Source organism: Flexivirga aerilata, from assembly GCF_013002715.1.
In the GTDB taxonomy this organism is placed as follows: domain Bacteria; phylum Actinomycetota; class Actinomycetes; order Actinomycetales; family Dermatophilaceae; genus Flexivirga; species Flexivirga aerilata.
On sequence record NZ_JABENB010000001.1, the window covers coordinates 1,077,860 to 1,135,120 of the forward strand.

The following is a 57,261-nucleotide window of genomic DNA, read 5'->3' on the forward strand; positions in this document are numbered from 1 at the left end:
CCCGACCCTGCTGAACCATTGGCTCCAGAGCGCGCAGGGTGCGTAGACGCCCTCGTTGCTCGTCGGCCACCCGGCGGTGTAGAGGCCACCCACCTGGGCGAAGCGCGCATACACGCCGCCCTGCACGAAGTAGCCGTTGGCGCCGTTGCGGGCGTAGACCGCGCCCTGCTTCTGCGACTGGTTGGGGCGCACCATGGTCTGCGCCCACCCGGAGTAGCCGCTGATCGTCGACAGCGCTCCGGTGTCGCTGGTCGGCCAGCCGAATCTTGCCGGATTCCAATAGGTTTGGGTGTTGTGCGTCATCACGTGGGTGCCGTATGCCGTGGTGTCGGCGATCAGCCCACGGTCGAACCGCTCGTAGGTGCCGCTCGCGCCGAAGCCGGACGCGTTGGTGACCTGGCTGGTCGGCCAGCCGAGGCCGAACAGGCCGTTCTGCTGGGCGAACTTGGCGAACGTGCGCCCGGTGACGAAGTAGCCGGGTCCACCGGTCTTGGCGTAGCCGGCGCCGCGCGCGTAGGCGCCCTGGTTGGGGCGCATGAAGTAGGTCGACGTGCCGGCCGAGCCGTTGATCGTGGGCAGGGCGCCGCCGTTGCCGGCGGGCCAGCCGTGCACCTGGACGTTCCAGGTCTGCTCCAGACCGCCGCCGATCGTGAACGTGCCGAGTGGTGAACCGACGACGTACCCGTCGGTGTAGCGCTGATACCAGCCGCTCATGCCCCACGCGGTGGCGTTGACTACCGGGCCGGTCGGCGTGCCGAGCTGGTGCAGCCCGGCGACCGCGCGCGTGGTCTGCGTGACTGCCGGCATACCCGATGCAGGTGCGGCCAGTGCTCCGCCGATCGGCAGCAGGCTGACGACGGCCCCGAGGGCGAGACCTCGTGTCACCGGCCGGCCGCGCTGGTGGCGGATCCGGTCGGTCTGGCCTGCGGTCCGGGTCGGTCCGGACCAACTGTTGTGCAGCTTCGGTGCATTCATCATCCGCGCCCGGCGCTGATTCCCCAATGAGCGCTCGGGCTTCCCCCTTCGCGATCAGCATAGGAAGGGTCGTGCCGATGGGCCAGTGGGAGAGGCGATTTCGCGATGGGGTGGACGCCCCATCAGGGCCCGTTGCGGGCCGTGGGAAGAGCTCGAAGAGCGAGTGACGAGAATCGAACTCGCGTATTCAGCTTGGGAAGCTGATGTTCTACCATTGAACTACACTCGCGTGACTCGGCAGATGCCCTTTTGCATTGGCGCTTTTGCATCGGCGCTTGACTGAGACCTTCCGAGTCGCTCCGGAGTCTAACCCACGGCACGTTCGTCCCCGCGCACCCGGCTCCCGGGTAGCGTGACCCCGTGCTCCTCTCCGACCGCGACATTCGCGCCCAGATCGACGCCGGCCGCGTGCGCCTCGACCCGTATGACGAGACGATGATCCAGCCGTCGAGCATCGACATCAGGCTCGACCGCTACTTCCGGTTGTTCGACAACCACAAGTACCCGTTCATCGACCCGTCCGCCGAGCAGGACGAGCTGACCCGGCTGATCGAGACCGCACCGGAAGAGCCGTTCGTGTTGCACCCCGGGGAGTTCGTGCTGGGGTCGACCTACGAGCAGGTCACGCTGCCGGACGACGTCGCGGCGCGGGTGGAGGGCAAGTCGAGTCTCGGGCGCCTCGGGCTGCTCACGCATGCCACGGCGGGCTTCGTCGACCCGGGCTTCTCCGGTCACGTCACGCTCGAGCTGTCCAACGTGGCGACGCTGCCGATCAAGTTGTGGCCCGGCATGAAGATCGGCCAGCTGTGCTTCTTCCAGCTCAGCAGTCCGGCCGAAAACCCTTACGGCAGTGCAAAATACGGTTCGCACTACCAGGGTCAGCGCGGCCCGACGGCAAGCCGCTCCTACAGCAACTTCCACCGCACGCAGGTCTGATGAGCGACTTCACGACGGGCCCCGGTCACGACGGAGGCCATCCCTTCCTCGTCTCGCCGACCCTGCGCAGCCGCCCGGAAGCGGTCGTGCTGGTGCTGCACGGCGGCGCCGAGCACAGCACGGACCGCACGACCAAGTGGGCGCCGCCGGTGCTGCGGATGCTGCCGTTCGCACGCGATCTGCGCAGGCGCAGCCGGGGGCGGCTTGCGCCATACGTGCTGCGCGACGCGGTGCGCGGCTACAACGACGACAAACGGTCGCCGGTCGTCGACGCCCGATGGGCCCTCGAGCGGATCCGCGAGCTGCACCCCGGCCGCCCGGTCGGTCTGCTCGGTCACTCGATGGGTGGTCGAGTCGCGTTGGAACTGGCCGGAAGTGACGGTGTCGAGGCCGTCGTCGGGCTCGCCCCGTGGGTGCCCGAGCAGTATGACGTGACTCCCTTTCTCGACCTCCACACCCTGCTGCTCCACGGCTCGCACGATCGCGTCACCGACCCGCGGGAGACCAAGAAGCTTGCCGCACGCATCGCCGCCGCGGGAGGGGATGCGCGCTTCGAGTCGCTGCCCGACTGGCACGCGATGCTCCGGCGTTCGCGCAGCTGGCACCGGCTGTCCTCGCAGTTCCTCGAGAAGGCCCTGCTGCCCGCCCGCGGCATCGGCGATTCGTGATCGATCTGTGATCAAAGGCATAACAGGGCGTTTTCGTCTGCACGGTGTCCGTCCCCTGCGTTAGGTTGGTTCGCCATGATCCGCTTTGAGCAGGTCGTCAAGAAGTTCCCCGACGGCACGACGGCGGTCGACCATCTCTCCCTGGAGGCGCCGACCGGCAAGATCACCGTGCTCGTCGGTCCTTCCGGCTGCGGCAAGACGACGTCGCTGCGCATGATCAACCGGATGATCGACCCGACCGAGGGTCGCATCCTCATCGACGACCAGAACGTCATGGACGTCGACGCACCGAAGCTGCGCCGCGGCATCGGCTACGTGATCCAGCACGCCGGGCTCTTCCCGCACCGCACGGTCGCCGAGAACGTCGCGACCGTGCCGCTGCTGCTCGGCACACCCAAGGCCGAGGCGAAGAAGCGCGCCCACGAAGTCCTCGAACTCGTCGGGCTGCCAGGAGATTTCGCCAACCGCTACCCGGCTCAGCTGTCCGGCGGGCAGCAGCAGCGCGTCGGTGTGGCGCGCGCCCTGGCCGCAGACCCGCCGGTGATGCTGATGGACGAGCCGTTCAGTGCGGTCGACCCCGTGGTGCGCGACCAGCTGCAGGATGAGTTCCTCCGGCTGCAGGGCGAGCTCGGCAAGACCATCGTCTTCGTCACCCACGACATCGACGAGGCGATCAAGCTCGGCGACCAGGTCGCGGTCATGCGGGTGGGCGGCAAGCTCGCGCAACTGGCCGAGCCGGCATACCTGCTGGCGCACCCGATCGACGACTTCGTCTCCGACTTCATCGGCCGCGACCGCGGTTATCGAGCGTTGAGCTTCACCGACGCGCCGCGACTGCCGCTCGCTCCCGAGCCGACCGTCGAGATCGGTGCGAGCGTCGATGAGGCACGCGCGGCCACCGGCGACGACTGGCTGCTCGTCGTCGAGGACGGCCGCCCGCAGGGCTGGGTCGAGCCGTCGCGGATCACCGCCCCGATCGAGCAGGCCATGCTGCACCGCGGTGGCACGGTCGCCGCCGCCGACGGCCCGTTGCGCGCCGCGCTCGACGCGGCGCTGTCCTCCCCGAGCCGGCGCGGCGTGATCGTCGACGGCGACGGCAAGCTGCTCGGCACCGTCCGCGCGCACCAGGTGCTCTCGGCGATCGAGCAGGCCGATCGGCCGGAGGTGCACGAGGAGGACATTGCGCCGACCGAGCCGGTCAGCGGGACCACGCCGTGAAGACCCTCGATCTGAGCTACGTGTCGGACAACTGGTCCGACATCATGCAACGCGCCTGGCAGCACGCCGTGCTGGCCGGGTTGCCACTGCTGCTCGGGCTGGCGATCGCGCTGCCGCTCGGGTGGTGGGCGCGGCGGTCGGCCCGTCTGCGCCCGATCCTGATCGGTGGTGCGGGACTGCTCTACACGATCCCGTCGCTCGCGCTCTTCATCGTGATGCCGGTCATCCTCGGCACCAAGATCCTGAGCCCCTGGAACGTCATCGTCGCGATGACGCTCTACACGCTGGCGCTGCTGGTGCGCACCGTCGTCGACGGGCTGAGCGCAGTGCCGAACGACGTCGAACAGGCAGCAACCGCAATGGGATACACGCCCGTGAGGCGCTTCTTCGGGGTTGACCTCCCCCTCGCGGTTCCGGTCATCGCCGGTGGCCTGCGGGTGGCGGCGGTCAGCAACGTGTCGATCGTCAGCGTCGCGTCGCTGCTCGGGGTGAGCCAGCTCGGTTACTACATCACCAACGGCTACCAGCGGTCCTACTCGATCGAGGTCTGGGTCGGCATCGTCGGCTGCCTGGTGCTGGCCCTGCTCTTCGACCTGGTGATCCAGCTGGTCTCCCGCGCGCTCACCCCCTGGCTGCGAGTGAGGGGCGCGTCATGATCCTGACCGACACGTGGCACTGGCTGGTCAACGGCGCCAACTGGAGCGGCACCGACGGCATCCTGCACCGGCTCGAGCAGCACGTCATCTACACCCTGATCACGCTGGTGATCGCCTGCCTGATCGCGCTGCCGCTCGGCTTCTGGATCGCGCACACCGGCCGCGGCCGCTTCCTGGTCAGCCTCGCCAACGCGGCGCGCGCGGTGCCCAGCCTCGGACTGCTCTGCATCCTCGGCATCTGGGCCTCCAGCCACATCAGCGGCGACCTGGCGCTGACCGGGCCGAGCATCGCCGTGCTGGTCGTGCTCGCCCTGCCGCCGCTGCTCGCCGGCGCCTATGCCGGCATCACCGAGGTCGACCCCGCAGCGCGCGACGCCGCCAAGGGCATGGGTATGACGGGCACCCAGGTCTTCACCAAGGTCGAGCTGCCCAACTCGCTGCCCCTCGTCTTCTCCGGACTGCGCAGCGCGAGCCTGCAGGTCATCGCCACCGCGACGATCGCGGCGTTCCTCGGCATCGGCGGGCTCGGCCGCTTCCTGCTCGACGGCCAGGCGAGCGGCGAATACCAGGTCATGATCGGCGGGTCGGTGCTCGTCGCGGCGCTCGCGCTGCTGGTCGACCTGCTCTTCGCTGTGGCGCAGCGGCGCCTTGTCTCGCCGGGCCTGACCGGCCGCCGCGTGCACCGTCATACAACGGGAGCGGGGAGTGGAAACCTCGATCCGGCAACGATTCCCGATGACAAAAGGGTCACCGCATGAGACACCTACGTAGGCAGACCGCGGCCCTGGTCGCGACCGCTTTCGCCATACCGACACTCGCGGCGTGCGGACTGTCCGGTGACGCGCTGCAGAGCGGTGGTGGCGGTGGCTCGTGTTCGTCCGCGCAGCCGAAGGCGGGCACGGTCAGCATCGGCTCGGCCAACTTCCCCGAGTCCCAGCTGCTGGCCGACATCTACGCGGCGGCGCTCAAGGGCGCCGGGGTCAAGACCACGACGACCGACCCGATCGGCGCGCGCGAGGCCTACCTCAAGGCGCTCGACGACGGATCCATCCAGCTGGTGCCGGAATACACCGGTTCGCTGCTGACCTACCTCAACCCGAAGGCGACCGAGAAGGCGCCGGACGAGGTGTATGCCGCGCTGATCACGACCATCCCGTGCAGTCAGCTCGCGCTCAATCCGTCGCAGGCGCAGGACAGCAACGCGATGGTGGTGTCCAAGGCGACCGCCGACAAGTGGAACCTCAAGACCGTGAGTGACCTGGCCAAGCACGCCGGTGACGTCACGGTCGCGGCGCCGCCGGAGTTCCGCAGCCGCGACCAGGGGCTGGTGGGGCTGAAGGCGACCTACAACTTCACCCCGAAGAACTTCCTGCCGCTGTCGGCGACGCCGGCCATCGTGTCGGCGTTGAAGAACAACCAGGCGCAGGCCGCCAACATCTTCTCCACCGACCCGTCGATCAAGCAGAACAACTTCGTCATCCTGCGCGACGACAAGCAGCTCTTCGGCTCCGACCAGGTCGTCCCGCTGATCTCGCGATCCTCGGCGACCCCCAAGGTGCAGGTCGCGCTCAACAAGATCTCGGCGAAGCTGACCACCGACAACCTCGGTGAGATGGTCAAGCAGGTCGTCGTCGACAAGAAGGACCCGAAGGCGGTCGCCGACGCGTTCGTGAAGCAGCAGGGTCTCGGCTGAGGTAGCTCCGCCAGTGGCTGCGTTCACGCCGCGGCGCCGCTCGGCTCCGCGGCACCGCTCGGTTGCGTGAGCGAGCCGGAGCACCGCCAGTCTCTCCACCGAGAGGCACACATCCGCACTGAGCGGACTACACATTCGGCGCACATTTGTGGTCCTCTCGGCGCGGTGTTGTGCCTGTCGATCAGGGGGCTCGCTGGTCGGCGCGAGCGTGCAGAAGTCGCGACGGTTGCGGGGTGTGCACGCGGATGGGGCCGGGCGTGCAGAAGTCGCGACGGTTGCGGGGTGTGCACGTGGATCGGGGCGCTGGCGTGCAGAAGTCGCGACGGTAGCGGCTCGCGCACGCACTACTGAATGAGTGAGCGCTCACTCATTTGTGTTACGGTCATCCCGTGGGCAGCCAACGCACGAGCGCCAGGACCGCCAAGCGCGCCGCTCCGATGAAACCGGAGGAGCGGCGTGAAGCGTTGATCGTGGCGACCATCGAGGCGGTCCGTGCGCATCGTCAACGGCCGAGCACCAAGCAGATCGCGCAGGCTGCGGGAGTGGCGGAGGGCACGATCTTCCGGGTGTTCGACAGCAAGGACGAGCTGTTCGACGCGGTGATCGATCGGGTGCTCGACCCGGAGCCGTTCCTGCAGCGGCTGACCGAGATCGACCCGAGTGCCGACTTCGAAACTCGATTGACGGCATACGTCGGCCTGCTGCAACGTCGCTTCCAGGAGATTTTCGAGTTGATGGATGCGCTGGGCCTGGTCGGGCCGCCGGAGCGGCATCGGGACCGGCCGAAGCGTGATCGCGAGATCGCGTCACGCATCCGGGAGGTATTCGTCGACGACGAGCCACTCCTGCGCGTGTCCCTCGATCAACTGCTCCTGCAGGTGCGACTGCTCACCTTCGCCGGAAGCCATCACCACATCTCCGACGAACACATCCTCACCCCCGAGCAGGTCGTCGACACCATCCTGCACGGCGTGCTCAAACGCGGAAACGACTGAAAACACAAGACTTTCAAGGGAAACTCATGCTGTTACAACTCATCAAGACCAGACTCAGGCCGTATGGCGGCCTGCTCGCGGCACTCGCGGTGCTGCAACTGATCAATGTCGGCGCCAACCTCTACCTACCGACGCTCAACGCGGACATCATCGACAAGGGCGTCACCCGCGGCGACACCGGCTACATCTGGCACACCGGCGGCATCATGCTCGCCATCTCTCTGGTGCAGGTCGTCGGCTCGATCGGCGCGGCATACATGGGCGCCCGGATCGCGATGTTCTTCGGGCGCGACACCCGCACGTCGGTGTTCCGTGCGGTCGGCCGGTTCTCCGCGCGCGAGGTCGGCCAGTTCGGTGCACCATCGCTGATCACCCGCAGCACCAACGACGTGCAGCAGGTGCAGTTGCTCGTGCTGATGGGCTGCACCCTGATGATCTCGGCGCCGATCATGATGGTCGGCGGGGTGATCATGGCGCTGCGCCAGGACGCCGGTCTGTCCTGGCTGGTGCTGGTCGCGGTCGTCGTGCTCGCGGTCGCCGTCGGACTCATCGTGCGCAAGATGGTGCCCGGCTTCCGATTGGTGCAGACCCGCATCGACACCGTCAATCGTGTGATGCGAGAGCACCTTTCGGGGGTGCGCGTGATCCGCGCGTTCACCCGCGAACCCTATGAGACCGGGCGGTTCGGCACGGCGACCGACGAACTCACCGACATCTCGGTGCGGGTCGGGAGCCTGATGATGATCATGTTCCCGTTGGTCTTCATGGTCATGAACCTCTCGACGGTCGGCGTCTGGTGGTTCGGCGCGCACCAGGTCGCCGCCGGCGACGTGCAGATCGGGTCGCTGTCGGCATACATGACCTACCTCATCCAGATCCTGATGTCGGTGATGATGGCGACGTTCATGTTCATGATGATCCCGCGGGCGGCGGTTGCCGCCGAACGCATCGGCGAGGTCGTCAACACCGAGCCGTCCGTGCAGGCACCGAGCGAGCCGGTGACGCCCGAAAACGTCCGCGGCGTCGTCGAACTCAAGGGTGCGACGATGCAGTATCCCGGGGCCGACCAGCCTGTGCTGCGCGACATCAACCTGTATGCCGAGCCGGGCCAGACGGTCGCGATCATCGGCTCGACCGGCTCGGGCAAGAGCACCCTGCTCTCGTTGATCGCCCGCCTGTTCGACGCCACGGACGGGCAGGTGCTGGTCGACGGCGTCGACGTGCGGCAACTCGACCCGACCCTGCTCTGGGGGCACATCGGCATCGTGCCGCAGAAGGCCTATCTCTTCTCCGGGACGGTCGCGTCCAATCTGCGCTATGGCAACCCGGACGCGACCGACGACGAGCTCTGGCAGGCGTTGGAGGTCGCGCAGGCGCGCGATTTCGTCGAGCGGCTCGACGGCGGTCTCGACGCACCGATCAACCAGGGCGGCACCAACGTCTCGGGAGGTCAGCGGCAGCGGCTCTGCATCGCACGTGCGCTGGTCGCCGCCCCGCGCATCTACCTCTTCGACGACTCGTTCTCGGCGCTCGACCTGGCAACCGATCAGCGGTTGCGCCGGGCGTTGGCGCCCCGGGTACACGACGCGACCGTTTTCATTGTGGCGCAACGTGTTTCGACCATCCAGGGCGCCGACAAGATCGTCGTGCTGGACGACGGCGACGCGGTAGGGGTCGGCAGGCACGAGGAACTGCTCGCGACGTGCCCGCCATACCGGGAGATCGTCGAGTCGCAACTGGGCGGGAACGAGGAGGTGGCCTGATGAGCGCCGACCGAGCCGAGGACACGAGCGAGGGACGAGCGGGGCCCGCAGGTGAGGGCAGAGGCGCGACAGAGGGCATGAGCGCCGACCGAGCCGAGGACACGAGCGAGGGACGAGCGGGGCCCGCAGGTGAGGGCAGAGGCGCGACAGAGAGCATGAGCGGGACGAGGAATGACAACAAGACCGCCGACCCCGGCCCGGCGGACGCCAAGCCGGTGCGTCGCGGGGGAGGCCCCGCGATGGGCGTCGGCATGGGCGAGAAGTCGAAGGACTTCTGGGGCTCGGCCAAGCGGCTGCTCGGCCGGCTCGCCCCGCACCGTGCGACGTTGATCGTGATCCTGGTGCTGACCGTTGCGTCGGTCGCGCTGAACGTGATCGGTCCGAAGGTGCTCGGGCAGGCTGTCGACAAGATCTACTCGGGCGCGGTGGGGGCGCAACTGCCGGCCGGCCAGACCAAGCAGGCGGTCGTGGACGCGCTGCGCGCCCGCGGCGACGACACGTTCGCCGACATGGTGTCCGGCATGACCGTCACGCCCGGCGTCGGCATCGACTTCGGCGCCGTCGGCCGCATCCTGCTGATCGTGCTGGTGCTCTACCTGTGTGCCGGACTGTTCCAGTTCCTGCAGGCCCGGCTGCTCAACCGGGTGGTGCAGCGCACCATGAACACGCTGCGCAAGGACGTCGAGGACAAGATCAACCGGGTGCCTCTGCGATACCTGGACGGCCAGCCGCGCGGCGAACTCCTCTCGCGGGTGACCAACGACATCGACAACATCGGCCAGTCGATGCAGCAGACGGTGAGCCAGCTGCTGGTCAACGGCCTCACCGTGATCGGCGTCATCGTGATGATGCTGACGATCTCGTGGTGGCTGACGCTGATCGCGATGATCGCCATCCCGATCGTGCTCGTGGTGACCAAGCAGGTGATGGCGCGCTCGCAGAAGCTCTTCATCGCCCAGTGGGGGCATACCGGCCGGCTCAACGGGCAGATCGAGGAGACCTTCACCGGCCACGAGCTGGTCAAGGTCTTCGGCCGGCAGCAGGAGGTCGACGCCCGTTTCGACGAGACCAACGAACAACTCACCAACGTGAGCTGGCGCGCACAGTTCGTGAGTGGGCTGGTGATGCCGATCATGATGTTCGTCGGCAACCTGCAGTACGTCGTGGTCTGTGTGATCGGTGGCCTGCAGGTGGCGAACGGTTCGATGACGCTCGGCAATGTGACTGCGTTCGTGCAGTATTCGCGGCAGTTCACCCAGCCGCTCACCCAGCTGGCGTCGATGGTCAACCTGATGCAGTCGGGCGTCGCGAGCGCCGAGCGGGTCTTCGAGGTGCTCGACGCCCCGGAGCAGGTGCCCGAGCGCGACGAGCCGATGGCTCCCACCAAGGGTGCGGTCGAGTTCGACCGCGTCTCCTTCGGGTATGACGCAGGGCACCCGCTCATCGAGGATCTCTCGCTGCGTGTCGAGCCTGGCCAGACGGTCGCGATCGTCGGCCCGACCGGTGCCGGCAAGACCACCCTGGTCAACCTGATCATGCGGTTCTATGAGCTCGACTCCGGCCGGATCCTGATCGACGGTCGCGACATCACCGACGTCTCCCGTCGCCAACTGCGTTCGCGGATCGGGATGGTGCTGCAGGATGCCTGGCTCTTCCACGGCACGATCCGGGAGAACATCGCCTACGGACGCCTCGACGCGACCGAGGACGAGATCATGGCCGCGGCTCGCGCGACCTTCGTCGACCGGTTCGTGCACTCGCTGCCGGACGGCTATGACACGGTCATCGACGAGGAGGGCTCGGGGGTGTCCGCCGGCGAGCGGCAGCTGATCACGATCGCCCGCGCGTTCCTCGCCGACCCGGCGATGCTGATCCTCGACGAGGCGACGTCGTCGGTCGACACCCGCACCGAGGTGATGCTGCAGGAGGCGATGGCGGCGCTCCGGTCGGATCGCACGAGTTTCGTGATCGCACACCGGCTTTCGACGATCCGTGATGCCGACACCATCCTGGTGATGGAGGACGGCCGCATCGTGGAGCAGGGCAATCACGAGGACCTGCTGCGGGCGCGGGGTGCCTACTACCGGCTCTACATGTCGCAGTTCGAGGGAGCGGTCGCGGGCGAGGACGAGGAGCTCGCGGTCGGGCAGTAGAGCCTCGCTGCGGGACCCTCGCCGCGGGGTGTCCGTCGGCGGGCGAGGCAGCACGCGGACGGTCACTCACGGGTCAGCTCGAAGTCGAACACCTCCTCGTCGCCGTCCAGCCAGCGCGCGTTGCGGCCGTACCACTGCTGCAGCTGCGGGTCGGGGTTGCGCCGGCCGAGTTCGCGCGTCGACCGGGCGTAACGGTTGGCGTCGTGGGCTGCGGAGGCCTCGCGGGTCTCCTGCGCGCCTCGCGGATCGCACTGCACCCGCACGCGATTGAGCACATCGGGCTCGTCCCGGGAGTCCAGCCGCGGAATCGGATCGCGCACATCCTCCAGCGCGAGCAGGTGCACGTCGTCCGGCAGCGCGATGCGGGACACCGGTGCTCCGGCGGTGACGACCTCCTGCACGTCGTAGGTCTGCCGGAACGCCCGGTCGGCGGCCATCCGGGCGGCGATGATGCCGCCCTGGCTGTGGCCGACCAGCATCACCGGCTCGGTGCCGGGAGCGACCCCCGACTCGTCCATCGCCGCCAGTAGGGCGCGCTCGATCGCCGGGTAGAGCCGCGACGGCACCCCGGACTCGCTCTCCAGATTGGCCGCAAGATCTGACGGGCCGCGCGGGGTGCCGAGGGCGAACGTCGCGGTGCCGGGGATCAGCACCACCCACGCACCGCGGCCGTCGACACCGACCGTCCGGCGCACCCGGACGACCGAACGATCCTCGCCCGAGGCGTGTTCGACGCTGCTGGCATCGGCGACCAGGTCCGCGATCGCCCGGGGGTGTCCGGCGGATCGGCGCGTGCCGGTCTGCCGGGTGGCGATCGGGCGGCTCTGCGCGAACAGTCCGCTGCGGCGGGTGACGAAGAGCAGAGCCGCGATCTGCTCCTCGAAGCCGAGCCCGCGGGCGAGACCCGGGACAGTCGCGACGTCGACCAGCCCGTCGGTCATCTCCGGGTCGTCGTAGAGCTCGTGGTTGAACGCGTCGGTGAAGTCGTCGGTCCAGGAGCCCAGGTCGGGGTGTGACACCCCGACCTGCCGTCCGCCGATGGTGATCCCCGACGTGGTCCAGTCCGCTGTCAAACCGGCGATGACGGCCGAGTCGACCGCGGCCGTCGCGATCCGTGGCACGGCCGTCGCCGCATTCAGCGCGGCGAGCGCGCGGCGTTGGGCGGCGTCGGTCAGCTCGTAAGCAGTCGCGCTCCACCGCATCCCGCTCGCAACGAACTCCATCCGCAGCCGCAATGTCCCGAGCGAGGCGGTCAGACCCGCAACCTCCTCGGCGATCGTCGCAGCCGAACCCGGCGACAGGACAGCGCTTTTCGCCGGAAGTGAGGTGCCGACCGACAGCACCGCGCCGCACAGGTCGCCGGCATCGTCCCCAGACCCGTCGAGCCGCGCCGCCGTGCTGCGCAGATCCAGCAGGTCGGCCTCGGTGGATGCCGAGCCCCCGGTCACCCGGCACTGACCGGTGTCAGGCATCCGCGGCACCCATCAGGAGCCGGACGAAGGTGCCGACCCGGGCCTGGACCCGCTCCGGGGTGAGCGCGGCGAAGCCGATGTCGCCCGCATCGTCGGCGTGCAGGCAGCCCCAACCGTGCTCGAGCAACTGCATCGAGGCGCAGGCCCGGCATTCGCCGTCGATGACGAGCGCGATCGCGAGCTGCGCCTGGGCGCCCCACGCGAAATCGGTGATCCACCAGGGCAATCCGCGGATGCCGAGATCAGCACAGGCGACGTCGAGCCGTCGCTGGTCACCCCTGCGCACCAGCTCGGCCAGCGCCAGCAGGTCGCCGGCGCCGAGCTTCTCCTCGGCGACGGGCGGCGACGCGCGGCCGGCCACGGCACCCACCGCCCCCACTAAGCACTGGAGCGCGGGCACGACCCGGGCGAGCTCGCGACTGAGCCGGTCGCCCGGCCCGCGGGTGAGCAGCGGCGTGCGGCCCCGGCGCGGGGTCAGCATGGCGAAGCCGTCGCCAGTGCGCGCGGCCAGTGCGGTCACCGAGCGGGTGGCGGTCTCGGCGTGCAGGACGAGGTGCGGCAGGCGGCGCAGCGCGCCTGCCACTGCGGACGCGTCGGCGTGCTGCAGCGCACTGCTGTGCACCGGCGTGGCTGTCGCGGTCACAGCAGTGACCCCATCGGACTGACCGCCTTCACCACGTCCTTCGCGCCGTCGACGGCAGCGCCGATCGCCCGCTCGTGGTCCTCGACGTGCCGGGCGTGGCTGAGCAGCAACCGGCTCAAGCGGTCGAGATCGTCCGCACGCGCCCGGAAGTCCCGGGCCCGGTCGGCAAGGCGCTCGCGGTAGCGGTCGGCGCCGACGCTGCGCCACTGCACCCCTGCATTCGCTGCGACCGCGGCGGCCGCCGCGCGGGCCCGCACCGCGAGCGCCGCCGCCTGCCGCGCCTGGGCTCTGATCTGCTGCGGATCATCGGACATGGCAACGACGCTAGGCCGGTGCCGGCCCGGGCGTCGGCTCCCGATCGGCAAACTGTGGACAACTGGTGAATTTGTCGGCGGATGTGGATTTCGTTGCGACATACCTGGCCGGTTGTCGGTGCGCGTGCCTAGGCTCGTGGCAAACAGCGATAGCTCGGTCCACCGGCGCTCGTCCCACCGTGTTCCATGGCCCGTTCCATGATTTCGTGGTTCGTATTTCGTGGTTCATGGTTCATGGTTCGTGGTTCATGGGACGCAGCCGCCCGGCCGGCCGAGCAGGAGGTGACCCGCAGCGTGACCACCCAGCTCAGCCCCGCCACCACCGGCCGGTGGACCGACCACTGGACCGCCGACACCTTGGCGAGCCGGTATGACGAGATCCGCGCCCGCACCGAGCAACTCGCGGCGCCGCTCTCCCCGGAGGACCAGACGGTCCAGTCGATGCCCGACGTGTCGCCGACCAAGTGGCACCGCGCGCACGTGACCTGGTTCTTCGAGACCTTCGTGCTGGCCGAGCACGAGCAGCGCTTCGCGCCATACCAGGACAAATACTGGTTCCTGTTCAACAGCTACTACGAGGCCGTCGGCCCGCGTTACGCCCGTGCCGAGCGCGGCCACATCAGCCGGCCGGGCGCTCATGACGTCGGCGACTACCGCGGCAACGTCGATGCCCGCATGCGCGACCTCATCGACACCCTCGACGAGGGTTCGCTCGACAAGCTCGCCGGCACGATCGAGCTCGGATTCCACCACGAGCAGCAGCACCAGGAGTTGCTGCTCATGGACATCAAGCACGTGCTGTCGGTCAACCCCCTCCAGCCGGTGTATGCCGGGAGTCCCGATCCCGCGGGCGCGCCCGACCGGCTGGGCTGGGTCGACGTCGAGGGCGGCCTGGTCGAGATCGGCCACGACGGCGCCGGCTTCTCGTTCGACAACGAACTCCCGCGCCACCGCACGTTTCTCGAGCCCTACCGCCTCGGCGACCGGCTGATCACCAACGGCGAGTGGCTCGACTTCATGGCCGACGGCGGCTACGACCGCGCCGAGCTGTGGCTGTCCGACGGGTGGGGCAGGGTGACCGGCGAGGGCTGGCGGGCGCCGTTCTACTGGCAGCAGGTCGACGGCACCTGGTTCGAGCACACCCTCCACGGCACCTTCCCGGTCGATCCGAGCCTGCCGGTCACCCACGTCAGCCACTACGAGGCCGACGCCTACGCCACCTGGGCAGGCAAGCGGCTGCCGACCGAGGCCGAGTGGGAGCACGCCGCGCAGACCCTGGCCGGCGAGCCGGCCCCCGACGCCAACCTGGCCAATGCCGACACCTTCCACGCCCGCGCGGCAGGGCCGCCCACCGGCGGGCTGCGGCAGCTGTTCGGCGACTGCTGGGAGTGGACGTCGTCGGCATACCTGCCCTATCCGGGTTTCCACCCGGCCGAGGGCGCGATCGGCGAATACAACGGCAAGTTCATGTCCGGCCAGATGGTGCTGCGCGGCGGCTGCGCCCTGACCCCACCCGGTCACACCCGCGCGTCCTACCGCAACTTCTTCCCCGCCGGTGCGCGCTGGCCGATGACCGGCCTGCGCCTCGCCGACGGAGGCGCCAGCGGAGACGTCAACGGAGGCGTCAACGGGGCCATCACGGGAGGCATCGAGCGATGAGCGACGCCCGCGAACCCGTGGTCTCGGTGCTGCTCGACCCCGACTGGGCGGCCGGCAGCCTGGTGGAGGACATCCGGCGCGGCCTCGGCAGCCACCCGCGCACGATCACACCCAAATGGCTCTATGACGACCGCGGCTCCGCCCTCTTCGACGAGATCACCCGGCTGCCCGAGTACTACCCGTTCCGGGCCGAGCACGAGATCCTCACCGCGCACGCCGACGAGATCGTGCAGGCGAGCGGCGCCACCACGCTGATCGAGCTCGGCAGCGGCACCAGCGAGAAGAGCCGGATCCTGCTCGACGCGTTCACCAAGGACGGGCAGCTGAGCCGCTTCTCGCCGGTCGACGTCTCCGAGGCGACCCTGCGGGAGGCCGCCGACACCATCGCCCAGCGCTATCCGGGGCTCGCGGTCGAGGCCGTCGTCGGCGACTTCACCCTGCACCTGGCGCACCTGCCGACCGGCGGCCGCCGCACGGTCGCCTTCCTCGGCGGCACGATCGGCAACCTCTACCGCGAGGAACGCGCCGCCTTCCTCGGCGCGCTCGCCGACGTGCTCGAGCCGGGCGATTCCGTGCTGCTCGGCACCGACCTGGTCAAAAGCGCCGACCGGCTGATCGCGGCCTACCACGACGAGCAGGGGGTGACCGAGGAGTTCGTGCGCAACGTGCTGCGCGTGCTGAGCCGCGAACTCGGCGGCGACCTCGACGTCGGCGCCTTCTCCTACGTGCCGTTCTGGGACCCGCACATGGAGCGGATGGACCTGCGGCTGCGCGCGGAGGAACCGCAGCGGGTGCGGCTGCCCGGCGCCGGCCTCGACTTCGAGCTGGCGAGCGGCGAGGAGCTGCGGGTCGAGATCTCCTCCAAGTTCCGGATCAGCGGCATCGCCGCGGAGCTGGAGGCGGCCGGTCTCACCGTCACCCGGGTCTGGACCGACGAGGCCGGCGACTTCGCGCTCACTCTCGCGACGCGGCCGGGGGAGTAGCCGCCCCCGGGTTAGGGTGCGGCCATGGCAGAGCTGATCGCCGGCCGCTACGAGCTGCACGAGCAGATCGGCACCGGCGGCGTCGGCGCCGTATGGCGTGCCCTCGACCGCAAGCGCGGCGAGTGGGTGGCGGTCAAGGTGCTCACCCAGGCCGAGGCCGGGAGCATGTTGCGGTTCGTGCGCGAACAGTCGCTGCGGGTGCGCCACCCGCACGTCGTGGCCCCGCAGGGCTTCGCCGCCGACGACGACCTGGTGGCGCTCTCGATGGACCTGGTCCGCGGCGGATCGGTCGCCACCCTGCTCGGCGACCACGGCCCGCTCCCCGAGCCCTACGTCGCCGTCCTGCTCGACCAGGTGCTCGACGCGCTCACCGCGATCCACGGAGCCGGCGTCGTGCACCGCGACCTGAAGCCGGCCAACCTGCTGCTCGAGCCGACCGCAGACGGGCGGCCGTTCGTGCGGGTCTGCGACTTCGGCGTCGCCGCGGTCGTCGGTCAGCCCCGCCTGACCGCCCGCGGCACCACGGTCGGCACCGCCGGCTACCTCGCGCCGGAGCAGCTCGCGGGCGCCGACCCCGACCCGCGCAGTGACCTCTATGCCGTCGGCGTCATCGGCCGGCAGCTGCTCACCGGGCAGCCTCCCGCGCAGTCCCTCAGCACAGGGCCGCCCGTCCAGCCGCCCAGCGCGATCCCGGTGGACGGGATCCCGGCGGAGACCGAGGCGCGGCTCACCTCGGTGCTGCGCGCGTTGAGCGCCGAAAACCCGCTGGACCGAGTGCAATCCGCGAGCGAGGCGCGGGCGATGCTCGCGCCGCTCGTGCCTCATGGAGCGCCGTGGGCCGGCGCGGCCGACGCGCCATACGTCTTCGAGCAGGTGGCGGGCGGACCCGCTCCCGAGCCGATGACCGAACGCATCGCCACTCCGGCCACCGGCAGTCAGGTCGCGGTGGCATTGCCGAAACCGAAGCCGAACCCGAAACCGACGCCAAGCCCGCACCCGACGCCGGACCCGCACCCCGCTCTCCCACAAGCCGCACGGCCGGACGACCCGGCGGGCAAGCGGCTGCGCACAGTGATGACCGCGAGCTTCGCGCTCGCGGCCATCCTGCTGGTCGTGCTGCTCGTGCTCCTGATCGGTTAGCGCCGGCGCATCGCGACCGCGGCGACCGTGCCGAGCGCTGCCAGCAGGGCCGCGCCGCCGCCCAGTCCGCCGATCAGCGTCCAGTTGGTCTCACTGGCGCCGGCGGAGACCTCCCGCGGCGCGCCGCCCGCCTCGGTGCCCGCGTCGCCCGAGGTGCCCGCAGTCGCCGAGGCCGACCCAGCAGCCGAGCCCGCACCCGAATCCGAAGGAGTCGCAGTCGATCCCGTGCCTCCCGTGCCTCCCGTCCCTCCCGTGGCGACGTTCGCCACGGTGCCGGTCGGCGTCTTCACCCGCTGACCGGCGGCGAACGCCGGCGCGCCCTCACCGGCCTTGCCCGGCGTCGCGACCTGCAGCGTCATCTTCAGCGGCGACCGCAGCGTGTCGGGCTTCTCCGAGCTCTGCGTGGTGAGCGCGACCGCGACGTAGTAGTCGCCGGGCGCCGATGTCGCCTCGGTCCGGTCGTAGACGGAGCCGCCGTTGGTGTAGCGGATCGGCGTCGTCGCGGACCCGACCATCGCCCCGCTGTCGTCGACCAGCGACGAGTTGCTCAACGTGCCGCTGCCGGTGTCCGGCATGCCCTTCGGCAGGGTGGACTGCACGTAGCCGCCGGCCGGCGACAGGATGGACACCGACAGGTTGCGGTAGCTACCCGCACCGTAGGCCGGGTTCTGCTCGGCCGTCGCCTGCGCCTGCACCTGCTGTCCCCAGGTGGCCGGGACCTTGAAGAACTTCGTCTCGCCCGGCAGCAGGTCGAACGACGAGGTCGAGCCCGCCTGCACCGCCGTCGCGTCCGGCAGACCACTGCCCCCGGCTGCCGGGGTCGGCGTGCCGGCCGCAGGCATCGTCTGCCAGGTCGCATCCTCGGCCTCCCGCGGCAGCACACCCTCGTTGGTTGCTGCCGGCACCTCGACGACGTCGAACTCGACCGGTGTGCCTGCGGCGTCATCGCCCCAATCGGTCTGCGACACGGACAGATTGAGGTCCTGCGATGCGCAGGCCTTGCTGCTCGTGCTGGTGGGCGACGCCGACGACAAGGCGCCGGTGAGCAGGGTGCGGCCGAAGAGGTTGTTGGACGCCGTCGGGGAAGTCGACCCGCAGCTGGTGCCGTCGGGAGTCTTCAATTGCAGTCGCAGCTGGCTGTCCTTGGCCGACGGACGGCTGGTGACCCCGACCAGGAAGGTGCTGCCCGGCATGGTGTGCTTCAGGGCGTAGAACTTGGCGGTCTTGCCGGTGGCCGGGGCCTTGTCGGTCCAGCGGCCGGGGCCGATCACCGGTGCGCCCGAGCTGGTCGGCGTGCCGGTCACGGGTGTGCCCCCGATCGAAAATGGTTGCAGCGCACGGTTTTTCGCGCTCTGCAGTGCCGAGGTCAGCCCGCTGGTGTCTGCTGCGTCGTAGTACTTGCCGTTGGTCGCGGACGAGATGCACTGCAGCTGGCTGCGGGCCTTCTCACTGACCTTGAAGCCGACCACGTCGACCCGCAGGTCGACGCCCTGCCTGGCGAGCTCCTTCGCGGTCACGCACGGGTCGGGTGAGCAGGTTGCCTCGCCGTCGGACACCAGCACGATCGATCGCTGTCCCGTGCTGCCGAGATCCTTGGCCGCCTCCTTCAGCGCGTATGACGTGGGCGTCTGCCCCTTGGGCGAGTAGCGCCCGATCGCCGCGTTGAGCTTGGCCTTGTCGAGCGCACCGACCGGCACGACCTGTTGACTGTCGGAACACGCAGCAGGCGTGTCCCTGCCCGGCGGCTGCGTCGCGCCGTAGACGCGCATGCCGACCTGCGAACCGTCCGGCATGCCGTTCACCATCGTGGTGAGCGCCTGCCGAGCGGCCTGGATCTTGGGTTTGCCGTCGGCCGCCGGATCGGCCATCGAACCGGACGCATCCAGCACGATTTCGAGCTTTCCGGCCGGATCGGCGTGCGCGGCCGGCACGACGACCGCGCCCAGCGTGGCGCTGGCGGACAGGGTTGCGGTGGCTGCCGCCAGGGCGGCGATGCGGGACGTGGACATGATGCGCCTTCCGTTGTTTCCGTTCGTAATGATGCAACTACTGACGGAAACGCCCATCGATGGGTTTCCGATCGTCAACAAAAATTCCTAGGCTGGCCGCCATGGACGACATCGCCGCCGGCCGCGCCGCGCAGACCGAGCTGTATGGCGCGCCCCTCGCACAGGTCATCGAGCAGATCGGCGGCACGCTCGGGCTCACCCAGGGCCGCATCGCGCAGGTGCTCGGACTGTCCGCGCCGATGCTGTCGCACCTGGTGAGCGGTCGCCGGGTCAAGATCGGCAACCCGATGGCGCACGCCCGGCTCACCCGGCTGCGGGCGCTCGCGGGCGACCTCGCCGCCGGGAAACTCACCGGGCAGGAGGCGGCTGCCGTCATACCTGAGATCGAGGCGTCGCAGGACAGTTGGACCACCACCCACACGGTGACGACCGCACTGGCGCCCGATCGCGAGTCGGGCGCGCGGCAGGTGCAGGAGCTCTTCCGTCAGGTCGCCGACGCGGCCGACTGGCTCGCCGTGGCCGACCTCGCCGCACCGGGGCACCCCGAGATCGCCGAGCTGCTGCGCACCTATGGCGCGTCGCGCACCGCCACCGCCGAGGCGCATTGGCAGCGCACGCTGTCCCGCCCCTAGCTACGCAGACGCAGCCGGCTCCGGCGCGTCCTCGCCCGTGCCGTTGCCCTTGCCCCGCTTCACCGCGGCCAGCAGCATGTTCGCCACGTCGACGACCTCGACGTCCTCGCGTGCGTTGCCGTCGGACTGCTCGGCGGTCAGGCCGTCGGTCAGCATCACCCGGCAGAACGGGCAGCCGATCGCGATCCGGTCGGCGCCGGTCGCCACGGCCTCCTTGGTGCGGTTGAGGTTGATGCGCGTGCCGAGCTTCTCCTCCATCCACATGCGCGCGCCACCGGCACCGCAGCAGAAGGAGGTCATGCCCGAGCGCTCCATCTCGCGCAGTTCGACGCCGGGCAGCGAGCCGATCAGCTCGCGCGGCGGCGCGTAGACCCCGTTGTGCCGACCCAGGTAGCAGGGGTCGTGGTAGGTCACGGTCGGGGCGGTCGAGGCGATGTTGGACGTCTCGGCCTCGTCCGGGCGGGCCACCGGCACCAGCTTCTTCTCGCGCACGAGGCGGTTGAGCAGCTGCGTGTGGTGCACCACCTCGTAGTCGCCGCCCAGCTGCGGATACTCGTTCTTCAGCGTGTTGAAGCAGTGTGCGCAGGTGACCACGATCTTGGTGGCGCCGGCCTCCTTGAGCGTCTCGACGTTCTGCGACGCCAGCGCCTGGAAGAGCATCTCGTTGCCCGCACGCCGTGCCGGGTCACCGGTGCAGGCCTCGCCGTCGCCCAGCACGGCGAACGAAACCCCAGCAGTGTCAAGGAGTTCGGCGACCGCGCGGGTCGTCTTCTTGGCGCGGTCCTCGTAGGCGCCGGCGCAGCCGACCCAGAAGAGGTAGTCGACTTCGGACAGCGACTCGACGTCCTGCCCGAAGACCTTCACGTCGAAGGGCAGGCCCTTGGCCCAGTCGAGCCGCGCGCGGGCCGCCATGCCCCACGGGTTCTGCTTGCCCTCGAGGTTCTTGAAGAGGCCGCCGAGCTCGCTCGGGAAGGCCGATTCGATCAGCGTCTGGTAGCGGCGCATGTCGACGATGTGGTCGACGTGCTCGATGTCGACCGGGCACTGCTCGACGCACGCGCCGCAGGTGGTGCACGACCACAGCACGTCCTGGTCGACGATCGCGTCGGCCTCGCCCAGCGGGTTGTATGCCGTGAGCGCCGCCTGCTCGTCATACCCCGTCGCGCCGATCAGCGGGATCTGCGTGATCGGGTTGTCGGCGGTCGCCGGGCCGGTGCCGCCGGCCTTCGCCGCCGCCTCGAGGTAGGGCGCTTTCGCGTGCGCGTGGTCGCGCAGCGTCATCATCAGCAGCTTCGGCGAGAGCGGCTTGTCGGTGTTCCAGGCGGGGCACTGGCTCTGGCAGCGGCCGCACTCGGTGCAGGTGGAGAAGTCGAGCAGGCCCTTCCAGGTGAACTCCTCGACGTTGCCGACCCCGAAGGAGGCGTCCTCGTCGAGCTCCTCGAGCAGCTCCATCGTGACCGGCTTGCCATCGACCTCCATCGGCTGCAGCGCACCGAGCGACGTGCGGCCGTCGGCGTGCCGCTTGAAGAAGATGTTGAAGAAGGCGAGGAAGCGGTGCCAGGCGACGCCCATCGTCACGTTGCGCGAGATGACGATCAGCCAGGTCATCGCGGTGATGATCTTGATCGCCGAGATCACGACGATGAGCGACTTCACGGTGTCGACGTCGAGGGCGTGAAAACCGTTGCCGTACCAGAAGGTCAGCGGGAAGTGCAGGGCGTTCGCGGTGCCCTCGCCCTCGTCCTTGGCGATCGCGTATTCGAGGCCGCGCAACACGAGCACGCAGATGATCTCGATCAGGATGACGATCTCGACGAAGTAGGCCTGCCAGAAGGTCGAGCCGAAGAAGCGCGAGCGGCGCCCGTCGCGGCCGGCCGAGCGGGCCGGGTGGTTCTTGCGGCGGTTCCAGATCAGCCACACGATGCCGATCAGGCCGCCCCAGCCGAGGATCTCGGTGACCCACTCGAAGAGCACGAAGTGGCCGATGATCGGCAGCACGAACGTCGGGTCCCAGATCTGGAAGTAGGACGCGAGCACCGCCAGCGACAGCACGATGAAGGAGATCATCGTGAACCAGTGGGCGACCGCGACGATCGGCAGCCGCGACATCCGGGTGTGCCCGAGGAACTCCCGGATCAGCGTCTTGGTGCGTTCGAGCTTGTGGTCGGAGCGGTTTTCCGGCTGGCCGAGGCGGAAGCCGCCGACGATGCTCAGCACCGCGGGCACCGCGAAGGCGATGCCGGCGGCGGTGATCGCGAGGGTGAGCACCGCGGCGATGATCTGCAGAGCTGACATGAGGGGCAGTCTAACCAGCTGTTACCGGTCAGTAACCTCCGCCGTCGTGGACGCGGCTTGCGCCATACGATAACGGCCTGTTGGAATGGTCATAACGTCTCCACTGCCGCGCTCGGCGGCCCGAGAAAAAAGAAGGTCTCGCTCGTGCCCATCCTCGACGACGTCACCCAGGCGATCGGCAACACCCCGCTGGTCCGCATCAACCGGATCATCGACACTTCGGCCAACGGTGCGACCGTGGCCGCCAAGCTGGAGTTCAACAACCCGGCCGCCTCGGTCAAGGACCGCATCGGTGCCGCGATCATCAAGGCAGCCGAGGATTCGGGGGAGCTGAAGCCGGGCGGCACCATCGTCGAGGCGACCAGCGGCAACACCGGCATCGCGCTCGCGATGGTCGGCGCCGCCAAGGGCTACAACGTCGTGCTGGCCATGCCCGAGACGATGAGCAAGGAGCGCAAGGCCCTCCTCAAGGCGTATGGCGCTGAGCTCATCCTCACCCCGGGCGCCGAGGGCATGAAGGGTGCGGTCGCCAAGGCCGAGGAGATCGCCAAGGAGCGCGGCGGCGTGCTCGCCCGGCAGTTCGCCAACAAGGCCAACCCGCAGATCCACCGCGAGACCACCGCGGAGGAGATCTGGAAGGACACCGACGGCCAGATCGACATCCTCGTCTCCGGCATCGGCACCGGCGGCACCATCACCGGCGTGGGTCAGGTGCTCAAGGACCGCAAGCCGGACGTGCGGATCGTCGCCGTCGAGCCGGCCGAGTCGCCCATCCTCAACGGCGGCGACCCCGGCCCGCACAAGATCCAGGGCCTCGGCGCCAACTTCGTGCCGGAGATCCTCGACCGCGAGGTGTATGACGAGGTCATCGACGTCGACGCGCAGACCGCCGTCGAGTGGGCCCGCAAGGCCGCCACCGACGAGGGCCTGCTGGTCGGCATCTCCTCCGGCGCCGCGCTCGCGGCCGCCGCGCAGGTCGCCGCCCGCCCGGAGTCGGCCGGCAAGACGATCGTCGTGGTCATCCCGAGCTTCGGCGAGCGCTACCTGTCGACCATCCTCTTCGAGGGTCTGCTCGACTGAGACACTGATCGGTATGGCCCGCTCCACGCTGCACGTGACGAGAAGCGTCGTTCCGCTCCTCCTCGTCACTCGTCCCCTGTCGTCGATCCGCCTCCTGCCGGCATGCTGACGACCGGGTCGGGGCGTAAGCCGGTGTCCCAGTCGGTGCGTGACGCCGTCGCGGCGGTCCGGGAGGACCTCGACGCGGCGCTGCTGCGCGACCCGGCGACGACGTCGCGGCTGGAGATGGCGCTCGCCTCACCCGGCCTGCAGGCGCTGTGGGCGCACCGGGTCTCCCACCGCATGTGGCAGCGCGGCGGCCGGTGGCGGCTGCCGGCCCGGCTGGTGTCGCAGGCGGCCCGTGCGGCGACCGGGGTCGAGATCCACCCGGGCGCGACGATCGGTCGCCGGTTCTTCATCGACCACGGGATGGGTGTCGTCATCGGCGAGACGGCCGAGGTCGGCGACGACGTGATGCTCTACCACGGCGTGACACTGGGCGGCCGGTCGCTCGACCGGGTCAAGCGGCACCCGACGGTCGGTGACGGCGTGACGATCGGCGCCGGTGCGCGCGTGCTCGGCCCGGTCTTCATCGGCCCGCACTCCCAGATCGGGGCCAACGCCGTCGTCGTGAAGGACGTCCCGCCGCAGGCGATCGCCACCGGCATACCGGCCAAGGTGCGCTTCCCGCAGTCGCCGTCGGTGCAGCCCGATCTCTATGCCGACCCGGAGTTGTGGATCTGACTCCGGCGCGCGGCGGCTGAGCAAGGGGCTGCACAACGCGATGGGGCGTGGTGACCGACTCGGTCACCACGCCCCATCGCGTTCGTGCGTGAGAGGTCACTCGCCCTTGGCGGCGGCCTTCAGCTTGGAGCCGACGGTCACCTTGGCGGCCTTCGACGCGGGGATCTGGATCTCCTCGCGGGTGCGGGGGTTGCGGCCGGTGCGAGCCGCCCGGTCGACGCGCTCGATGGTGAGCAGGCCCGGCAGCTGGACCTTCTCACCACGGCCGATCGCCTCGAGGATGACGTCGTTGAGGCCGGCGATGACAGCGTTGGCGTCCTTGACGCTCACACCGGTGCGCTGTGCGATCGTGCTCGCGAGGTCAGTGCGGTTCATGAATGGTCCTGTCCTTGTCTCGTGGACCGGCACCCTCCGATGCCGATCCGTCGATCGTGGCAAACCGCCGGGAAACCGACGGCTCCAAACCACCCCCGACCCGGATTTTCCGCGCCGTTGCTGGGGTGTGGCTCGCTCCCACGTTAGACGCCGGAGGGGTCGAGGTCCACGACACCCCGCCCTCGGCGCGTTCAGCGCGTCGGCTTGCCGGCCCTGGCGAGGCTTTCGTCCGCGGCCTCGGCGCTGCTCGCGCCCTGGTCGTATGACGCGCCGTCGGCGAGCGTCCCGGACACGACCGGGCCCGGCTTGTGGCCGACGGCGGCTTGAAACCCAGCAGTGACAGCGCTTTTCGCGGCCTGGCCGGCGCCCTTGATCGCCGCCTGGCCGGCTGCCGCGGCGACCTCGGGACCACGCTGCTTGATCTGCTCGGTGGTCCTGCTGCGCTGATCGACGACCGCAGGGTGGTTCCAGGCGCGCCCGGCGATCTGCCTGATCTGCTCGTATCGCTCGCGGCCGGCGCGCGCTCCGATCACGTATCCGGCGGCGATTCCGACGACGAAGCCCAGCTTGCTCATCGCGGGTCCTTCCTTGTTGTTTCCTTGTTGTTTCTTGTTACCTCGGCGCGTGCTCGCCCGTGCGCGGCAGGTGTTCCAGGCGACCCTACTCGGCGGCCCCGGCGGGTTCGACCGTGCGCCGACGACGCCTGCGTGATCCCGTCGCCGGCCCGACGTACGATGTGCAGGATCTCGTGCGGCCAGGTCGCACGATCAGGAGGGCTCGCATAGTGGCCTAGTGCGGCGGTCTTGAAAACCGCTATGCGTTCACGCGCATCGTGGGTTCGAATCCCACGCCCTCCGCTACCTGAAACGGGCCGGTGCACCGGCCCCCGAGTCAACCCTCAAGCCAGCGCTGTAGGTCGCTGCTCGCCGTCGCTTCTGCCTTATCTCTCAATCAGTTTCGGCCGTCGGCGGCTCCTCGGCAGATCGCCCCCAGTTCGGCCTCGCGATCCGCCAACTCCTTGTCACCTCGCGTTCACACCGAGCGTGCTACGGTCGTGGTTCGAATGCAGTTGCAGTTCCTCGTTGGACTCCGGCGCCCGCACCGACGGGCGCCACAGTTTGTGAGCGGTTGTTCACCCATTGGGGGGATGCCTCAGCTTTCGACGGCCGCGTAAAGTTCGCGACCGGCAGCCATGAAACAAACAGATTGAGAGTTACCCCCAATGGCACAGGGAACCGTCAAGTGGTTCAACGCTGAGAAGGGCTTCGGCTTCATTGCCCAGGACGGCGGCGGCCCCGACGTCTTCGTTCACTTCTCCGCCATCCAGACTCAGGGCTACCGCAGCCTTGAGGAGGCGCAGCGCGTCGAGTTCGAGATCACCCAGGGCGACAAGGGCCCGCAGGCCACCAACGTGGTCCCGGTCTGAACGTCCTAGACATCAGACTTCTCATGGTCGGGTCCTGATCCGACCAGCAGAGCGCCCCGGCACCGTCTCGGTGCCGGGGCGTTTTGTCGTCCGTATGCCGCGGGTCGCCGGAGGCGAGGACCCGTGCGCTCAGCTCGCGGCGAGCTTGGAGAGGAAGTCCTTGGCGACCGGGGCGGCGACGGTGCCGCCGCTCTTGCCGGTCGGCACGTCTTCGACCAGCACGCAGAAGGCGACGTTGCCCTGCCAGCCCGCCAGCCACGCGTGCGCGCCGCTCCTGCCGCCCTCGGAAAACTCCGAGGTGCCGGTCTTGGCGTAGACATCGCCGCCCGGGGTGCTCTTGAGATCGGTCGCCGTGCCGTTGGTGACGGTCAGTCGCATCATCGACCGCAGCCCGCCGATCGCCTTGGCGTCCAACGGTTTCGGGGCTCGGGACCCCTCCTGCGCGGGATCGGTGACCAGCACCGGCGGGATCATCGACCCGCGCGCGACCGAACCGGCCATCACCGCGACCGACAGCGGCGACGCCAGCACCCGACCTTGCCCGAAGACCGAAACCGCTTTGTCGGTAGGGCTGTTCGCCGCCGGGACGCTGCCGGCATACGCGCCGTCGAAGCCGACCTGCTTGCTCCAGTCGACCCCGAGGCCCAGTGCACCGGCCGCCTTCTGCAGGTCGGTGTCGCCGAAACCCTTGGTGGCGTTGACGAATGCCGTGTTGCACGACTTGGCGAAGTCTTCGCTGAATTTCGGTGATCCGGCCGTCTCACCCTCGAAGTTGCCGATCCGATAGCCGTCGACGACGACGTTCTTCGGGCACGGCACGACCGTGTTGGGGTCAAATCCCTTCTCCAGCAACGCATAGGCGCTCGCAATCTTCATCGTCGAGCCCGGCGCGTAGTGCCCACTCATCGCCCTCTCGATCCCGTATGACGGGGAGTTGGCGACCGCGAGCACGTTCCCGCTCTTCACGTCCAACGCCACGATCGCGGCCGGTTTGCCGTTCTGCCCGGCAAGGGCCTTCTCGGCGGCGGTCTGCACGCGCGGGTCGAGGGTGGTGGTGACGTTGCGCCCGCTCTTGGCGGCCGTGCCGTAGAGCACCTGGCTGGTGTCGGAGTGCGGGGTGATGGTGAATCCCGGTGTGGCGCCGAGGGTCTGGTCATACTGCGCCTGCATGCCGGCCAGGCCGACGATCTGACCGGAGCGGTATTGGCCCGGGTTCTTCTTCAGCATGTCGGCGGTCACCGGACCGACCGAGCCGAGCATCGGCTGGCCCCAGGTGCGCGTCGGGGCGAGTGGTTGCTGCCGTTGCCCGACGATCACCCCGTCGAGTCGTTCGACGTCGTTCTGCACCACGACGTAGTCGTCGCGGCGGTAGGTCAGGACCGGGATCGGCGCCTTCGACCCGGACTTCTTGGCGGCCTGCAGCTTGGTCACCAGCCCGGGGACGTTGGTGGTGTTCTGCAGTTGTGCGACCGAGGCGTCGGTTGCCTTCACCGGGTCGATCGAGATGTCGTAGACCGGCTGGTTGGTCATCACCTCGCTGCCGCCGGCGCCGGTGACCGCGCCGCGCGAGCCGGAGGAGGTGTTGACCGCGAACGAGTCGCCCGCCTGCAGCTTCGGGTGCCAGAGGGAGGTGCTGGAGCTGACCTGCACACCCCACACGTCGTTCTGCTTCACCAGCCGCACGGGGTCGTCCCAGGCGAACGTGCGGCCGCCGGCAAGCGACCACTGCACCCGCAGCGTCGCGGTCGCGTTGTCGCCGTCGCGGTTGAACCGGGTGACGTCGACCTTCACCGGCCCGTTGCCGAGCGCGCCGGTCGCGGTGGCGAAGTTGGCGGCCGCGGCCTGCGGGGAGGTGCCGACATACGTCGTTTTGTCGAGGGTGCGCGCCGACCAGTCCTGCGCGAACGCCGTCACGGCCGCGCGGGCCGCGTCGTCGGCCTTGCCGACTTCCTGGCCCTGCTGCCAGAACATGTAGCCGCCGACGCCGGCGGCGACGACCAGGGCGCCTCCGGTGACGCCGAGCACGGTGCGCGAACTCACGGCGTCAGCAGGTGTCTGCGGTGTCGCTGATCGGGTTGGCCGAGGTCGAGCTCGACGAGCCGCTCGAGCTCGGCGCGCTCGAACTGCTGCTCGGCGACGCCGACGGCGACGTGGACTTCTGCGGCGTCGGTGCCTTGGGGTTGTGCGGGGTGTCGATCGCCTTCTGCACGAGCGCGTGGATCCGGTCGAAGTTGGGGTTGGAGTTGCTCACCGGGTCGGAGATGTTGACCGATCGCATGTTGCCGTCCTTCATCCGGTTGGCGAGGGTGGCGAAGGCGGGCAGGTCGTCCTGGTTCATGTCGATGCGGATGTTCTTCTGGGCGACCGACATGATCGAGGTGAACTTCTGGACCATCTCGAACGGGTTGACCTGCGAGATCAGATTGTTGATCATGCAGCGCTGCCGGCGCATGCGCTGGTCGTCGCCGCTCGCCACCCGGCTGCGGGAATACCAGAGCGCCTGGTAGCCGTCGAGCTTCTGGTAGCCGGGCTTGATGGTGCCGGTGATCGATCCGGGGACCACGTTGCCGGCGCTGTCCAGCTTGCCGCCGATCGGGATGCCGTCGAAGCTGGAGTTGGGGTCGGGCTTGACGTTGACGTAGACCCCGCCCATGGCGTCGACGAGTTGCTGGAAGCCCTGCAGGTCGACCGTCGCGGTGTAGTCGATCTTCAGGCCGGTGACCCCGCTGACGGCGTCCCGCGTGGTGACCAGGCCGGGGTCCTCGCTGTCGGGCGGGAAGAGGTTCTTGTTGTCCTCGCCGGCCTGCCAGATGCCTTCCATCAGGCCGCACGCGGCGTCGGTCTGGCCGGGCAGGCAGGTGAAGCCGTTCGGGTACTTGCTGTGCAGCGGGTTGGACGCCGGCAGCGGGGCGTGCCCCATGTTGCGCGGCACGCTCACCAGCACGGTGTCGCCGGTCTTGGTGTCGACGCTCGCGACGATGAGCGAGTCGGGCCGCTGCTTGATGCGGTCGGCGCCGGCGTCGGACCCGAAGAGCAGGATGTTGACGCGGGGGATGTCCTTCCACGGGTTGCTGCCGCCGCCCGGGTTGGCCGCGTCCTTGTTCTTGCTGCCCTGGAAGACCGTGCCGAAGGTGCTCCTGGTGATCCACACGTCGCGGGTGGCGAGCGCGACGGGCGCCGCCACGACCAGGCACATGAGCGCGGCGAAGCCGCCGTGCAGCAACCGGGTCTGGCCCGGCCACCGGTCGCCGACGGTGGTCACCGCGGTGAGCACGATGCCGGTGAGCCACAGCAGTCCGCCGCCGATGCAGATCCCGAGCAGCAGCACCAGGCCCTTGGTGGTGAGCAATTGGGCGCTGCCGTGCACCAGGCCTCCGCTGAACAGGATGATGGCCAGGCTGATCAGCACGATCGCGAGGATCCCGAGGAAGAGCAGGCCGACGTTGCGGCGCCGCGTCCACAGCAGGCCGAGTCCGGGCAGCAGCACCGACAGCGCGGTCAGGCCGATGCCGCGGCGCACCTCGTGGGCCCGGAACTCCCGTGCGGCCTGTCGCGAGCTGGGCGGCTCGGCGGGGTTGTCGTCGTGGCGTTCGTCCCGCCCCGACATGGCGCGACGGCTGGCCACGACCGTCTCGTCCGGATCGATCGCAGGACGGCGTCGAGGTGTCCCCCCGTGCCGTGATGCTGGTGTGTGGGCATCGCCCGTCATACGCCTGCCTTCGCTGTTATCGATCCGTGACAATTATGACCGCCGGTCATTCTCACCCACCCGCCGGATCGTCGCCTGCTGAATCAGAAGACGTCACAGCCGATCGTTCGGTTGCTTCGGCCTGCCCTCGTTTTGGACGGAGCGCCACCCTTGGGTAGCCTTGCCACGCTTCACCATGGTGCCCGCCTGACAAGTGGATACAAAAATCCGCGTGTCTGTGAGCGAGCTGGGTGTGCTGGAGGCGTCGCCTAGTCTGGTCTATGGCGCCCGCCTGCTAAGCGGGTTTGGGGCTTAAAACCCCATCGAGGGTTCAAATCCCTCCGCCTCCGCACAACGCGCACGGCCCTCGACGATTCGTCGGGGGCCGCTTGCGTTATCGGGCGGCGCCCGGCTGCCGGTGCGGCAGCCAGATCGAGAAGACCGTGTCGCCCGGCACCGACTCGACCCGCACCCGGCCGTGGTGGGCGGTGACGACGGCGTGCACGATCGACAGGCCGAGGCCGGTCGAGCCCTCCGACCGGCTGCGGGCGGAGTCGCCGCGGGTGAAGCGCTCGAAGATGCGCGGCACGAGTGCGGCCGGTATGCCGGGGCCGTTGTCACGCACCTGCAGCAGCACGCCGTCACCGTCGGGCCGCAGCGACAGCACCACCCGGGTGCCTTCGGGGGTGTGCCGTCGCGCGTTGGCCAGCAGGTTGATGACGACCTGCCGGATGCGCGAGGCGTCGCCCTCGACCTCGACGGGATCCTCCGGCAGGTCCAGCGACCACAGGTGTCCCGGGCCGGCGGCCTGGGCGTCGCTCACGGTCTCGATCGCGATCAGGGACAGGTCGACCTGGTCGCGGTCGAGCGGCCGCCCGGAGTCGAGCCGGGCGAGCAGCAGCAGGTCCTCCACGAGTGCGGTCATCCGGTCCGACTCGGACTCGATGCGGCCGAGCGCGTGCGTGACGCCGGTCGGCACCGGCTCGGTCTCGCGGCGGGACAACTCCGCATAGCCGCGGATCGACGCGAGCGGCGTGCGCAGTTCGTGGGAGGCGTCCGCGACGAACTGCCGCACCCGTTGCTCGCTCTCGTGCCGTGCGGTCAAGGCGTGGTCGATGTGGTCGAGCATCCCGTTGAACGCCGCGCCGACCTGCCCCACCTCGGTGCCCTCGTCGGTGTCGCGGTCGGCGACCCGCTCGGTCATGACCACGGCCCCCGTCGACAGGGGCAGTCGCGACACCCTCGTCGCGGTCGCCGCGACGCGGCGCAGCGGCTCCAGGTTGCGCCGGATGATGTATGCCGCGGCCAGCCCCACCAGGATCACGCCCGCTCCACTGAGCAGCGCGACCGCGACCGCGGTCTTGGCGACCGTCGTGCGGTTGGGCCCGGTCGGCAGACCGATGATCGTGGTGACCGGTTTGGCGGCCACCCCGTTGTTCGCGGTCGCAACCGCGGCCTCGGATTGGACTGCGATCACTCGGTATTCGCCGAGTGAGCCGCCGAGGTCGATCGACGTCGGGTTGCGTCCGATCCCCGCGGCCTGCAGCAGCGCGACCTGGGTGTCGCTCAGGTGGTCGATGGTGCGGTAGCTGTAGACGGTGTTGTCGGACTCGACGGTGAAGTCGGTGGAGAATCCGGCGGGTTTGACGACCAGCCGGGCGACGGTGCCGGTCGACCGGTCGAGGGTCACCCGGATGGACTGCCCGGCGACCGGCGGCGGCCCGCCGATGGTGAGCCGGCCGCCCGGCCCGTCGAAGACCCGTGCCGACTGGTAGAGCTGGTTGTCCACCTGGCCGCGCAGCGTGCGGTTGAGCTGCCAGACGGTGAGCGCGCCGACCGCGAACGTCACCGCGAGGAATAGCAGGAGCATCCAGGCGACGAGCTTGGTGCGCAGCGTCCACCGCGAAGGATGCAGGGAAGCGCTCATCGAGGGGGCGGACTCGCTCAGCTCGTGGCCGGCTTGAGCACGTAGCCCGCGCCGCGCATGGTGTGGATCATCGGCTCGCGGCCGGCGTCGATCTTCTTGCGCAGGTAGGAGATGTAGAGCTCGACGACGTTGGCCTGGCCGCCGAAGTCGTAGTGCCACACGCGGTCGAGGATCTGTGCCTTGGACAGCACCCGCTTGGGGTTGCGCATCAGGTAGCGCAGAAGCTCGAATTCCGTTGCGGTCAAAGAGATCTCGGTGTCACCACGGAAGACTTCGTGGCTGTCCTCGTCGAGGCGCAGGTCACCGACGGTGAGCACCGACGACGACTCCTCGGTCATCGCTACCGAGCGCCGCAGCAGCGCCCGCACGCGTGCGACGACCTCCTCGAGGGAGAACGGCTTGGTGACGTAGTCGTCGCCGCCGGCGGTGAGGCCGGCGACCCGGTCCTCGACGGCGTCCCGTGCGGTGAGGAAGAGCACCGGCAGCGACGGGTCGTCGTCCCGCAGCCGGCGCAGCACCTCCAGCCCGTCGAAGTCGGGAAGCATCATGTCGAGCACGACGGCGTCCGGCCGGAATTCCTTCGCCGTGCGGACCGCGCCGGAGCCGGTGCCGGCGCTCTTGATCTCCCACCCCTCGTAGCGCAACGCCATCGAGAGGAGTTCGGTCAGGTTGCTCTCGTCGTCGACGACGAGGACGCGGACGGCGCTGCCGTCAGGTCGTTTCAGGCCGGATGCGGTGCTCATGGTGTCTCACTTTCGCGTCCGTCACTGTGCTGCACCGCAGCCGATTCTATGCGCACCCTGTGCGACGGCTGTATGACGGCGACGCGCCCGCCGGTGTCCTACCCGCCACCCAGCTCAGCTGTCACCGGCGCGCACCCGGCCACAGTTTGAACCGGCGGACCGCGCCCTGCTGGTAGTCCACGAAGTACATGCCACCGAACGGCCCGGCGGTGATGCTGCGCATGGTGTGGGCCGGGACCTGCGCGAGGAACCGCGGCGCGCCGCCGGGGGAGCGGGTCCAGACGCAACCGCGGGCGAAGTCACCGAAGAACAGGTCGCCGCGGTATCGGGCGGGCAGCCACCGCGAGTCCGGTGCGTAGGCGACCCCCATCGCCGAGCTGCCCTTGCCGGCCGGGCAGGGCTCGGCGGCGGTGAGCGGCTGCCCGTGCCACCACTGGATGGAGGGCCGCAGCAGCGTGCCGGCCTCGAGGGACAGGCCCGCGCACAACGGGCCGTCCTGGAAGCGCTCGCCGACCTCCCAGCACGGCCAGCCAGAATTGACCGCGGCCGGTCCGGCGAGGGGCTCCGCGACCTCGTAGACCGCTTCGACCTTGCGCTGTCCGATCGCGCTGATCGCGAGGACGCCGGTGCCGGGCTGGAAGGCCATCCGGAACGGGTTGCGGAAGCCGAGCCCGATGATGCGACGGCGGTTGGGGTCGTCCGACGCCTGCCACGGGTTGCCCTGCGCGCCCTCGCCGGTGGCCGGATCGATGCGGATGATCTTGCCGTTCAGCGACGGGTGGACGGTGGGGTCGCGCGCGTCGAGCGGCGCCATCCGGCTGGCGTACTTCGCCGGCACCTGCGCGGCGCAGGCGCGCCGCTGGGCGCTGTCGTCCCAGGTGAGTCCCTCCGGAGTGCCGTCGCCGGCCGACGCGTAGAGCGCGCCGTCGGGCCCGAACAGCAGGTCGCCGATGCCGTGGGTCCGGACCGCCTGGCACCAGCCGGAGTCGACGAGAGTCGTGCGGCCGGAGACGTACTTCACGAAGCGGCCGCCGGCGAAACGGGTGGCGACCGTCAGCCGCACGATCTTCGCGTCGGCGATGCACCGGCCGTCCGGCGGGCACTCCGCGGTGGTCCACCGGCCGCTGCCGTCGAGCCTCCCGTCGAGCCTGGTGTTGGACAGGTAGAACGCGTAGACGTAGGGCCGGAAGGGCCAGCCGGGGTCGAGCGCGACGCTGCTCAGGCCGTCGTCGCCGACGACCAGGGTGTCGGCGGACAGATCCCGCCCGTCCGGGTCGGTCAGCACGGTGCCGCTGCGCGCCCAGGTGCTGCCGAACCAGACGATCCGGCCGCCCTTCTCGGCGACCACCGCGTCGCCGAACGGCCCGAACCGCACCTGCGCGACGCCGTCCTTGTTGCGCGCACCGCGCAGACCGGGCGCCGCCACGCCGCGGCCGTCGACCAGTGGGGTGCGGCTGTCCCAGAGCGTGCTGGTCGACGCCTGCTTCGATACCTGCTTCGGCATCCGCTTGGGCGCCTGGGTGGGCGCGTGGCCGGCGCCGCGCTCGCCCGCCCTGGCCGGGGACGACGCGAGGCCGACGCCGGCGAGAAGGGCGAGGAGCAGCAGCCCGAGGAGGGCGCTGAGTGCGAAACGGTGAGAGCGGACTGCCCGCTGAGCCATCGGTGTCGGTCTTCCCCTGGTCGAGACGTGCTTGACGACTGACAAGCACAACCGGCGACCCTGCCAGACGGATGTCAAGGTGTGCAACTGCCGGACGGCGGCTCCGGATCGGCTGGACCCCGCGGGCGGATCGCGGTCCACCGGCAGGCCGTCTCCCGCCGACCTACGATGGGGCCGCACCGATGCCGTGGAGGGGAGGTCCGATGCCGCAGCCGTATGCCGCCGGTCCCGCCCGGCCCACCCGCCGGGCCGCACTGGTCGCAGGCGGGCTGGCGCTCGCCGGTCTCGGGGCGTGCAGCAGCGATCGGGCCGCGACGCCGCAGCCGGCCGGCTCGGGCGTGGCTGCGCCCACCGGCAGCGCGTCAGGCGGCGTTCCGAGCAGCGTTGCGGGCGACGTGCCGGGTGGTGCGGTCACCGATGTCGTCACCGGGCTGCGTGCGCCGTGGTCGGTCGTCTGGACCGGCGGCGCAGCGCTGCTCGGCCAGCGCGACGATGCACGCATCCTGCAGCTCGCCGACGGGCGCACCCGCGAGGTGCTGACCGTGCCCGGCGTCGCGCACGGCGGCGAGGGCGGGCTGCTCGGCCTGGCCGTTCAGGGCGCCTGGCTGACCGTCTACTACACCGGTGACGACCAGGCCAATCGCGTTGTGCGATATCGCATTTCACGCTCCGGGTCGCAGGTGCGACTGTCCGGCCGGCAGGTGGTGCTCGACGGACTGCCGGCGGCCGGCATACACAACGGCGGACGGATCGCGTTCGGCCCGGACCGGATGCTCTACGTGGCCGTGGGTGACACCAGCGATCAGCAGGCGGCGCAGGACCGGAGTAGCCCGGCCGGGAAGATCCTGCGCATGACGCCGGTCGGCGGCGTGCCGGGCGACAACCCGTTCGCGGGCAGTCGCGTGTGGTCGCTCGGCCACCGCAACGTGCAGGGCATGGCGTGGGCGCCCGACGGCACGATGTTCGCCGCGGAGTTCGGCGCGAACACCTGGGACGAGCTCAACATCATCCGGCGCGGCGCCAACTACGGGTGGCCGGTGCACGAGGGGCGGGCGGGCGACTCGAGGTATGTCGACCCGGTGCAGCAGTGGTCGACCTCGGAGGCGAGCCCGAGCGGCATCGCGATCACCGGCGGCACCATCTATGTGGCGTGCCTCGGCGGCCGCCGGTTGCGAGCGGTCCCGGTGTCGGCCCCCGGCACCGGCCGGGAGTATTTCGTGGGCCGCTACGGCCGGCTGCGCGACGTCGCGATCGCCCCGGACGGGGCGTTGTGGATCCTCACCAACAACACCGACGGCCGGGGCGCGCCCAACCCGGGCGACGACCGGATCCTGCGCGTCGCGCCGTCGGCGCTGCGGTGACGGGCGCCGGCGACTGGCCGGCGTGCTACTTGGTCGCGGTGACCTTCCGCAGGCCCTGGCGCATCTCCGGCGCGCGCAGCCGCGCCGCGTCGCTGTCGCTGTCGCTGTCGAGCTCCTGCGACGCGCGCTCCGCGGCGACCCGCTCGCGGTAGGTCTCGACCTCGCGCCGCTTGGTCTCCTCGTCCCAGCCGAGCACGCCGGCCATGATGTCGGCGGTCTCCTCGGCGGCGTCGACCCCGCGGTGCTTGGTCTCGATCGACATGCGGGTGCGGCGGGCGAGCACGTCGGTGAGGTGCAGCGCACCCTCGTGGGTGACGGCGTACTTCAGCTCGACGCGCAGGTAGTTCTCGGCGGACGTCACCGGCTCGAGCAGCGAGGCGTCGTCGGCCGCGAGAGCCAGCACCTCGTCCAGCTTCGAGCCGTAACGCCCGAGCAGGTGCTCGATGCGCCACTCGGGAAGGCCTGTCTCCGCTGACAATTCGTGCTTCAGGTTGACCATCGCGGCATAGCCGTCCGCGCCGACGAGCGGCACGTGCTCGGTCACCGACTCCTTGATGTCGCCGATGTCCTTGCCAGCGACATCGATCGCGTCCTGCGCCATGACCCGGTAGGTGGTGTACTTCCCGCCCGCGATCGACACCAGGCCCGGCTGTGGCCGCGCCACCGCGTGCTCGCGCGACAACTGGCTGGTGTCCTCGCTCTCACCGGCGAGCAACGGCCGCAGGCCCGCGTAGACACCGAGGATGTCGTCCTTGGTGATCGGGGTCGCCAGCACCGAATTCGCGTGCTCCAGAAGGTATTCGATGTCCTGGGCGGTGGCGGCCGGGTGCGCCAGGTCGTGGGTCCAGTCCGTGTCGGTGGTGCCGATGAGCCACTGCTGGCCCCACGGGATCACGAACAGCACGGACTTCTCGGTGCGCAGGATCAGGCCGACCTCGCCGGCGATGCGGTCGCGCGGCACCAGGATGTGCACGCCCTTGGACGCGCGCACCCGGAAACGGCCTCGGCCACCGCTCATCCGCTGCAGGTCGTCGGTCCACACGCCGGTGGCGTTGACCACGACTTTGGCTCGCACCGTTGCGGTTTCGCCGGTCTCGACGTCACGCACCACAGCGCCGACCACCCGGTCGGCCTCCTTGACCAGCTCCACGACCTCGGTGGAGTTACGCACCACGGCGCCGTAGTGCGCCGCCGTGCGTGCCACGGTCAGCGTATGGCGGGCGTCGTCGGCCTGCGCGTCGTAGTAGCGGACGGCGCCCACCAGTGCGTCGGACTTCAGGCCGGGGAAGAGCTTGAGCGCACCGCCGCGGGTCAGGTGCTTCTGCCGCGGCACGGAGCGGGCACCACCCATCTGGTCGTACATCGCCAAACCCGTTGCGACATAAGGACGTTCCCATCCTCTGTGGGAGAGCGGGTAGAGGAACGACACCGGGTGCACCAGGTGCGGGGCGATCGTGGTGAGCATCAGCTCACGCTCCTTGAGCGCCTCCGCGACCAGTCCGAAGTTCATCTGCTCGAGGTAGCGCAGGCCGCCGTGGAAGAGCTTGCTGCTGCGCGAGGAGGTGCCGCTGGCGAAGTCGCGGGCCTCGACCAGTGCGGTGCGCAGGCCACGGGTGGCAGCGTCGAGCGCAGCGCCGGCACCGGTCACCCCGCCGCCGATCACCAGGACGTCGAATTCGCGCTCCTGCAACTCTTCCCAGGACTGAGCGCGTTCCTTCGGCCCGAGTTGTGCGCTGAACGGCTGCATGACCATGACTGGACTCCCTCGAAATCCGCGTGACGACACTGTCAGCTTATGCGCGTTCGCCGACCCGGGTGGAGGCGGCCATGAGGTTGCCGACCGGCTGCGGACTCAATGCGAGATGGGCCACACTGAGCAGGTCATGGCGGACCCGGTGAGCGCCTCGCCGCCCGCCACAGTCCGAGAGCGAGAGGCTTGAAATCCATGACCCTGTGGGGCGTTTTCTTCAGCGAGGTGATCGGAACCGCGATTCTGATCGTCCTCGGTGTCGGCGTCGTCGCCAATGCCGTGTTCCCCAAGAACAACGGCTACGAGGGCGGCAACCTGATGATCAACTTCGGCTGGGGCATCGGCGTGCTCGCCGGCGTCTACGCCGCATACAAGTCGGGCGGACACCTCAATCCCGCTGTCACGCTTGGCATTTGGGCGTCCGGCGCGAAGGAGTTCGTGCCCGGCATCCAGGTCGACGCCACGTCGATCGCGGTCTACATCGTCGCGCAGTTCATCGGCGCGTTCATCGGTGCGGTCGTCGCCTGGGCGGCATACAAGAAGCAGTTCGACGAGCGCGGCGACGCGCCGAGCCTGGTCTTCTCGACCGGCCCGCTCATCCCGAGCGTCGCCTGGAACCTCGTCACCGAGATCATCGGCACCTTCATCCTGCTCTTCGGCGCCCTGAGCTTCGGCGCGTGGAACGGCGGCAAGGGCACCATCCTGGAAGCAATTCCGGTGGCATTGCTCGTGGTTGGGATCGGCGCCAGCCTCGGCGGCCCGACGGGATATGCGATCAATCCGGCACGTGACCTCGGCCCCCGCCTCGCGCACGCCATCCTGCCGATCCCGCACAAGGACTCCAACAACTGGGGCTATGCCTGGATCCCGGTCGTCGGCCCGATCATCGGCGGCATCCTCGGTGGCCTGGTCTTCCACTGGTACAGCAGCTGAGCGCCGTCAATCGTCATACGACAGAACAGAATTGAGCGAAGGAAGCAGATATGAGCAAGTACATCGCATCGATCGACCAGGGCACCACCAGCACCCGCTGCATCATCTTCGACCAGGACGGTGCGATCCAGGCCGTCTCCCAGATGGAGCACGAGCAGATCTTCCCCAAGGCCGGCTGGGTCGAGCACAACCCGCAGGAGATCTGGGACAACACCCGCAAGGTGTGCGCCGAGGCGTTGGCCCAGCTGGACCTGTCGGCGTCGGACATCGCGGCGGTCGGCATCACCAACCAGCGTGAGACCACGGTGGTCTGGGACAAGAACACCGGGAAGGCCGTCTACAACGCCATCGTCTGGCAGGACACCCGCACCGACAAGATCTGCCAGCAGCTCGCCGGCAGCGAGGGCCCGGACCGCTTCAAGGCCAAGACCGGCCTGCCGCTCGCGACCTACTTCGCCGGGCCGAAGGCCCGCTGGGTGCTCGACAACGTCGACGGCGCCAAGGAGAAGGCGGAGGCGGGCGACCTGCTCTTCGGCACCATGGACACCTGGGTGCTGTGGAACATGACCGGCGGCACCAACGGCGGCGTGCACGCCACGGACGTCACCAACGCCTCACGCACGCTGATGATGGACCTGGACACCCTCGACTGGGACGACGACATCGTCGCCGAGATGGGCCTGCCGAAGTCGATGCTGCCCACGATCGTGTCCTCCTCCGAGGTCTACGGCAAGGTGCGCGAGCGCGGTGTCCTCGCCGGCGTCGACATCGCCGGCATCCTCGGCGACCAGCAGGCGGCGACCTTCGGGCAGGTCTGCTTCGAGCCGGGGATGGCCAAGAACACCTACGGCACCGGCAACTTCGTGCTGCTCAACACCGGTGAGGAGAAGGTGCTCTCCAAGAACGGTCTGCTGACCACGGTCTGCTACCGCATCGGGGACGCGAAGCCGGTCTACGCGCTGGAAGGGTCGATCGCGGTCACCGGGTCGCTCGTGCAGTGGTTGCGCGACAACCTGCAGCTCATCAAGGCGGCACCGGAGGTCGAGGACCTCGCCAAGTCCGTGGAGGACAACGGTGACGTCTACATCGTGCCGGCGTTCTCCGGCCTGTTCGCTCCGCACTGGCGCAGCGACGCCCGCGGCGCCGTCGTCGGGCTGACGCGGTTCGCGGGCAAGGGGCACATCGCCCGGGCGGCGCTCGAGGCGGTCGCCTTCCAGAGCAAGGAGGTCGTCGACGCGATGAACGCCGACTCGGGGGTGGACCTCACCGAGCTCAAGGTGGACGGCGGCATGGTCGGCAACGACACGCTGATGCAGTTCCAGGCCGACCTGCTCGACGTGCCGGTGATCCGGCCGAAGATCACCGAGACGACGGCGCTCGGCGCGGCATACGCGGCGGGCCTGGCGGTGGGCTTCTGGAAGGACGAGGCGGAGCTGACCAAGCAGTGGGCCGAGGACAAGCGGTGGGAGCCGCAGATGAGCGACGAGGACCGCACGCGGCTGATGGCCAAGTGGAGCAAGGCCGTGCAGCGCACCCTCGACTGGGTCGACGATGAGTAGTCAGCCGCCGTAGCCGGCGAACACCAGGTCGCCCGAGAGCGACACGGTGTAGGGCGTGCCCGGGAACGTCCAGCCGGCGCCCGACTGCACCCAGCCCTGCCCGGGCAGGGTCTGCGCCCAGTAGTCGGCGACTGAGCCCGCCGACGCGAGGACGCGGTAGCGCGGCCCGGCATTGGCGACCAGCTGCCACTCGGCGCCGTCGGGCATCGGGATGTTGTAGGTGGCGCCGCTGCCGTCGGGCAGGGTCGCGAACAGCGGGATCGGGCCGTAATAGGTGTCGGTGGTGGTCAGGCCGGCGGCCTGCGGCAGGCCGCTCGACATCAGCGGTGGCGCGGAGGTGCGCGGCGCCCGCTGAATCGACAGGTTGGGGCTGGGCGCGGCGGCCGACGGGTTGACCGTCTCCGCCGCGCTCGACGGCTGCTCGCTCGACGGCGCCGCGGACGGTGCGGTGCTCTGCGCGGTCTGCGACGGTTGCGGCGCCGTGGTGCGGGTCGCCTGGCCGGTCGGCCGCTGCGGACCGACCGGCAGCGGATTGCTCGTGGCCGTGGCCGGCGGGGCAGACGTCGGTGAGCCGGATGGAGCGGACGGGCTCGTCGTGCCCGTGCTCTGGGTGACGGTGCGGGCCGCATCGACCACCCGGCCGTTGTCGCCGGGGTGGAAGGTGATCGCCAGGACCCCGGCCGCGGCGGCCGCCGCGGCGAGCAGTCCGGCACCGGCCAGCACCCCACGGCGCGGGCCGCGGCGCAGCGGCGTCACGCGCAGGTGCTGCTCGAACTCCAGCTCACGGTCGCGGTCGAGGGAGTCGGGGGTGATCTGCGACGCCTTCGCCTCGAACGCGTCGCGCAGGCGGCGTTCCAGGTCGTCGTGGGGACTCATCGGTCGCCTCCCTGCATGATCGTGGTGAGGGCCGCCATGGCCCGGCTTGCCTGCGATTTCACGGTTCCCTTGCTGATGCCGAGCGCGGTCGCGATCTCGGCCTCGGACATGTCCGACCAGTAGCGCAGCACCAGCACCTCACGCTGCCGCTGCGGCAACCGGTTGACCGCCCGCAACACCTCCTGGTGCTCCTCGGCCAGCAACACGTCGCTGTCGGCGGCCGGTGCGATGTCCGGCTCGGCGACCTTGAGATGCTCCCGGACCGTCCGCCGCCGGCGCAGCATCGAGCGCGCCTGGTTGACCACGGCCTGCCGCAGGTAGCCGACCGCGGCGCCGGAGTCGCGCAGCGAGGCCTGGTTGCGGTGCATCCCGAGGAAGGCTTCCTGGACGACGTCCTCCGCGCTTGCGATGTCGTCGACGAGCAGGCGGGCGAGGCGCACCATCTGCAGGTGATGCGTGCGGTAGAGATCGGCGAGGTCGACCGGCGCGTCTGCGCTCATCGCCCGGTAGGTCCGGATGCGCGCGCGGTCACCGAATCGCTCCTCCCAAGTGGCACGCCCTTCGGCATACGTCGTGGCGAAGGGATCGCTCAGTGTCGTCATCGCTGCGGCCCTCCCCGACGATAGCCAGTGCTCGTCGCGACCGCCCACACGGGCACAGCGCGGCGCCGGGCCGCGGCGGCCGCGAGCGAAGGTGCGGAGGTGGTCACCTAGGGAAGACGCGTGACCGGCTCACAGGTTGCATCCGGATGCGGATCAGGGCGCGGCCCAGCGGTGCGGCCGCCTCAGTCGGTGCGGATGACCGCGTCCGCGCGAGCCCGGGAGGCCCGCACGAGCGCGGCGTTGCGTTCGTCGGTGCCGAGCGCGCGTTCGCTCGCCTCGTCGGGCGAGCGGCCGTAGTGCTCGTGCCGGGCGATCAGCCGCTCTCTGCGCAGTACGTCGGGGGTTTCGACATACCAGGCGAGGTCGAGCAGGGGCCGGATCCGGTCCCACGGCGACCGGTCGAGCAGCAGGTAGTTGCCCTCGGTGAGCACCACCCGGACGCTCGGGTCGACCTCGATCGCCCCGGCGATCGGCTGCTCGAGCGCCCGGTCGAACTCCGGCGCCCAGACCGTGCCGGCCTCGTCCCGCAGCCGCCGCAGCAGCGCGACGTAACCGGCCGGGTCGAAGGTGTGCGGCGCACCCTTGACCGGCGCGAGACCGCGCGCGTCGAGCACGGCCTGGGCCAGGTGGAAGCCGTCCATCGGCACCACGACCGTGCTGCAGCCGGCGGCGGCGAGGTCGGCTGCGAGGCGGGCGGCGAGGGTCGACTTGCCGGCGGCGGGAGGCCCGGCGAGACCGACGACGACGCGCGACCGGCCCGAGGCGAGCGCGAGCACCTGGCCGACGGCGTCGCGGACCGACAGGGTCGTCACGGCACTCCCGCCGTGCGCGGCCGGGGCGCCACGCAGCCGCAGCTGTGGCGATGCGCGATCTCGGTGGGCAGCCGCACCACGCGTCTCGGGGCGAGCGGGTCCTGGAGCCGGCGCAGCAGCAGTTGCACCGCCTGCGCGCCCATCGCGTGGAACGGCTGGGCGACGGCGGTCAGCGCGGGAGTCATCGCTGCCGCCCATTCGAAGTCGTCGAACGCAACCACCGCGAGGTCGTCCGGGATGCGCAGGCCGAGCTCACCCAGCGCCTGCAGGGCGCCGATGGTCATCGCGTTGTTGGCGCTGAAAAGCGCTGTGGGAGCTGCGTTTCCGCGCATCAGCTGCAGAGTCGCGGCCCGCGCGGACGTCGCACGTGACTCGCCGCACGCGATCAGTGCCGGGTCGATCGGTATGCCGGCGTCGGAGAGCGCCCGCTGGTAGCCGCGGACCCGCTCGATCGACGTGGACAGACCCGGCAGCCCGCTGAGCATCCCGATCCGGCGGTGGCCGAGGTCGATGAGATGTTCGACGAGGGTGGCGCTCACCGACTCGCTCTCGGCGCTGACCTGGTCGCAGCGCGCGCTGCTCAGCCGATCGACCAGCACGAAGGGTCGCTCGCTCTTGCGCAACATCGGCAGCGCCTGCGCCTCCCACTCCGGAGTCGGCGCGATCACCACCGCCTCGGCGTTGTGGGTGATCAACCCGCGCACCGCCTCCGCCTCGCGGCGCGGGTCGTCGTGCGAGTCGCAGAGGAACAACCCGAACCCCGCACGGGTCGCCTCGCCCTCGACACCCTGGATGAGTTCGCCGTTGTAGGGGTTGGAGGCGCCGGTGATCACCAGCCCGATGGTGCGCCGCCCCGCCGCGGTCTGCGGGTGCGGGGTGATCGCGTAGTCGAGCGCGGCGACCGCCTGCAGCACGGCGTCGCGGGTGTCGGGGGCGACGTGGCGGGTGCCGTTGATCACGTGCGACACCGTGCTGGTCGACACGCCCGCGCGGGCGGCGACCTCGTGCATGCGCACCCGGCGTCGAGGAGCGGCCATGGCAGGTCACTGTCCTTCCTGCCGGCGCGTTTCGCAACTTGTTGCGCAACGTATGACGCTCGCCCGGTGGCCCTCCCTACGTTGTGGCGCACTTCACAGCACGGCCACCCCGCATCACCGAAGGACGCACCCATGAACACTCGATCGATCATTCGTCGCCGGAGCGCGCTCGCGGTCGGCGCCACGGTCCTCTTCGCGGTCGCCGCGACCGGTTGCAGCAAGACCCAGACGAGCGGGCCCGGCGCCTCCAGCGGCGGCGCCGGCGGCAAGGTCAAGATCGGCCTGGTCACCAAGACCGAGTCGAACCCCTACTTCGTGAAGCTGCGCGACTCGGCCAAGGCGCAGGCCGGCAAGCAGGGCGCCGAGCTCGTCGCCCTCGCGGGCAAGTTCGACGGCGACAACGAGGGCCAGATCAACGCGATCCAGAACCTCGTGCAGCAGGGCGTCAAGGGCATCCTCATCACGCCGAGCAACGCCACCGGGATTCTCGACGCGATCCGCCAGGCGCAGGCCAAGGGCGTGGTGGTGATCGCGCTCGACACCGAGACCGACCCGGCCGACGCGGTCGCTGCGACATACGCCACGGACAACACGGCCGCCGGCAAGATCCTCGGCCAGTACGTCAAGGCGCGGATGGGATCGACGACCCCGCAGCTGGTGACGATGGACCTCGACCCGAGCTCGAGCGTCGGGCAGCAGCGGCACAACGGCTTCCTCGCCGGAATGGGCCTGGCGAAGAACTCACCGGACGTCATCGGGTCCGCGCTCACCCAGGGCGACCAGACCAAGTCGCAGCAGGCGATGGAGAACCTCCTGCAGCGGGTCGCCGGCAAGGTCAACGTGGTCTACAACATCAACGAACCGGCCGCCCGCGGCTCCTACCAGGCGCTGCAGGCCAAGGGCCTGGCCGGGAAGGTCACCGTCGCCGCGATCGACGGATCGTGCAGCGGCGTCGCGGACGTCAAGAGCGGGCACTTCGCGGCGACCGTGATGCAGTTCCCCAAGAAGATGGCCGAGGACGGCGTCGACGCGGTCATCGCCTACGCCAAGACCGGCAAGAAGCCGTCCGGCTTCGTCGACACCGGCTCGCAACTGATCACAGACAAGCCGATGGCCGGCATACCGTCCAAGGACTCCGCGTGGGGCGCGGCCAACTGCTGGGGCTGACGATGGCGACCGCGAACCCCGACACCTTCCCCGAGCTGAGCCGCGGGGCGCAGCTGCGCAATCTCTTCGCCCGCAACCCGGTCCTCGGCCCGCTGGCGGCCCTCGTGCTGTTGGTGATCTTCTTCTCGCTGTCGACCAGCACGTTCGCCGACATCGACAACTTCTCGGTGATCCTTCAGCAGATCGTGGTCGTCGGCACGCTCGCCCTCGGGCAGACGCTCATCATCCTGACCGCCGGCATCGACCTGGCCAACGGCGCGATCCTCGTGCTCGGCACCTTGGTGATGGCCAAGGTCGCGACCGGCGACCTGCCGGCCGGTCCGGCGCTCGTGCTCGGCATCATCGTGTGCACGCTGGTCGCCGGCATCTCCGGTGCGCTGGTGACGCTCGTGCGGCTGCCGCCGTTCATCGTCACGCTCGGCATGCTGGCCGTGGTCACCGCGATCGCCAACCTCTACAGCGGCGGCACCACGATCCCGGCACCGCCCGGGCTGCTGCAGGCGCTCGGCACCACCTACTTCCTCTTCGGCAGGTGGGCGTTCACGCTCGGTATGGTCGTCGCGGCGGTGTTGTATGCCGTGGTCTGGTTCCTGCTCGCCAAGACCGCCTGGCCGGCACGTGTACGCCGTGGGGGACGACCGCGAGGCGGCGCACCTCACCGGCATACGGATCAGCCGCACGCTGATCAGCGTCTACGCGCTCGCCGGTCTGCTCTACGGGATCGGTGCGTGGCTGGCGATCGGGCGGGCACCGACGGCCGACCCGAACGCCTATCAGACCGGCAACCTGGACAGCATCACCGCCGTGGTGATCGGCGGGACCAGCCTGTTCGGCGGGCGCGGCGGGGTGCTCGGCACGGTGATCGGGGCGTTGATCGTGGCGGTGCTGCGCAGCGGCCTGACCCAGATGGGCATCGACTCCAATTATCAGAACCTCGCGACCGGCGTGCTGGTGATCGCCGCGGTCGCATTCGACCAGGCGACACGGCGGGTGAAGGCATGAACGAGACGCAGACCCCGGTCTTCGCGGCCAAGGGGCTGGTGAAGCGCTACGGGCGGGTCACCGCGATGAACGGCGCCGACTTCGAGCTGCTGCCCGGTGAGGTGCTGGCGGTCGTCGGCGACAACGGCGCGGGCAAGTCCACGATGATCAAGGCGTTGACCGGGGCGGTGATCCCGGACGCCGGGCAGATCCTGCTCGACGGCAACCCGGTGTCGTTCCACTCGCCGCAGGACGCGCGCGACCTCGGGATCGAGACGGTCTACCAGCAGCTCGCGGTCTCGCCCGCGATGGACATCGCCGGCAACCTCTTCCTCGGGCGGGAGCTGCGGCGCGGTGGTCTGCTCGGTGCGCTGCGCATGCTCGACCGCGGGGCGATGCGGCGGGAGGCGCGCGAGCAGCTCGACGCGCTCGGCATCGGCACCATTCAGGACATGACGCAGCCGGTGGAGTCCCTCTCGGGCGGGCAGCGTCAGGCGGTCGCGGTCGCGCGGGCGGCGATGTTCGGCAGCAAGGTCGTCTTCATGGACGAGCCGACGGCCGCGCTCGGTGTGCGCGAGACCGGCCATGTGATCGACCTGATCAAGCGGATCGCGGGGCGCGGGCTGCCGGTGGTCTTCATCAGCCACGACATGCCGGCGGTCTTCGAGGTGGCCGACCGCATCCACGTCCACCGGCTGGGGAAGCGGGCCGGCGTGGTGTCACCGCGTGATGTCACGATGAGCGACGTCGTGGCCTTCCTCACGGGAGCGCAGCAACTGCCGGCCGCGTGAGACCGGGGTGTTAGCCTTCCAGGTCGCCACCCGCCCCGAAAGGACCACCATGGTCGCCGCCCCGTCGCGCCTGCTGCGCACGGCCACCGCCGTCGCACTCGCCGGCTCCGCGACCACCCTCGCGTATGTCGGCAGCGCCGCCCCGGCGCAGGCCGCCGGCTACAACGGCTACTGCAAGGACGCCTCGGGCGTCACGGTGGTCGTCGACTTCGGCGCGATCGGCAAGGGGATCGCCGTCCGGTGTGCGCCGGTCGGGGCGGGCGCGACCGACCTGGACGCGGTGCAGGCCGCCGGCATCCCGATCGAGGGCAGCCGAACCTACGGGCTGAGCGTCGCCTGCCGGCTGTATGGCGAGCCGGCCGCCTCCCGCACACTGCCCGGCGGCTACCACGAGAGCTGCATGCGGATGCCTCCGACCAACGCCTACTGGAGCATCTGGCAGGCGTCGAACGGCGGCTCGTGGAGCTACGCCCAGAGCGGGGTCTCCGGTCAGTCGGTCACCCCGGGCGGCTTCGTCGGCTTCTCCTTCGTCACCGGGAGTAACGCGGCTCCACGGGTCGCTCCGAAGCGCCCGGGTGGCGCCGCGCCCGCGCCCCGGCCGAGCAGCACCTCGAAGCCCGCTCCGAAGACGACGGGCGCCACCGACCCGGCTGCGACCAACCCACCGGCGGGCGGCCGCGATGGGTCGAAAACCACTGCGCCGCAGGCGGGTTCGAGCGCCAAGCGGTCCGCGGCGGGGTCGGCCGGCTCCACCGCCGGGAAGCCGTCGGCCGCACCCGGCTCGGCAGGGGCGAGCGCGGCGGCGTCATCTCCGTCGGCCGCGGGACCGTCATCGGCGTCATCTTCGTCGGCTGCGTCCGCGAAGGCGTCGTCGTCCGCAGCGTTGTCTTCGTCGAGCTCGGCCGGTGCGAGCGCCACGGGGTCCGGCGGTGCCGTCGCGGCTGGCGGCCCGACGATCGGCGACAGCGACAAGCTGATCAACGACGCCACGAAGGACAACTCCTCCGGACTCAACGCCACGACCCTCGTCGGCGGCGGGGTGCTCGCCGCGCTCGCGGTCGGCGGCGCGGCGATCGCGATCGCCCGGCGCCGCACCTCGGGGTGAAGCGGCTGCCGCGCTCGGTCCACCCGGTCGCCTGGTGGATCTGGGCGCTCGGCCTCGCGGTCGCGGCCGCCTGCACGACCAACCCGATCCTGTTGCTGCTGCTGATCGGCGTCTCCTGCTTCGTGGTCGTGCTGCGCCGCGGGGACGCGCCGTGGTCCCGGTCGCTGCGGGTCTACCTCGCGCTCGGCGCGACGATCGTCGTGATCCGGCTGGTCTTCCGCGTGCTGCTCGGCGGCCCGGGCGGAGGCACCGTGCTGCTCGACCTGCCGTCGATCCCCTTGCCGGCCTTCGCCGCCGGCGTCCACCTGCTCGGCCCCGTGCACCTGTCCGCCCTCCTCGACGGGCTGTATGACGGCCTGCACCTCGCCGCCATGGTGATCTGCCTCGGCGCCGCCAACTCACTCGCCAACCCCAAGCGTCTGCTGAAGTCGGTGCCGATGGGGCTCTACGACATCGGCACCGTCGTGGTTGTTGCGGTTTCGGTCTTCCCGCAGCTGGCCGAGAGTCTCGGCCGGGTGCGTCGTGCGCAGCGGCTGCGGCACGACCCGGCCACCGGCCGACGGCACCTGGTGCGCATGACGATCGTGCCGGTGCTGGCCGACGCACTGGACCGTTCGCTGGCCCTCGCGGCCGCGATGGACTCGCGCGGCTACGGACGGCACGGCGCGGCCTCACCCCGGCGACGGCTCGTCGCCGGCTCGATGACGATCGTCGGACTGATCGGCGTCTGCGTCGGCGCCTACGGGCTGTTCGACCAGCAGGCGCCGGCGGCCCGGCGGTGGCCGGTCTTCGTGGCCGGCCTCGCGCTCGGCGTGGCGGGTGTCGCCGTCTCCGCCGTCGGCCGCCGCGTGACGCGCTATCGGCCGGATCCCTTCGACCTGACCGCGATCGGCGTCGCGGCGAGCGGCGTCCTGTCCGCTGTGCTGATGCTGCGGGCGACCGGCGTCGCCCCGGCCGACCTCAATCCGGCGACGCTCCCGGCAGCCTGGCCGGTCTTCGGGCTGCTGCCTCTCGTCGCCGCCTGCGCCGGGCTGCTCGCCGCCGCGGCCGCACCCGCGCCGGTGCTGTCGCGCACCTCGGAGGCGACCGCATGATCGACCTGCAAGGCCTCGGGGTTCGCTACGGCGACGACGGTCCGGCGACTCTGCACGACGTCGACCTGCACATCGACGAGGGCGAGCTCGCCCTCCTCGTCGGCGGCACTGGTGTCGGCAAGTCCACCCTGCTCGGCACGATCAACGGTCTGGTGCCGCACTTCACCGGCGGCCGGCTCTCCGGCCGGGTCACGGTCGCCGGCTACGACACCCGCACGCACCCGCCGCGCGAGATGGCCGACGTGGTCGGTCGGGTCGGGCAGGACCCGTTGACCGGCTTCGTCACCGACACCGTCGAGGACGAAATCGCTTATGGCATGGAGCAACTCGCCGTCCCACCGGCGACCATGCGCAAACGGGTGGAGGAGGTGCTCGACCTGCTCGGCATCGCCGACCTGCGCGCCCGGCCGCTCGCGGCGCTGTCCGGAGGGCAACAGCAGCGCGTCGCGATCGCGGCAGCGCTGGCGGCGGCACCGCCAGTGCTCGTGCTCGACGAACCCACCTCCGCGCTCGACCCGGGAGCGGCCGAGGACGTGCTGGCCGCGATCACCCGCCTCGTGCACGACCTCGGCACCACCGTCGTGATGGCCGAGCACCGGCTCGAACGCGCTGTGCAGTTTGCCGATTCGGTCGTCGTGCTGCCCGGGGGCGGCATCGTGCGTGCGGGCGATCCCGCCACGATGATGATCGACGCACCGGTCGCGCCTCCCGTCATACAACTGGGACGGCTGGCCGGCTGGTCGCCACTGCCGCTGTCGGTGCGCGATGCCCGTCGTGCGGCGCGGCCGCTCCGGGATTCCCTCACCGCGCCGGCGACGAACCAACGGTCGTCGGGGGACGTCGTGCTGCAAGCACGCGGCGTCACCGTGCGCTATGGCGACCGGGTCGCGGTGCGACAGGTCGACCTCGACCTGCACGCCGGCAGCGTGACCGCACTGATGGGCCGCAACGGGTCGGGCAAGTCGTCGCTGCAGTGGGCGTTGCAGGGCAGCGGGCCGCGTGCCGCCGGATCGGTGCGGGTGGACGGCGTCGAGGCGGCGTCGCAGCGTGCCCTGGTCGGGCTCGTGCCGCAGACCGCGTCCGATCTGCTCTACCTGGACAGCGTCGACGCCGAGTGCGTGGCCGCCGGTCCGCGGGCCCGCGGCATACTCGACGCACTCGCGCCGGGCATCGACGGCGCACAGCACCCGCGTGACCTGTCCGAGGGGCAGCGGCTGGCGCTGGTGCTGGCGGTGCAGCTCAGTGGCGGTCCGCGTGTCGTGCTGCTCGACGAGCCGACCCGCGGGCTGGACTACCGCGGCAAGGCCGCGCTCGTGCGGCAGCTGGAAACCCTTGCGGCACAAGGGCACACGATCATGGTCGCGACGCACGACGTGGAGTTCGTCGCGCAGGCGGCCGACCGGGTCGTGGTGCTGGCCGACGGCGAGGTCATCGCCGACGGGCCGACCGCGGAGGTGATCGCCGCCTCACCGATCTTCGCGCCGCAGGTGGCCAAAATCCTTGCCCCGCAACCGTTTCTCACCGTCGAGCAGGTGGCGCGGGCGATGGATGAGGGGGCCGGCCGATGACCTCGACCGCCCGTCCGGCCGAGCCCGAGCGCGACCTGGTCGCCCGGCTCGGCGGCAGCGCTGTGCCGCTCGGGCCGCGATCGGTCGTCGCACTCGTGCTCGCCTCGGTCGCGGGCCTGGCGATGTTCGCGTGGCCCCTGCTGGCGCATCCGGCGACCGGTGGGCAGGCGCACGCCGGCGATGCCCCGTTGATCTTCGCGATCGCGCTGCCGATCCTCGTCCTCATCGTGCTCGCCCAATTTGCCGATGGCGGAATGGATTCCAAGGCCCTGGCGATGCTGGGCGTGCTGTCCGCCGTCGATGCGGTGCTGCGCCCTGTCGGCGCCGGCACCGCCGGCATCGAGATGGTGTTCTTCCTGCTGATCCTCGCCGGCCGGGCGTTCGGGCCCGGCTTCGGGTTCGTGCTCGGCTGCACGTCGATGTTCACCTCCGCGCTGCTGACCGCCGGGGTCGGACCGTGGCTGCCGTTCCAGATGATCTGCTCCGCCTGGATCGGCTGCGGTGCCGGCCTCCTGCCGCGCCGGGTGCGCGGCGTGCGCGAGATCGTCATGCTCATCGGCTACGGCGTCGTCGCGGCCTACCTCTTCGGCGCCCTGATGAACCTCTACTTCTGGCCCTTCGTCGCCGGCACCGACCTCGCCGAGCACGCCAACCTCGCCTACGTGCCGGGCGCGTCGCTCTGGACCAACCTGCACCGCTTTGGCGTCTACACGCTGGTCACCTCGACCGGCGGCTGGGACACCGGCCGGGCGATCACCAACGCGGTCGCGCTCGCGGTGCTCGGACGTCCGGTGCTGTCGGTCCTGCGCCGCGCCGCCCGCCGCGCCTCCTTCGACCCGCTCCGCAGCGCCAACTGACTGACCCCTCCGGACTGCGCCCCACCCCCCCCTCGCCGAGAGGCCCACTTATCGCCGAGGGGACCACTTATCCAGCACATTTTCCGCCCGCATAAGTGGTCCTGTGGGCGATAAGTGGGCCTGTCGGCGCGGGGTTACATCTCCTCGTGGGTGTTGGGGTCGCCACCGAAGAGCCGGCCGTCGGGCTTGCCCAGGGCGGTGATCGCGTCGACCTCGGCGTCGGTCAGCTCGAATCCGAAGATGTCGAGGTTGGCGCGCTGGCGCTCGGGTGTGGCCGACTTGGGCAGCGGCAGCGACCCGATCTGGTGGTGCCAGCGCAGGATCACCTGTCCGGGCGTGACGTCGTGCGCGGCTGCCGCGTCGGCGACCGGCCGCTCGTCGAAGGGCGCCTGCCGCTTGCCCATCGGGCTCCACGCCTCGGTGCGAATCCCCAGGTCCTCGTTGACCTTCCGCATCTCCGTCTGCGGGAAGTAGGGGTGCAGCTCGATCTGGTTGACCGCCGGGATCACTCCGGTCGCGTCGATGATCTGCCGCAGGTGCTCCTTGGTGAAGTTGGAGACACCGATCGTCGTGACCAGCCCCTCCTCGCGCGCCGCGACCAGCGCCTTCCACGCCTCGACGAACTTGCCGACGCTCGGGTTGGGCCAGTGGATCAGGTGCACGTCCAGGTAATCGATCTGCAGGCGCTCGAGCGAGCCGCGGATCGAGGCGAGGGCATCGTCATACCCGTGGTCGCGGCCCGGGATCTTCGACTGCACCTGCACCCGGTCGCGCGGGAGGCCGGAGCGGCGGATCGCCTCCCCGACCTCTCGTTCGTTCTCGTAGTTGACCGCGGTGTCGAGCAGTCGGTAGCCGGACTGCAACGCGCTGGTGATCGCCGCGACGCCGTCGTCGCCCTTCAGCGGATAGGTGCCGAAGCCGATCGCCGGGAGTGTGCTGCCGTCATTGAGGGTGTATGTCGGAATGCTCACCCCCGCAACGCTACTCGCTGCGGATCAGCTGCGGCGCGTGGCCGCGGGAAGGACCCGGGTGCCTTCGGCGCGCACCGCCTGCAGGTCGCGCGGGTGCCCCGGCATACGTTCCCCCGACGCCGGGCACCCGGAATGCAACCCGCGAAAAGCTGCGATCTCACTCGGAATTGCGCAAACTCCGGTCGAACACCGGATGGCCGGCGAGCTAGCCGCAGGTCAGTTTGGGCAGGGCAATGCTGATGTCGTCGGTGGGGTGCTTGCCGTTGCCCTTGGCACTCAGGGTGAAGGTGAGGGTGACCGAGACCGGTCCGTTCGCAGTGGCGGTGTAGGTGCACCTGCGGCGAGCGTGCGCCGCGACATACCGCGATCAACGTCGGTCATGATTACCCCACCTGGACGATCGTCAAAATCGCATTCAAGGTAATCGACGGATAATTTCGCGGCCACCAATTTGCAGAACTTAGCTGGCCTGGCAAAGCACGTGGGCGCACGCATAAACGGGCTCGTGCGGCGATTGCCGCACGAGCCCGTTTCCCCCGGCGTATGACGAGCCGGTCCCGCGGGGCCCGGCCCCGCGCGATGACTACATGCCGAGACGCGCCTTCAGGCCGTCGAGTTCGACCTGCAGCTGCGTCGGCAGCGCGTCGCCGAACTTGGCGAACCACTCCTCGATCTGCGGGATCTCGGCCTTCCACTCCTCGGGGTCGACCGCGAGCGCGGCCTCGACCTGCTCGGGCGTGAGGTCCAGGCCCTCGACGTCGAGCGACTCCGGCGTCGGCACGTGACCGATCGGGGTCTCCACTGCTGCCGCGCGGCCCTCGATGCGCTCGATGACCCACTTCAGCACGCGGGAGTTCTCCCCGAAACCCGGCCACAGGAAGTCACCGTCGTCATCGCGGCGGAACCAGTTGACGTAGAAGATCTTCGGCAGTTTCGCCGCGTCGGCGTCCTTGCCGACGTTGATCCAGTGGCCGAAGTAGTCGCCGGCGTTGTAGCCGATGAACGGCAGCATCGCCATCGGGTCACGGCGGACGACGCCGACCTGGCCGACCGCCGCTGCGGTCGTCTCGGACGAGAGGGTGGCGCCCATGAAGGTGCCGTGCACCCAGTCACGCGACTCGGTGACGAGCGGCACCGTGGTCTTGCGGCGGCCACCGAAGAGGATCGCCGAGATCGGCACACCCTGCGGGTCGTCGTACTCGTCGGCGAGGATCGGGCACTGCGCGATCGGCGTGCAGTAGCGCGAGTTGGGGTGCGACGACAGCTCCTCGGAGTCCGGCGTCCAGTCCTCGCCCTTCCACGACGTCGCGTGGGCCGGCTCGTTCTCCAGGCCCTCCCACCAGACGCCGAGGTCGTCAGTCAGCGCGACGTTGGTGTAGACCGAGTTGCCCTTGGCGAGGGTGCGCATCGCGTTGGGGTTGGTCTTCTCGTTGGTGCCCGGCGCGACGCCGAACAGGCCGAACTCGGGGTTGACCGCATAGAGGCGGCCGTCCTTGCCGAAGCGCATCCAGGCGATGTCGTCACCGAGCGTCTCGACCTTCCAGCCCGGGATCGTCGGCTCGAGCATCGCCAGGTTGGTCTTGCCGCACGCGCTCGGGAAGGCCGCGGCGACGTAGTAGACCTGCTGCTCGGGGGAGATCAGCTTCAGGATCAGCATGTGCTCGGCGAGCCAGCCCTCGTCGCGCGCCATCACCGAGGCGATGCGCAGCGAGTAGCACTTCTTGCCGAGCAGGGCGTTGCCGCCATACCCCGAGCCGTAGGACCAGATCGTGCGCTCCTCGGGGAACTGCACGATGTACTTGGTCTGGTTGCACGGCCACGGCACGTCCTCCTGGCCGGGCTCGAGCGGCGCGCCGAGCGAGTGCAGCGCCGGCACGTAGTTGGCCGAATCGCCAAGCTCCTCAATGCGATCGAGCACCTTGGTGCCGCAGCGGGCCATGACGCGCATGGACGCCACGACATACTCGCTGTCGGTGATCTCGACGCCGAACATCGGCTTCTCCGCGTCGAGGTGGCCCATGACGAAGGGGATGACGTACATCGTTCGGCCCTTCATCGACCCCCGGTAGAGATCGGTCATGATCGCCTTCATCTCGTCCGGCGCCATCCAGTTGTTGGTCGGGCCGCAGTCCTTCTCGTCCACCGAGCAGATGAACGTGCGGTCCTCGACGCGCGCGACGTCGGTCGGGTCGGACGCGGCGTAGAAGCTGCCCGGGTGGGTCTGCTCGTTAAGCCGGGTGAAGGTGCCGGCCGCGACCAGCTTGTCGGTGATCTCTTTCCACTCCTCATCGCTGCCGGTGATCCATTGCACCCGGTCGGGGGTGGTGAGCGCCGCGACCTCGTCGACCCAGGCGGCGAGGCCGGGGTGGGAGGTGCCGGTGCCCGCCGGCGCGGTGGGAGTGTCGGTAGTCATCGAAAAGACCGTCCTTGGTTGTCGGCTCGGGTGTGGCCGGCCGCCCCTCACGGGTGACCCGGTGGAACCACTTCCGCGAACGTACGCCGCGCTCCGGGGCGTCTCCAACCAGTGAGTCCCGCGCAAATGTGATCCGTGTCACACATGTAATGGGGTTTGTTCACTTCGTGGTGGGTGCTGTTCACGTCGGCGTCGAAGCGCCGCCGCGCCACACAATTTCCAACAAACTCCGCCTAGCGAAGATGAGCGATCGGACGTATGGCGAAGCGCCCGAACCGGCCCGGGCCGGGTCCGGGACAATGGTGCGGGTGAGCCAGTCCCGAGTGCCTTCGCTACTGACCCGCTGGACCGTCTGGGCGCCGATACTGGCGCTGGTCCCGCTCCCGTTCACCTGGGGTAAGCACATCGGCCCTGCCTGGATCGTGATCGTGGCGGTGCTGCTCGGCGCGTCGGTGCTCGCGGCCGTGCACCACGCGGAGGTGGTGGCCCATCGGGTCGGTGAGCCCTTCGGGTCGCTGGTGCTCGCGGTCGCGGTGACCGTGATCGAGGTGGCGCTGATCGTGACGCTGATGGTCAGCGGCGGCTCGGACGCGAGCACGCTCGCGCGGGACACGGTCTTCTCGGCGGTGATGATCACCTGCAACGGCATCGTCGGAATCTCGTTGCTGGTAGGGGCGATTCGGCACGACACGGTGACGTTCAACGCCGAGGGCACGGGGGCCGCGCTCGCGTGCGTGCTGACCCTGGCCACGGTCTGCCTGGTGCTGCCGACCTTCACCTCCAGCGTGTCCGGCCCGGAGTTTTCCGGCTCGCAGCTGACCTTCGCCGCGATCGCCTCGCTGGCGCTCTACGGGCTCTTCGTGGTCACCCAGACGGTGCGCCACCGCGACTTCTTCCTGCCGGTGGCGCGCGAGGACTACCGCCCGCTGGCGGTCGGGCCGACCGGTGGCGCCGGCCCGGTCGACGACCCGAGCACGCAGGAGTATGACGGGGAGCACGCCGACCCGCCGAGCAACCGCGAGGCGCTGCTCAGCCTCGGCATGCTGCTGGTCTCACTGGTCGCGGTCGTCGGCCTGGCGAAGGTGGAGTCCAAGCCGATCGAGGACGGCGTCGGCGCGCTCGGGCTGCCGCACTCCTTCGTCGGCGTGATCATCGCGCTGCTGGTGCTCGCGCCGGAGACGCTGGCGGCGGTCAACGCGGCGCAGCGGGACCGCCTGCAGATCAGCCTCAACCTCGGCTACGGCTCGGCGATGGCCTCGATCGGGCTCACCATCCCGGTCATCGCGCTCGCCTCGATCTGGCTGCCGACCCCGCTGCACCTCGGCCTGGGCTCGACGCAGATCGTGCTGCTCGCGATCACCGCAGCGGTCGGGATCCTCACGATCGTGCCGGGCCGGGCGACGCGGTTGCAGGGCGGCATACACCTGATCCTGCTGGTGGCGTTCGTCTTCCTCGCCGCCAACCCCTGACCTGCGTCTGCGGTCCCTGCTCCGGATGACCTTCGGTCACAACCACTTTCGTCTGCGGAAGACCAGGAAGAGCACGCCACAGACGACGAGCATCAGGCAGAGCGCGATGGGATAGCCGACCGGCCAGGACAGCTCCGGCATACGCTCGAAGTTCATCCCGTAGATGCCGCTGATCAGCGACGGTGCGAAGAGGATCGCCGCCCACGCGGAGATCTTCTTGACCTCGTCGTTCTGCTCCATCCCGGCCTCGGCGAGGCGGCGCATCTCCTCGTTCTGGGTCTGCGCGACCAGGGTGGCGTTGAGGGTGAGGATGTCGGCCAGGTTGCTGCGGAAGCCGTCGACCCGCTCCACCACGCTGGTGGCGTGGTCGGCGACGTCGCGCAGGTTGCGCTGCAGTTCCTCGTCGGTGCCGTACTTGTCGAAGCCGCGCTCCAGGCCGCGCACGATCTGCAGCAACGGCTTTGTGGCGCGCTGCAATTCGGCGACCTCACGCGAGAGTTCGTAGATGCGCCGGGACACCGCGGGGTCGGACTCGAAGACCTGGTTCTCGATCTCGTCGATGTCGTTCTCCAGACCCGCGATGACCGGTGCGTAGCCGTCGACGACGAAGTCGATCATCGCGTAGAGCACGGCCTCGGGACCGAGGGCGAGCAGCTCCGGGTCGGCCTCCAGCCGCCGGCGCACCGGCGCCAGGCTCGGGCGGTCGGTATGACGAACCGTCAGCACGAAGTCGGTGCCGATGAAGATGTGCAGCTCACCGATCTGGACGGTCTCGGACTCGTCCAGGTAGATGGCCGGGCGCAGCACCACGAAGAGGGTGTCGTCGTAGCGCTCCAGCTTGGGCCGCTGGTGGGCGACGATCGCGTCCTCGACCGACAGCGGGTGCAGGTCGAAGACCTTGGCCATGTCGGTGATCTGCGCCTCGGTCGGGTGCACCAGGCCGATCCAGGCCATGGCCTTGTCGGGGTCGTGCAGCCGGTGCATCGCCTCGCGCAGCGAGTGCGGCGCCTCCAGCCGCTGGCCGTGCAGGTAGACCGCCTTCTCGACGACCGACTCCTCGACCGGCACCTCGTCGTCACGGCGCGGCTGGAGCGCGCGTTCGGGCGCGTCCTCTTCCGCCGGCCGGCTGCGCGAGGGCAGCACGGACGTGGGTAGGAACGCACGGTTTCTCCAGCTGGGCACGATGGCCAGAGTAGTGCGCGGGGGGCGGACGGTTACGCCTGCGGGCGGGTCATCGCGAGGACGTCGAGCACGTGGTCGAGGTCCGCCTCGCTGATCGAGCCGTTGTCGACGTGGCCGCGCTCGATGACCACCTGGCGGATCGTCGTGCCCTCCTTCAGCGCCTGCTTGGCGATGGCGGCGGCCTCGTCATACCCGACGTAGTGGTTGAGGGGGGTGACGATCGAGGGTGACGACTCGGCATACTCGCGGTCGCGCTCGACGTTGGCGGTGATGCCGCTGACGCAGCGGTCGGCGAACAGCACCGACACGTTGGCGAGCAGCCCGATCGACTGCAGCAGGTTGTCGGCGATGACCGGCAGCATGACGTTGAGCTCGAAGTTGCCGGACGCCCCGCTCCACGCGACGGCCGCGTCGTTGCCGACCACTTGCGCGCTCACCTGGCACACCGCCTCTGCCAGCACGGGATTGACCTTGCCGGGCATGATCGAGCTGCCGGGCTGGAGGTCGGGCAGGAAGATCTCGGTGAGGCCCGTGCGCGGCCCCGACCCCATCCAGCGGATGTCGTTGGCGATCTTGGTGAGGCCGACCGCGATGGTGCGCAGCACGCCGGAGAGTTCGACCAGTGCGTCGCGCGCGCCCTGCGCCTCGAAGTGGTTGGCCGCTTCGGAGAGCGGCAGGTCGAGATCCGTGGCCAGGTGCGAGATCACCTCTGCGGCAAGGCCTTTCGGCGCGTTGATGCCGGTGCCGACGGCGGTGCCGCCGAGCGGCAGGGCACCGACGCGGGGGAGGGCGTCCTGCAGCCGGGCGATGCCGAGCCGGATCTGCGCGGCATACCCGCCGAACTCCTGGCCGAGGGTGACCGGAGTGGCGTCCATCAGGTGGGTGCGCCCCGACTTCACCACCTCCG

48 protein-coding genes, 3 tRNA genes and 1 pseudogene (2 of these 52 only partly in view) are annotated in these 57,261 nt (G+C 69.9%); 29 read left to right on the forward strand and 23 right to left on the reverse strand.

Annotated elements, in window-relative coordinates:
- Both HJ588_RS05080 and HJ588_RS05085 read right to left on the reverse strand, forming a co-directional pair.
- Nucleotides 1-978 carry the 5' end (the start) of an NlpC/P60 family protein gene (locus HJ588_RS05080; RefSeq protein ID WP_171152667.1) on the reverse strand. 1,194 nt of this gene lie to the left of the window's left edge, so only the first 978 of its 2,172 coding nucleotides appear in the window; it begins with the start codon at nt 976-978; its stop codon lies beyond the left edge, outside the window.
- 155 nt (nt 979-1,133) lie between these two features.
- A tRNA-Gly gene (locus HJ588_RS05085) sits at nt 1,134-1,204 on the reverse strand.
- Nucleotides 1,205-1,335: 131 nt separating this feature from the next.
- Here HJ588_RS05085 and dcd point away from each other — a divergent pair.
- The 9 genes from dcd (at nt 1,336) to HJ588_RS05130 (ending at nt 11,057) form a co-directional block, all read left to right on the forward strand.
- Nucleotides 1,336-1,911 (forward strand): dCTP deaminase, encoded by a 576-nt coding sequence (gene dcd / locus HJ588_RS05090; protein ID WP_171152669.1) that lies wholly within the window; start codon nt 1,336-1,338, stop codon nt 1,909-1,911.
- Complete coding sequence (locus HJ588_RS05095; RefSeq protein ID WP_171152671.1) at nt 1,911-2,579, forward strand: alpha/beta hydrolase; 669 nt, start codon at nt 1,911-1,913, stop codon at nt 2,577-2,579. The genes dcd and HJ588_RS05095 overlap by 1 nt, the downstream gene beginning before the upstream one ends.
- Before the next feature lie 75 nt (nt 2,580-2,654).
- Entirely contained in the window at nt 2,655-3,797 is a 1,143-nt protein-coding gene (locus HJ588_RS05100) for an ABC transporter ATP-binding protein (RefSeq protein WP_171152674.1), read from the forward strand.
- 44 nt (nt 3,798-3,841) lie between these two features.
- Entirely contained in the window at nt 3,842-4,453 is a 612-nt protein-coding gene (locus tag HJ588_RS05105) for an ABC transporter permease (protein WP_171155401.1), read from the forward strand.
- Nucleotides 4,450-5,211: an ABC transporter permease gene (locus HJ588_RS05110; RefSeq protein ID WP_171152676.1), complete on the forward strand. Its 762-nt coding sequence runs from the start codon at nt 4,450-4,452 to the stop codon at nt 5,209-5,211. The genes HJ588_RS05105 and HJ588_RS05110 overlap by 4 nt, the downstream gene beginning before the upstream one ends.
- Complete coding sequence (locus HJ588_RS05115; protein ID WP_171152678.1) at nt 5,208-6,146, forward strand: ABC transporter substrate-binding protein; 939 nt, start codon at nt 5,208-5,210, stop codon at nt 6,144-6,146. Before HJ588_RS05110 ends, HJ588_RS05115 begins: the two co-directional genes overlap by 4 nt.
- 389 nt (nt 6,147-6,535) lie before the next feature.
- Nucleotides 6,536-7,141 carry a TetR/AcrR family transcriptional regulator gene (locus HJ588_RS19725; protein ID WP_343036600.1) on the forward strand — a complete coding sequence of 202 codons (606 nt, stop codon included), beginning with the start codon at nt 6,536-6,538 and terminating at the stop codon, nt 7,139-7,141.
- Nucleotides 7,142-7,167: 26 nt separating this feature from the next.
- Nucleotides 7,168-8,904 (forward strand): ABC transporter ATP-binding protein, encoded by a 1,737-nt coding sequence (locus HJ588_RS05125; RefSeq protein WP_171152680.1) that lies wholly within the window; start codon nt 7,168-7,170, stop codon nt 8,902-8,904.
- A gap of 155 nt (nt 8,905-9,059) precedes the next feature.
- Nucleotides 9,060-11,057: an ABC transporter ATP-binding protein gene (locus HJ588_RS05130; RefSeq protein ID WP_212755300.1), complete on the forward strand. Its 1,998-nt coding sequence runs from the start codon at nt 9,060-9,062 to the stop codon at nt 11,055-11,057.
- Between the two features lie 62 nt (nt 11,058-11,119).
- Here the strand turns inward: HJ588_RS05130 and HJ588_RS05135 are convergent, their stop codons facing one another.
- The 3 genes from HJ588_RS05135 to HJ588_RS05145 are packed head-to-tail and all read right to left on the reverse strand — an operon-like array spanning nt 11,120 to nt 13,486.
- Nucleotides 11,120-12,529 (reverse strand): esterase/lipase family protein, encoded by a 1,410-nt coding sequence (locus HJ588_RS05135; protein WP_171152682.1) that lies wholly within the window; start codon nt 12,527-12,529, stop codon nt 11,120-11,122.
- Complete coding sequence (locus HJ588_RS05140; protein WP_171152685.1) at nt 12,522-13,172, reverse strand: hypothetical protein; 651 nt, start codon at nt 13,170-13,172, stop codon at nt 12,522-12,524. Before HJ588_RS05140 ends, HJ588_RS05135 begins: the two co-directional genes overlap by 8 nt.
- Nucleotides 13,169-13,486 (reverse strand): hypothetical protein, encoded by a 318-nt coding sequence (locus HJ588_RS05145; protein ID WP_171152687.1) that lies wholly within the window; start codon nt 13,484-13,486, stop codon nt 13,169-13,171. Before HJ588_RS05145 ends, HJ588_RS05140 begins: the two co-directional genes overlap by 4 nt.
- Nucleotides 13,487-13,720: 234 nt before the next feature.
- Here HJ588_RS05145 and egtB point away from each other — a divergent pair, with 234 nt between their 5' ends.
- From egtB to HJ588_RS05160, 3 genes are read left to right on the forward strand one after another with little or no spacing between them, the layout of a single operon-like run.
- The gene (egtB, locus tag HJ588_RS05150; RefSeq protein WP_171152690.1) at nt 13,721-15,145 is read left to right on the forward strand and encodes an ergothioneine biosynthesis protein EgtB; all 1,425 of its coding nucleotides are present in this window, start codon (nt 13,721-13,723) and stop codon (nt 15,143-15,145) included.
- Nucleotides 15,142-16,128, forward strand: a complete 987-nt coding sequence (gene egtD, locus HJ588_RS05155; RefSeq protein ID WP_171152692.1) for an L-histidine N(alpha)-methyltransferase — start codon at nt 15,142-15,144, stop codon at nt 16,126-16,128. The genes egtB and egtD overlap by 4 nt, the downstream gene beginning before the upstream one ends.
- A gap of 24 nt (nt 16,129-16,152) precedes the next feature.
- Nucleotides 16,153-17,268, forward strand: a complete 1,116-nt coding sequence (locus HJ588_RS05160) for a serine/threonine-protein kinase (protein WP_171152694.1) — start codon at nt 16,153-16,155, stop codon at nt 17,266-17,268.
- Here HJ588_RS05160 and HJ588_RS05165 read toward each other — a convergent pair.
- Nucleotides 17,265-19,277 (reverse strand): vWA domain-containing protein, encoded by a 2,013-nt coding sequence (locus HJ588_RS05165; protein WP_171152696.1) that lies wholly within the window; start codon nt 19,275-19,277, stop codon nt 17,265-17,267. The genes HJ588_RS05160 and HJ588_RS05165 overlap by 4 nt on opposite strands.
- Nucleotides 19,278-19,378: 101 nt before the next feature.
- Here HJ588_RS05165 and HJ588_RS05170 point away from each other — a divergent pair, with 101 nt between their 5' ends.
- Nucleotides 19,379-19,909: a DNA-binding protein gene (locus tag HJ588_RS05170; RefSeq protein ID WP_171152698.1), complete on the forward strand. Its 531-nt coding sequence runs from the start codon at nt 19,379-19,381 to the stop codon at nt 19,907-19,909.
- On the opposite strand, the gene HJ588_RS05175 is transcribed toward HJ588_RS05170, so the two are convergent.
- Nucleotides 19,910-22,204 (reverse strand): (Fe-S)-binding protein, encoded by a 2,295-nt coding sequence (locus tag HJ588_RS05175; RefSeq protein ID WP_171152700.1) that lies wholly within the window; start codon nt 22,202-22,204, stop codon nt 19,910-19,912.
- Nucleotides 22,205-22,348: 144 nt separating this feature from the next.
- Here HJ588_RS05175 and cysK point away from each other — a divergent pair, with 144 nt between their 5' ends.
- Nucleotides 22,349-23,284, forward strand: coding sequence for a cysteine synthase A (gene cysK / locus HJ588_RS05180; protein ID WP_171152702.1), 936 nt, complete (start codon nt 22,349-22,351; stop codon nt 23,282-23,284).
- 102 nt (nt 23,285-23,386) lie between these two features.
- Nucleotides 23,387-24,007, forward strand: a complete 621-nt coding sequence (epsC, locus tag HJ588_RS05185) for a serine O-acetyltransferase EpsC (protein ID WP_171152705.1) — start codon at nt 23,387-23,389, stop codon at nt 24,005-24,007.
- A gap of 96 nt (nt 24,008-24,103) precedes the next feature.
- On the opposite strand, the gene HJ588_RS05190 is transcribed toward epsC, so the two are convergent.
- The gene (locus HJ588_RS05190) at nt 24,104-24,382 is read right to left on the reverse strand and encodes an HU family DNA-binding protein (RefSeq protein WP_171152708.1); all 279 of its coding nucleotides are present in this window, start codon (nt 24,380-24,382) and stop codon (nt 24,104-24,106) included.
- Between the two features lie 191 nt (nt 24,383-24,573).
- Entirely contained in the window at nt 24,574-24,957 is a 384-nt protein-coding gene (locus HJ588_RS05195) for a hypothetical protein (RefSeq protein WP_171152710.1), read from the reverse strand.
- 195 nt (nt 24,958-25,152) lie between these two features.
- On the opposite strand from HJ588_RS05195, the gene HJ588_RS05200 reads away from it, so the two are divergent.
- Nucleotides 25,153-25,239: transfer RNA gene (locus tag HJ588_RS05200), tRNA-Ser, on the forward strand.
- 365 nt (nt 25,240-25,604) lie between these two features.
- On the forward strand, nt 25,605-25,808 hold the full coding sequence (locus tag HJ588_RS05205; protein WP_171152712.1) for a cold-shock protein: 204 nt from the start codon (nt 25,605-25,607) through the stop codon (nt 25,806-25,808).
- Between the two features lie 129 nt (nt 25,809-25,937).
- Here HJ588_RS05205 and HJ588_RS05210 read toward each other — a convergent pair whose 3' ends face one another.
- A complete protein-coding gene (locus tag HJ588_RS05210) occupies nt 25,938-27,848 on the reverse strand; it encodes a penicillin-binding transpeptidase domain-containing protein (protein WP_171152714.1) in 1,911 nt (636 codons plus the stop codon).
- 4 nt (nt 27,849-27,852) lie between these two features.
- Nucleotides 27,853-29,433 (reverse strand): LCP family glycopolymer transferase, encoded by a 1,581-nt coding sequence (locus tag HJ588_RS05215; RefSeq protein WP_171152716.1) that lies wholly within the window; start codon nt 29,431-29,433, stop codon nt 27,853-27,855.
- A 321-nt stretch (nt 29,434-29,754) separates the two neighbouring features.
- On the opposite strand from HJ588_RS05215, the gene HJ588_RS05220 reads away from it, so the two are divergent.
- A tRNA-Ser gene (locus HJ588_RS05220) sits at nt 29,755-29,846 on the forward strand.
- A gap of 44 nt (nt 29,847-29,890) precedes the next feature.
- On the opposite strand, the gene HJ588_RS05225 is transcribed toward HJ588_RS05220, so the two are convergent.
- The 3 genes from HJ588_RS05225 to HJ588_RS05235 form a co-directional block, all read right to left on the reverse strand.
- Nucleotides 29,891-31,423 carry a sensor histidine kinase gene (locus tag HJ588_RS05225; RefSeq protein WP_171152718.1) on the reverse strand — a complete coding sequence of 511 codons (1,533 nt, stop codon included), beginning with the start codon at nt 31,421-31,423 and terminating at the stop codon, nt 29,891-29,893.
- Nucleotides 31,424-31,440: 17 nt separating this feature from the next.
- Nucleotides 31,441-32,166: a response regulator transcription factor gene (locus tag HJ588_RS05230; protein WP_281358809.1), complete on the reverse strand. Its 726-nt coding sequence runs from the start codon at nt 32,164-32,166 to the stop codon at nt 31,441-31,443.
- Between the two features lie 121 nt (nt 32,167-32,287).
- On the reverse strand, nt 32,288-33,826 hold the full coding sequence (locus HJ588_RS05235; protein ID WP_171152720.1) for a PQQ-dependent sugar dehydrogenase: 1,539 nt from the start codon (nt 33,824-33,826) through the stop codon (nt 32,288-32,290).
- Nucleotides 33,827-34,029: 203 nt separating this feature from the next.
- Here HJ588_RS05235 and HJ588_RS05240 point away from each other — a divergent pair, with 203 nt between their 5' ends.
- Complete coding sequence (locus HJ588_RS05240; RefSeq protein WP_171152725.1) at nt 34,030-35,187, forward strand: PQQ-dependent sugar dehydrogenase; 1,158 nt, start codon at nt 34,030-34,032, stop codon at nt 35,185-35,187.
- Nucleotides 35,188-35,212: 25 nt separating this feature from the next.
- On the opposite strand, the gene HJ588_RS05245 is transcribed toward HJ588_RS05240, so the two are convergent.
- Nucleotides 35,213-36,940: a glycerol-3-phosphate dehydrogenase/oxidase gene (locus HJ588_RS05245; RefSeq protein ID WP_171152728.1), complete on the reverse strand. Its 1,728-nt coding sequence runs from the start codon at nt 36,938-36,940 to the stop codon at nt 35,213-35,215.
- Between the two features lie 192 nt (nt 36,941-37,132).
- On the opposite strand from HJ588_RS05245, the gene HJ588_RS05250 reads away from it, so the two are divergent.
- Entirely contained in the window at nt 37,133-37,870 is a 738-nt protein-coding gene (locus tag HJ588_RS05250; protein WP_171152730.1) for an MIP/aquaporin family protein, read from the forward strand.
- 50 nt (nt 37,871-37,920) lie between these two features.
- A complete protein-coding gene (gene glpK / locus HJ588_RS05255; protein ID WP_171152732.1) occupies nt 37,921-39,429 on the forward strand; it encodes a glycerol kinase GlpK in 1,509 nt (502 codons plus the stop codon).
- On the opposite strand, the gene HJ588_RS05260 is transcribed toward glpK, so the two are convergent.
- From HJ588_RS05260 to HJ588_RS05275, 4 genes are all read right to left on the reverse strand, one after another.
- On the reverse strand, nt 39,430-40,305 hold the full coding sequence (locus HJ588_RS05260) for a hypothetical protein (protein WP_171152735.1): 876 nt from the start codon (nt 40,303-40,305) through the stop codon (nt 39,430-39,432). It lies immediately after the preceding gene.
- Nucleotides 40,302-40,907, reverse strand: coding sequence for an RNA polymerase sigma factor (locus HJ588_RS05265; RefSeq protein WP_246241762.1), 606 nt, complete (start codon nt 40,905-40,907; stop codon nt 40,302-40,304). Before HJ588_RS05265 ends, HJ588_RS05260 begins: the two co-directional genes overlap by 4 nt.
- Nucleotides 40,908-41,089: 182 nt before the next feature.
- Entirely contained in the window at nt 41,090-41,719 is a 630-nt protein-coding gene (locus tag HJ588_RS05270; RefSeq protein ID WP_343036601.1) for a nucleoside/nucleotide kinase family protein, read from the reverse strand.
- Nucleotides 41,716-42,756 carry a LacI family DNA-binding transcriptional regulator gene (locus HJ588_RS05275; protein ID WP_212755302.1) on the reverse strand — a complete coding sequence of 347 codons (1,041 nt, stop codon included), beginning with the start codon at nt 42,754-42,756 and terminating at the stop codon, nt 41,716-41,718. Before HJ588_RS05275 ends, HJ588_RS05270 begins: the two co-directional genes overlap by 4 nt.
- Before the next feature lie 132 nt (nt 42,757-42,888).
- Here HJ588_RS05275 and HJ588_RS05280 point away from each other — a divergent pair, with 132 nt between their 5' ends.
- The 7 genes and pseudogenes from HJ588_RS05280 (at nt 42,889) to HJ588_RS05310 (ending at nt 50,319) form a co-directional block, all read left to right on the forward strand.
- A complete protein-coding gene (locus HJ588_RS05280; protein WP_171152737.1) occupies nt 42,889-43,923 on the forward strand; it encodes a substrate-binding domain-containing protein in 1,035 nt (344 codons plus the stop codon).
- Nucleotides 43,924-43,925: 2 nt separating this feature from the next.
- A pseudogene (locus HJ588_RS19930) lies at nt 43,926-44,925 on the forward strand (ABC transporter permease).
- The gene (locus tag HJ588_RS05290) at nt 44,922-45,695 is read left to right on the forward strand and encodes an ATP-binding cassette domain-containing protein (protein WP_171152739.1); all 774 of its coding nucleotides are present in this window, start codon (nt 44,922-44,924) and stop codon (nt 45,693-45,695) included. The pseudogene HJ588_RS19930 and the gene HJ588_RS05290 overlap by 4 nt, the downstream one beginning before the upstream one ends.
- A 49-nt stretch (nt 45,696-45,744) precedes the next feature.
- Entirely contained in the window at nt 45,745-46,800 is a 1,056-nt protein-coding gene (locus tag HJ588_RS05295; RefSeq protein WP_171152741.1) for a hypothetical protein, read from the forward strand.
- On the forward strand, nt 46,797-47,894 hold the full coding sequence (locus HJ588_RS05300) for a CbiQ family ECF transporter T component (protein ID WP_171152744.1): 1,098 nt from the start codon (nt 46,797-46,799) through the stop codon (nt 47,892-47,894). Before HJ588_RS05295 ends, HJ588_RS05300 begins: the two co-directional genes overlap by 4 nt.
- Nucleotides 47,891-49,462: an ABC transporter ATP-binding protein gene (locus HJ588_RS05305; RefSeq protein WP_171152746.1), complete on the forward strand. Its 1,572-nt coding sequence runs from the start codon at nt 47,891-47,893 to the stop codon at nt 49,460-49,462. Before HJ588_RS05300 ends, HJ588_RS05305 begins: the two co-directional genes overlap by 4 nt.
- The gene (locus HJ588_RS05310; RefSeq protein WP_171152749.1) at nt 49,459-50,319 is read left to right on the forward strand and encodes an ECF transporter S component; all 861 of its coding nucleotides are present in this window, start codon (nt 49,459-49,461) and stop codon (nt 50,317-50,319) included. Before HJ588_RS05305 ends, HJ588_RS05310 begins: the two co-directional genes overlap by 4 nt.
- 134 nt (nt 50,320-50,453) lie before the next feature.
- Here HJ588_RS05310 and HJ588_RS05315 read toward each other — a convergent pair whose 3' ends face one another.
- On the reverse strand, nt 50,454-51,290 hold the full coding sequence (locus HJ588_RS05315) for an aldo/keto reductase (protein ID WP_171152751.1): 837 nt from the start codon (nt 51,288-51,290) through the stop codon (nt 50,454-50,456).
- A 583-nt stretch (nt 51,291-51,873) separates the two neighbouring features.
- A complete protein-coding gene (locus HJ588_RS05320) occupies nt 51,874-53,703 on the reverse strand; it encodes a phosphoenolpyruvate carboxykinase (GTP) (protein ID WP_171152754.1) in 1,830 nt (609 codons plus the stop codon).
- A gap of 308 nt (nt 53,704-54,011) precedes the next feature.
- Here HJ588_RS05320 and HJ588_RS05325 point away from each other — a divergent pair, with 308 nt between their 5' ends.
- Entirely contained in the window at nt 54,012-55,172 is a 1,161-nt protein-coding gene (locus tag HJ588_RS05325) for a calcium:cation antiporter (protein ID WP_343036602.1), read from the forward strand.
- Nucleotides 55,173-55,208: 36 nt separating this feature from the next.
- Here HJ588_RS05325 and HJ588_RS05330 read toward each other — a convergent pair whose 3' ends face one another.
- Together HJ588_RS05330 and HJ588_RS05335 are read right to left on the reverse strand one after the other, a co-directional pair.
- Entirely contained in the window at nt 55,209-56,354 is a 1,146-nt protein-coding gene (locus tag HJ588_RS05330; protein WP_425483528.1) for a magnesium and cobalt transport protein CorA, read from the reverse strand.
- Nucleotides 56,355-56,386: 32 nt separating this feature from the next.
- Nucleotides 56,387-57,261 carry the 3' portion of a class II fumarate hydratase gene (locus tag HJ588_RS05335; RefSeq protein ID WP_171155421.1) on the reverse strand. It continues 511 nt past the right edge of the window, so 875 of the gene's 1,386 nt are visible here — the last part of the coding sequence; its start codon lies off the right edge, out of view; the stop codon is at nt 56,387-56,389.

Excerpts from the sequence above, each read along its gene's own strand:
- HJ588_RS05320 (WP_171152754.1), bottom strand. The coding sequence starts at position 53,703 with ATGACTACCGACACTCCCACCGCGCCGGCGGGCACCGGCACCTCCCAC.
- HJ588_RS05115 (WP_171152678.1), top strand. The coding sequence starts at position 5,208 with ATGAGACACCTACGTAGGCAGACCGCGGCCCTGGTCGCGACCGCTTTC.
- HJ588_RS05165 (WP_171152696.1), bottom strand. The coding sequence starts at position 19,277 with ATGTCCACGTCCCGCATCGCCGCCCTGGCGGCAGCCACCGCAACCCTG.
- HJ588_RS05130 (WP_212755300.1), top strand. The coding sequence starts at position 9,060 with ATGAGCGGGACGAGGAATGACAACAAGACCGCCGACCCCGGCCCGGCG.
- HJ588_RS05175 (WP_171152700.1), bottom strand. The coding sequence starts at position 22,204 with ATGTCAGCTCTGCAGATCATCGCCGCGGTGCTCACCCTCGCGATCACC.
- HJ588_RS05100 (WP_171152674.1), top strand. The coding sequence starts at position 2,655 with ATGATCCGCTTTGAGCAGGTCGTCAAGAAGTTCCCCGACGGCACGACG.
- HJ588_RS05160 (WP_171152694.1), top strand. The coding sequence starts at position 16,153 with ATGGCAGAGCTGATCGCCGGCCGCTACGAGCTGCACGAGCAGATCGGC.
- HJ588_RS05105 (WP_171155401.1), top strand. The coding sequence starts at position 3,842 with ATGCAACGCGCCTGGCAGCACGCCGTGCTGGCCGGGTTGCCACTGCTG.
- HJ588_RS05170 (WP_171152698.1), top strand. The coding sequence starts at position 19,379 with ATGGACGACATCGCCGCCGGCCGCGCCGCGCAGACCGAGCTGTATGGC.
- HJ588_RS05250 (WP_171152730.1), top strand. The coding sequence starts at position 37,133 with ATGACCCTGTGGGGCGTTTTCTTCAGCGAGGTGATCGGAACCGCGATT.
- egtD (WP_171152692.1), top strand. The coding sequence starts at position 15,142 with ATGAGCGACGCCCGCGAACCCGTGGTCTCGGTGCTGCTCGACCCCGAC.
- HJ588_RS05310 (WP_171152749.1), top strand. The coding sequence starts at position 49,459 with ATGACCTCGACCGCCCGTCCGGCCGAGCCCGAGCGCGACCTGGTCGCC.
- HJ588_RS05190 (WP_171152708.1), bottom strand. The coding sequence starts at position 24,382 with ATGAACCGCACTGACCTCGCGAGCACGATCGCACAGCGCACCGGTGTG.
- HJ588_RS05260 (WP_171152735.1), bottom strand. The coding sequence starts at position 40,305 with ATGAGTCCCCACGACGACCTGGAACGCCGCCTGCGCGACGCGTTCGAG.
- glpK (WP_171152732.1), top strand. The coding sequence starts at position 37,921 with ATGAGCAAGTACATCGCATCGATCGACCAGGGCACCACCAGCACCCGC.
- HJ588_RS05195 (WP_171152710.1), bottom strand. The coding sequence starts at position 24,957 with ATGAGCAAGCTGGGCTTCGTCGTCGGAATCGCCGCCGGATACGTGATC.
- HJ588_RS05235 (WP_171152720.1), bottom strand. The coding sequence starts at position 33,826 with ATGGCTCAGCGGGCAGTCCGCTCTCACCGTTTCGCACTCAGCGCCCTC.
- HJ588_RS05225 (WP_171152718.1), bottom strand. The coding sequence starts at position 31,423 with ATGAGCGCTTCCCTGCATCCTTCGCGGTGGACGCTGCGCACCAAGCTC.
- HJ588_RS05205 (WP_171152712.1), top strand. The coding sequence starts at position 25,605 with ATGGCACAGGGAACCGTCAAGTGGTTCAACGCTGAGAAGGGCTTCGGC.
- HJ588_RS05280 (WP_171152737.1), top strand. The coding sequence starts at position 42,889 with ATGAACACTCGATCGATCATTCGTCGCCGGAGCGCGCTCGCGGTCGGC.
- HJ588_RS05295 (WP_171152741.1), top strand. The coding sequence starts at position 45,745 with ATGGTCGCCGCCCCGTCGCGCCTGCTGCGCACGGCCACCGCCGTCGCA.
- HJ588_RS05135 (WP_171152682.1), bottom strand. The coding sequence starts at position 12,529 with ATGCCTGACACCGGTCAGTGCCGGGTGACCGGGGGCTCGGCATCCACC.
- HJ588_RS05275 (WP_212755302.1), bottom strand. The coding sequence starts at position 42,756 with ATGGCCGCTCCTCGACGCCGGGTGCGCATGCACGAGGTCGCCGCCCGC.
- HJ588_RS05125 (WP_171152680.1), top strand. The coding sequence starts at position 7,168 with ATGCTGTTACAACTCATCAAGACCAGACTCAGGCCGTATGGCGGCCTG.
- epsC (WP_171152705.1), top strand. The coding sequence starts at position 23,387 with ATGCTGACGACCGGGTCGGGGCGTAAGCCGGTGTCCCAGTCGGTGCGT.
- HJ588_RS05110 (WP_171152676.1), top strand. The coding sequence starts at position 4,450 with ATGATCCTGACCGACACGTGGCACTGGCTGGTCAACGGCGCCAACTGG.
- egtB (WP_171152690.1), top strand. The coding sequence starts at position 13,721 with ATGGTTCGTGGTTCATGGGACGCAGCCGCCCGGCCGGCCGAGCAGGAG.
- HJ588_RS05230 (WP_281358809.1), bottom strand. The coding sequence starts at position 32,166 with ATGAGCACCGCATCCGGCCTGAAACGACCTGACGGCAGCGCCGTCCGC.
- HJ588_RS05305 (WP_171152746.1), top strand. The coding sequence starts at position 47,891 with ATGATCGACCTGCAAGGCCTCGGGGTTCGCTACGGCGACGACGGTCCG.
- HJ588_RS05290 (WP_171152739.1), top strand. The coding sequence starts at position 44,922 with ATGAACGAGACGCAGACCCCGGTCTTCGCGGCCAAGGGGCTGGTGAAG.
- HJ588_RS05240 (WP_171152725.1), top strand. The coding sequence starts at position 34,030 with ATGCCGCAGCCGTATGCCGCCGGTCCCGCCCGGCCCACCCGCCGGGCC.
- HJ588_RS05245 (WP_171152728.1), bottom strand. The coding sequence starts at position 36,940 with ATGGTCATGCAGCCGTTCAGCGCACAACTCGGGCCGAAGGAACGCGCT.
- HJ588_RS05265 (WP_246241762.1), bottom strand. The coding sequence starts at position 40,907 with ATGACGACACTGAGCGATCCCTTCGCCACGACGTATGCCGAAGGGCGT.
- HJ588_RS05145 (WP_171152687.1), bottom strand. The coding sequence starts at position 13,486 with ATGTCCGATGATCCGCAGCAGATCAGAGCCCAGGCGCGGCAGGCGGCG.
- HJ588_RS05095 (WP_171152671.1), top strand. The coding sequence starts at position 1,911 with ATGAGCGACTTCACGACGGGCCCCGGTCACGACGGAGGCCATCCCTTC.